The 57,671-nt window shown below is 34.1% G+C and carries 51 protein-coding genes, 1 other RNA gene and 1 pseudogene (2 of these 53 only partly in view); 24 read left to right on the top strand and 29 right to left on the bottom strand.

Going from position 1 to position 57,671, the window contains the following annotated elements; all coding sequences use genetic code 11:
* A protein-coding gene (locus tag EKM05_RS02995) for a DUF1684 domain-containing protein (RefSeq protein ID WP_126553387.1) crosses the window boundary here: on the bottom strand, nucleotides 1–498 show its 5' portion. The gene continues 105 nt to the left of window position 1, outside the view; 498 of the gene's 603 nt are visible here — the first part of the coding sequence; its start codon is at nucleotides 496–498; its stop codon lies off the left edge, out of view.
* 94 nt (nucleotides 499–592) lie between these two features.
* Here EKM05_RS02995 and EKM05_RS03000 point away from each other — a divergent pair, with 94 nt between their 5' ends.
* From EKM05_RS03000 to EKM05_RS03015, 4 genes are all read left to right on the top strand, one after another.
* The gene (locus EKM05_RS03000) at nucleotides 593–1,810 is read left to right on the top strand and encodes an MFS transporter (protein WP_126553389.1); all 1,218 of its coding nucleotides are present in this window, start codon (nucleotides 593–595) and stop codon (nucleotides 1,808–1,810) included.
* 283 nt (nucleotides 1,811–2,093) lie between these two features.
* Nucleotides 2,094–2,462, top strand: coding sequence for a BlaI/MecI/CopY family transcriptional regulator (locus EKM05_RS03005; protein ID WP_126459340.1), 369 nt, complete (start codon nucleotides 2,094–2,096; stop codon nucleotides 2,460–2,462).
* A gap of 23 nt (nucleotides 2,463–2,485) precedes the next feature.
* Entirely contained in the window at nucleotides 2,486–4,303 is a 1,818-nt protein-coding gene (locus tag EKM05_RS03010) for a M56 family metallopeptidase (protein ID WP_126553391.1), read from the top strand.
* Nucleotides 4,304–4,379: 76 nt separating this feature from the next.
* Nucleotides 4,380–4,520, top strand: coding sequence for an SsrA-binding protein (locus tag EKM05_RS03015; RefSeq protein ID WP_091170625.1), 141 nt, complete (start codon nucleotides 4,380–4,382; stop codon nucleotides 4,518–4,520).
* Here the strand turns inward: EKM05_RS03015 and EKM05_RS03020 are convergent.
* A pseudogene (locus EKM05_RS03020) lies at nucleotides 4,517–4,696 on the bottom strand (adenine phosphoribosyltransferase); the annotation flags it as partial. The gene EKM05_RS03015 and the pseudogene EKM05_RS03020 overlap by 4 nt on opposite strands.
* Before the next feature lie 91 nt (nucleotides 4,697–4,787).
* On the bottom strand, nucleotides 4,788–5,783 hold the full coding sequence (locus tag EKM05_RS03025) for a phytanoyl-CoA dioxygenase family protein (protein ID WP_126553393.1): 996 nt from the start codon (nucleotides 5,781–5,783) through the stop codon (nucleotides 4,788–4,790).
* 155 nt (nucleotides 5,784–5,938) lie between these two features.
* Here EKM05_RS03025 and EKM05_RS03030 point away from each other — a divergent pair, with 155 nt between their 5' ends.
* Nucleotides 5,939–6,775, top strand: a complete 837-nt coding sequence (locus EKM05_RS03030) for an AraC family transcriptional regulator (RefSeq protein ID WP_126459331.1) — start codon at nucleotides 5,939–5,941, stop codon at nucleotides 6,773–6,775.
* Nucleotides 6,776–6,819: 44 nt separating this feature from the next.
* On the opposite strand, the gene EKM05_RS03035 is transcribed toward EKM05_RS03030, so the two are convergent.
* The 20 genes from EKM05_RS03035 to EKM05_RS03125 form a co-directional block, all read right to left on the bottom strand.
* Nucleotides 6,820–8,475 (bottom strand): M1 family metallopeptidase, encoded by a 1,656-nt coding sequence (locus tag EKM05_RS03035; protein ID WP_126553395.1) that lies wholly within the window; start codon nucleotides 8,473–8,475, stop codon nucleotides 6,820–6,822.
* Between the two features lie 59 nt (nucleotides 8,476–8,534).
* Complete coding sequence (locus tag EKM05_RS03040) at nucleotides 8,535–9,581, bottom strand: alkaline phosphatase D family protein (protein WP_126553397.1); 1,047 nt, start codon at nucleotides 9,579–9,581, stop codon at nucleotides 8,535–8,537.
* Between the two features lie 146 nt (nucleotides 9,582–9,727).
* Nucleotides 9,728–10,939, bottom strand: coding sequence for an acetyl-CoA carboxylase biotin carboxylase subunit family protein (locus EKM05_RS03045; protein WP_126459322.1), 1,212 nt, complete (start codon nucleotides 10,937–10,939; stop codon nucleotides 9,728–9,730).
* 3 nt (nucleotides 10,940–10,942) lie between these two features.
* The gene (locus EKM05_RS03050; RefSeq protein WP_126553399.1) at nucleotides 10,943–12,376 is read right to left on the bottom strand and encodes a M17 family metallopeptidase; all 1,434 of its coding nucleotides are present in this window, start codon (nucleotides 12,374–12,376) and stop codon (nucleotides 10,943–10,945) included.
* A 95-nt stretch (nucleotides 12,377–12,471) separates the two neighbouring features.
* On the bottom strand, nucleotides 12,472–13,617 hold the full coding sequence (locus tag EKM05_RS03055; protein WP_233590866.1) for an alpha/beta hydrolase: 1,146 nt from the start codon (nucleotides 13,615–13,617) through the stop codon (nucleotides 12,472–12,474).
* 121 nt (nucleotides 13,618–13,738) lie between these two features.
* Nucleotides 13,739–14,344, bottom strand: coding sequence for a bifunctional phosphoribosyl-AMP cyclohydrolase/phosphoribosyl-ATP diphosphatase HisIE (hisIE, locus tag EKM05_RS03060; RefSeq protein WP_126553401.1), 606 nt, complete (start codon nucleotides 14,342–14,344; stop codon nucleotides 13,739–13,741).
* A gap of 83 nt (nucleotides 14,345–14,427) precedes the next feature.
* The gene (gene hisF, locus EKM05_RS03065) at nucleotides 14,428–15,183 is read right to left on the bottom strand and encodes an imidazole glycerol phosphate synthase subunit HisF (RefSeq protein ID WP_126553403.1); all 756 of its coding nucleotides are present in this window, start codon (nucleotides 15,181–15,183) and stop codon (nucleotides 14,428–14,430) included.
* A gap of 98 nt (nucleotides 15,184–15,281) precedes the next feature.
* On the bottom strand, nucleotides 15,282–16,064 hold the full coding sequence (locus EKM05_RS03070) for a HisA/HisF-related TIM barrel protein (RefSeq protein ID WP_126553405.1): 783 nt from the start codon (nucleotides 16,062–16,064) through the stop codon (nucleotides 15,282–15,284).
* 99 nt (nucleotides 16,065–16,163) lie between these two features.
* Nucleotides 16,164–16,751: an imidazole glycerol phosphate synthase subunit HisH gene (gene hisH, locus EKM05_RS03075; protein WP_126459307.1), complete on the bottom strand. Its 588-nt coding sequence runs from the start codon at nucleotides 16,749–16,751 to the stop codon at nucleotides 16,164–16,166.
* 89 nt (nucleotides 16,752–16,840) lie between these two features.
* A complete protein-coding gene (gene hisB, locus EKM05_RS03080) occupies nucleotides 16,841–17,977 on the bottom strand; it encodes a bifunctional histidinol-phosphatase/imidazoleglycerol-phosphate dehydratase HisB (RefSeq protein WP_126553407.1) in 1,137 nt (378 codons plus the stop codon).
* A gap of 30 nt (nucleotides 17,978–18,007) precedes the next feature.
* On the bottom strand, nucleotides 18,008–19,051 hold the full coding sequence (hisC, locus tag EKM05_RS03085; protein WP_126553409.1) for a histidinol-phosphate transaminase: 1,044 nt from the start codon (nucleotides 19,049–19,051) through the stop codon (nucleotides 18,008–18,010).
* A complete protein-coding gene (gene hisD / locus EKM05_RS03090; protein WP_126553411.1) occupies nucleotides 19,041–20,333 on the bottom strand; it encodes a histidinol dehydrogenase in 1,293 nt (430 codons plus the stop codon). Before hisD ends, hisC begins: the two co-directional genes overlap by 11 nt.
* A 73-nt stretch (nucleotides 20,334–20,406) precedes the next feature.
* A complete protein-coding gene (gene hisG, locus EKM05_RS03095; protein ID WP_126553413.1) occupies nucleotides 20,407–21,264 on the bottom strand; it encodes an ATP phosphoribosyltransferase in 858 nt (285 codons plus the stop codon).
* Between the two features lie 278 nt (nucleotides 21,265–21,542).
* Nucleotides 21,543–21,671 (bottom strand): hypothetical protein, encoded by a 129-nt coding sequence (locus tag EKM05_RS14725; RefSeq protein ID WP_255416388.1) that lies wholly within the window; start codon nucleotides 21,669–21,671, stop codon nucleotides 21,543–21,545.
* Between the two features lie 245 nt (nucleotides 21,672–21,916).
* Nucleotides 21,917–23,359, bottom strand: coding sequence for a DUF3570 domain-containing protein (locus EKM05_RS03100; protein WP_126553415.1), 1,443 nt, complete (start codon nucleotides 23,357–23,359; stop codon nucleotides 21,917–21,919).
* A 43-nt stretch (nucleotides 23,360–23,402) separates the two neighbouring features.
* The gene (locus EKM05_RS03105; RefSeq protein ID WP_126451655.1) at nucleotides 23,403–23,615 is read right to left on the bottom strand and encodes a DUF4266 domain-containing protein; all 213 of its coding nucleotides are present in this window, start codon (nucleotides 23,613–23,615) and stop codon (nucleotides 23,403–23,405) included.
* A gap of 15 nt (nucleotides 23,616–23,630) precedes the next feature.
* Nucleotides 23,631–24,614, bottom strand: a complete 984-nt coding sequence (locus EKM05_RS03110; protein ID WP_126459289.1) for an FAD:protein FMN transferase — start codon at nucleotides 24,612–24,614, stop codon at nucleotides 23,631–23,633.
* Nucleotides 24,614–25,048, bottom strand: a complete 435-nt coding sequence (locus tag EKM05_RS03115; RefSeq protein WP_126459286.1) for a thioredoxin family protein — start codon at nucleotides 25,046–25,048, stop codon at nucleotides 24,614–24,616. Before EKM05_RS03115 ends, EKM05_RS03110 begins: the two co-directional genes overlap by 1 nt.
* Nucleotides 25,049–25,298: 250 nt before the next feature.
* Nucleotides 25,299–25,742 carry a ubiquinol-cytochrome c reductase iron-sulfur subunit gene (locus EKM05_RS03120; RefSeq protein WP_126553417.1) on the bottom strand — a complete coding sequence of 148 codons (444 nt, stop codon included), beginning with the start codon at nucleotides 25,740–25,742 and terminating at the stop codon, nucleotides 25,299–25,301.
* A gap of 385 nt (nucleotides 25,743–26,127) precedes the next feature.
* The gene (locus tag EKM05_RS03125) at nucleotides 26,128–26,808 is read right to left on the bottom strand and encodes a GNAT family N-acetyltransferase (RefSeq protein ID WP_126553419.1); all 681 of its coding nucleotides are present in this window, start codon (nucleotides 26,806–26,808) and stop codon (nucleotides 26,128–26,130) included.
* A 498-nt stretch (nucleotides 26,809–27,306) separates the two neighbouring features.
* Between EKM05_RS03125 and EKM05_RS03130 the strand changes: the two genes are divergently transcribed.
* The 12 genes from EKM05_RS03130 (at nucleotide 27,307) to EKM05_RS03185 (ending at nucleotide 41,167) form a co-directional block, all read left to right on the top strand.
* A complete protein-coding gene (locus EKM05_RS03130; RefSeq protein WP_233590867.1) occupies nucleotides 27,307–28,137 on the top strand; it encodes a helix-turn-helix transcriptional regulator in 831 nt (276 codons plus the stop codon).
* Between the two features lie 282 nt (nucleotides 28,138–28,419).
* Complete coding sequence (gene hxlB, locus EKM05_RS03135) at nucleotides 28,420–28,986, top strand: 6-phospho-3-hexuloisomerase (RefSeq protein ID WP_126459272.1); 567 nt, start codon at nucleotides 28,420–28,422, stop codon at nucleotides 28,984–28,986.
* 41 nt (nucleotides 28,987–29,027) lie between these two features.
* A complete protein-coding gene (hxlA, locus tag EKM05_RS03140) occupies nucleotides 29,028–29,669 on the top strand; it encodes a 3-hexulose-6-phosphate synthase (protein ID WP_126451662.1) in 642 nt (213 codons plus the stop codon).
* A gap of 77 nt (nucleotides 29,670–29,746) precedes the next feature.
* Complete coding sequence (gndA, locus tag EKM05_RS03145) at nucleotides 29,747–31,153, top strand: NADP-dependent phosphogluconate dehydrogenase (protein ID WP_126553424.1); 1,407 nt, start codon at nucleotides 29,747–29,749, stop codon at nucleotides 31,151–31,153.
* 17 nt (nucleotides 31,154–31,170) lie between these two features.
* Complete coding sequence (zwf, locus tag EKM05_RS03150) at nucleotides 31,171–32,781, top strand: glucose-6-phosphate dehydrogenase (RefSeq protein WP_126553425.1); 1,611 nt, start codon at nucleotides 31,171–31,173, stop codon at nucleotides 32,779–32,781.
* Nucleotides 32,765–33,484 carry a 6-phosphogluconolactonase gene (gene pgl / locus EKM05_RS03155; RefSeq protein WP_126553426.1) on the top strand — a complete coding sequence of 240 codons (720 nt, stop codon included), beginning with the start codon at nucleotides 32,765–32,767 and terminating at the stop codon, nucleotides 33,482–33,484. The genes zwf and pgl overlap by 17 nt, the downstream gene beginning before the upstream one ends.
* A 1,035-nt stretch (nucleotides 33,485–34,519) precedes the next feature.
* The gene (locus tag EKM05_RS03160) at nucleotides 34,520–35,281 is read left to right on the top strand and encodes a LytTR family DNA-binding domain-containing protein (protein ID WP_126553428.1); all 762 of its coding nucleotides are present in this window, start codon (nucleotides 34,520–34,522) and stop codon (nucleotides 35,279–35,281) included.
* 82 nt (nucleotides 35,282–35,363) lie between these two features.
* Nucleotides 35,364–35,774: a response regulator gene (locus EKM05_RS03165; RefSeq protein ID WP_126459254.1), complete on the top strand. Its 411-nt coding sequence runs from the start codon at nucleotides 35,364–35,366 to the stop codon at nucleotides 35,772–35,774.
* Between the two features lie 481 nt (nucleotides 35,775–36,255).
* Nucleotides 36,256–36,795: a DUF4402 domain-containing protein gene (locus EKM05_RS03170; protein ID WP_126553430.1), complete on the top strand. Its 540-nt coding sequence runs from the start codon at nucleotides 36,256–36,258 to the stop codon at nucleotides 36,793–36,795.
* A 104-nt stretch (nucleotides 36,796–36,899) separates the two neighbouring features.
* Nucleotides 36,900–37,766 (top strand): molecular chaperone, encoded by an 867-nt coding sequence (locus EKM05_RS03175; protein WP_126553432.1) that lies wholly within the window; start codon nucleotides 36,900–36,902, stop codon nucleotides 37,764–37,766.
* A 218-nt stretch (nucleotides 37,767–37,984) separates the two neighbouring features.
* Nucleotides 37,985–38,545 (top strand): hypothetical protein, encoded by a 561-nt coding sequence (locus tag EKM05_RS03180; RefSeq protein ID WP_126459244.1) that lies wholly within the window; start codon nucleotides 37,985–37,987, stop codon nucleotides 38,543–38,545.
* A gap of 120 nt (nucleotides 38,546–38,665) precedes the next feature.
* A complete protein-coding gene (locus EKM05_RS03185; RefSeq protein WP_126553434.1) occupies nucleotides 38,666–41,167 on the top strand; it encodes a hypothetical protein in 2,502 nt (833 codons plus the stop codon).
* Nucleotides 41,168–41,353: 186 nt separating this feature from the next.
* On the opposite strand, the gene EKM05_RS03190 is transcribed toward EKM05_RS03185, so the two are convergent.
* Nucleotides 41,354–42,775, bottom strand: coding sequence for an ATP-dependent RecD-like DNA helicase (locus tag EKM05_RS03190; RefSeq protein ID WP_126553436.1), 1,422 nt, complete (start codon nucleotides 42,773–42,775; stop codon nucleotides 41,354–41,356).
* 167 nt (nucleotides 42,776–42,942) lie between these two features.
* On the opposite strand from EKM05_RS03190, the gene EKM05_RS03195 reads away from it, so the two are divergent.
* Together EKM05_RS03195 and EKM05_RS03200 are read left to right on the top strand one after the other, a co-directional pair.
* A complete protein-coding gene (locus EKM05_RS03195; protein WP_126553438.1) occupies nucleotides 42,943–43,749 on the top strand; it encodes a DUF3822 family protein in 807 nt (268 codons plus the stop codon).
* Nucleotides 43,746–44,339 carry an RsmD family RNA methyltransferase gene (locus EKM05_RS03200; protein WP_126553440.1) on the top strand — a complete coding sequence of 198 codons (594 nt, stop codon included), beginning with the start codon at nucleotides 43,746–43,748 and terminating at the stop codon, nucleotides 44,337–44,339. Before EKM05_RS03195 ends, EKM05_RS03200 begins: the two co-directional genes overlap by 4 nt.
* Before the next feature lie 14 nt (nucleotides 44,340–44,353).
* Here the strand turns inward: EKM05_RS03200 and EKM05_RS03205 are convergent, their stop codons facing one another.
* Together EKM05_RS03205 and rnpB are read right to left on the bottom strand one after the other, a co-directional pair.
* On the bottom strand, nucleotides 44,354–45,271 hold the full coding sequence (locus EKM05_RS03205; protein WP_126553442.1) for a ketopantoate reductase family protein: 918 nt from the start codon (nucleotides 45,269–45,271) through the stop codon (nucleotides 44,354–44,356).
* 124 nt (nucleotides 45,272–45,395) lie between these two features.
* An RNA gene (rnpB, locus tag EKM05_RS03210) (RNase P RNA component class A) lies at nucleotides 45,396–45,727 on the bottom strand.
* A 121-nt stretch (nucleotides 45,728–45,848) separates the two neighbouring features.
* Here rnpB and EKM05_RS03215 point away from each other — a divergent pair.
* The 3 genes from EKM05_RS03215 to EKM05_RS03225 all read left to right on the top strand — a co-directional run bounded on the left by EKM05_RS03215 (nucleotide 45,849) and on the right by EKM05_RS03225 (nucleotide 48,073).
* On the top strand, nucleotides 45,849–46,157 hold the full coding sequence (locus EKM05_RS03215; protein WP_126459229.1) for a hypothetical protein: 309 nt from the start codon (nucleotides 45,849–45,851) through the stop codon (nucleotides 46,155–46,157).
* A 168-nt stretch (nucleotides 46,158–46,325) separates the two neighbouring features.
* A complete protein-coding gene (dnaX, locus tag EKM05_RS03220; RefSeq protein ID WP_126514976.1) occupies nucleotides 46,326–47,411 on the top strand; it encodes a DNA polymerase III subunit gamma/tau in 1,086 nt (361 codons plus the stop codon).
* 287 nt (nucleotides 47,412–47,698) lie between these two features.
* Entirely contained in the window at nucleotides 47,699–48,073 is a 375-nt protein-coding gene (locus EKM05_RS03225) for a DNA polymerase III (protein ID WP_231507343.1), read from the top strand.
* Nucleotides 48,074–48,096: 23 nt separating this feature from the next.
* On the opposite strand, the gene EKM05_RS03230 is transcribed toward EKM05_RS03225, so the two are convergent.
* The 3 genes from EKM05_RS03230 to EKM05_RS03240 all read right to left on the bottom strand — a co-directional run bounded on the left by EKM05_RS03230 (nucleotide 48,097) and on the right by EKM05_RS03240 (nucleotide 51,626).
* A complete protein-coding gene (locus EKM05_RS03230; RefSeq protein ID WP_126553444.1) occupies nucleotides 48,097–48,987 on the bottom strand; it encodes a Ppx/GppA phosphatase family protein in 891 nt (296 codons plus the stop codon).
* 81 nt (nucleotides 48,988–49,068) lie between these two features.
* Nucleotides 49,069–51,144, bottom strand: coding sequence for a polyphosphate kinase 1 (gene ppk1, locus EKM05_RS03235; protein ID WP_126459224.1), 2,076 nt, complete (start codon nucleotides 51,142–51,144; stop codon nucleotides 49,069–49,071).
* On the bottom strand, nucleotides 51,141–51,626 hold the full coding sequence (locus EKM05_RS03240) for a histidine phosphatase family protein (protein ID WP_126459221.1): 486 nt from the start codon (nucleotides 51,624–51,626) through the stop codon (nucleotides 51,141–51,143). Before EKM05_RS03240 ends, ppk1 begins: the two co-directional genes overlap by 4 nt.
* A 727-nt stretch (nucleotides 51,627–52,353) precedes the next feature.
* On the opposite strand from EKM05_RS03240, the gene EKM05_RS03245 reads away from it, so the two are divergent.
* Nucleotides 52,354–52,719 carry a hypothetical protein gene (locus tag EKM05_RS03245; RefSeq protein ID WP_126459218.1) on the top strand — a complete coding sequence of 122 codons (366 nt, stop codon included), beginning with the start codon at nucleotides 52,354–52,356 and terminating at the stop codon, nucleotides 52,717–52,719.
* 95 nt (nucleotides 52,720–52,814) lie between these two features.
* Nucleotides 52,815–57,671: the 5' portion of a gliding motility-associated C-terminal domain-containing protein gene (locus EKM05_RS03250; RefSeq protein ID WP_126553446.1), read on the top strand. The gene runs 2,442 nt beyond the window's last position; the window shows 4,857 of its 7,299 coding nt (coding positions 1–4,857); its start codon is at nucleotides 52,815–52,817; its stop codon lies beyond the right edge, outside the window.

A 57,671-nucleotide genomic window follows, 5' to 3' on the forward strand; every position in this document is an offset into this window, starting at 1 on the left:
GTATGACGTGTTAAAGTCAATCACAATAGCATCTCCTTTTGGGATTTTCAAATCAATGTATTTCCCGCCAATGTAACTTTCGTTTCCTGAAGTCAGATCTGAAAACGGTAAAAATAAATAGTCTTTATATTCCTCTTTTTTTGAGAGCTCCATATTCTTGTACACATTCAGTTTCAAATCCCGACCGTCAATTGTAAAAGAAAGCTCCCCATATTTTACATACAATGGTTTCCTGTCCGTTGACGTTTTCATTTCAAAAGGCTTCTCTTTTTTTGTTCTTACTAACTTAGCGACCACATAAAAAGTTTCGTTTGCAGGATAAAAATCAAGTGTTTTGAATTCCGCTAAATCTTTCGGAGTCAACGGACTTGTCTTTGCATCGGCATATTCTGAATTTAATTCCTTTTGAAATTTGGCTACAGCCGAAACGTCAAATTTATATTGGCCAAAGCCTAAATTCAATTGAATCAAAAGAAATAAAGTAAATAGCGTTCTCATGTTCTTATTTTTATGCAAAAATAGTTTAAAAGTTACTAGGACACAAAGACGCATCGGTACAAAGTTTTCTACCTTTGCAAAATATAACAAATACATGTTTCAAACTGCTTTTCAACGCTACATTAATAATTTCAAAGGCTTTACCAGAGAAATTTGGATTCTAACGCTCGTCACTTTTATAAATCGCGCCGGTACGATGGTTTTGCCTTTTTTATCTAAGTATTTAAAAGAAGATTTGAATTTATCCTACGCACAAGTGGGATGGATTATGGTTGCTTTTGGTTTTGGTTCTATGCTGGGATCTTGGCTTGGTGGCAAATTATCCGATAAAATAGGCTTTTATAAAATCATGGTTTTCAGTTTATTCACCAGCGGAATCCTTTTGTTTTTTGTACAATACATTCGGACCTTCTGGGGATTGTGCATTGGAATGTTTGTCATAATGACCGTTGCTGATATGTTTCGTCCCGCCATGTTTGTCTCCTTGGCGACTTATGCTAAACCTGAAAATCGTACCAGAGCTCTGACTTTAGTTCGGTTAGCGGTAAATTTAGGCTTCACAGCTGGACCCGCTTTAGGTGGTTTAATCATTATGAATTTAGGTTACAGCGGATTATTCTGGGTGGATGGAAGTTCGTGTATTGTATCTATTTTAATTTTCACCCTACTGGTAAAAGAACGCAAAAAACCTATCGATTTAGCCTCCGCCAATATCGAAACTGAGATACCAGCCTCTGTTTTCAAAGACAGAATATTCTGGATCTTCCTTTTTGTTTGTTTCATAACAGCCATGCTTTTCTTTCAACTTTTCACCACTTTACCCTTATATCATAATGAAAAATTTGGATTAACCGAGTTTCAAAGTGGACTTTTATTGTCTTTAAACGGACTGTTAATTTTCTTTCTGGAAATGCCAATTGTAAGTTTCACTCAAAGAAAAGGCATCAGTATACTCAAAATTATTCTTTGGGGCGCACTGCTAATGTCATTGAGTTTTTATGTTTTACTCATCAATATGTGGGCTGGAATACTAATTGTTAGTATTCTTTTTATCACTTTTGGTGAAATGTTCATCTTCCCTTTCTCCAATTCATTTGCGTTGAGCCGGGCTCCAAAAGGGCATGAAGGCCGCTACATGGCTTTGTTTACCATGAGCTTCAGCTTAGCACACATTGCGAGTTCTAAAACTGGACTAGAAATCATAGCCGCTTTTGGCTACCAAGCTAACTGGTTTGTCATGGGAAGTTTAGGTATTTTAGCAGTGGTAGGTTGTATCTGGCTGCAAAAACTCGTTCAAAAAGAACACAATTAATTCCATTATCATTCTTTGGGCGTGACCCTATAAAAAAAAGGGGCTTATCAACAAAATCGTTATTAGCCCCTTTTCTTTATAGCGTCGGGTTATACGCGCTACTTCGGTAGCTAGCTTCTACCCTTCACGCAGTCTCCTTGTGATGATAACATTTTTGATTAAAAGGATAATTAATTTCCAAAAAACTGCAAAAATACGTTAAAACTAAAAAAATAGTTAAAAAACTACATTTATAGTTTGATAACTAAAAAAATAGTTGTAGGTTTGGTTTAAATAAAAAATTATGCAAAAGTTAACCAACAAAGAAGAGGAAATCATGCACATTTTATGGAAGCTCAAAAAAGCATTCGTAAAAGAAGTCCTTGCAGAAATCACAGAAGATCAACCCCATTATAACACACTTTCAACCATTGTGCGCAATCTGGAAGAAAAAGGATTTGTGTCGCACAATGCCTTTGGAAACACACACCAATACTTTCCTATTATAAGTTTAGAAGATTATAGAAAACGATTCATGAATACTGCTATTGATAATTATTTCAACAGCTCATATAAAAATATGGTATCGCATTTTGCCAAAGAAGAGAAAATATCTGCAGCTGAATTACGGGAAATTTTGGCTATGATTGAAAGTCATAAAGAGGAAATATAAACTTTAGAGTAACAATATTAATTATGGAAGTATTTTATATTTATCTCATCAAATCCAGCGGATTAATTGCCTTGTTTTATTTGGCGTATCATTTTATGTTGCGAAAAGAAACCTTTTTCACAAGCAATCGTTGGTTTTTGTTATTGGGATTATTCACTTCCATTCTTTTGCCGTTAGTTGTTTTTACTAAAACAATATGGGTAGAACCTACTCCTATAAATTATGATTGGTCATCATTGCCCATAAGTACAATTATTGATGAAGACCACACGCAAGAATATATTTTTCTGGCATTAGCAGTGCTGTACTGCATTGGCACATTATGCCTTTTCACTAAATTTGGTTTTGAATTTTACAGTTTACAAAAAATAGTAAAAGGAAAAACCATAAAACGTCAAGCGAATTTTAAATTTATAGACTTAAAAGACAACCTCGCTCCTTTCTCTTTTTTTAATACTATCGTTTACAATTCGTCCTTGTACAGCAGCTCTGAACTAGAAAACATTTTAGAACACGAAAAAGTTCATAGCGAGCAAAATCATACTGTTGATGTTTTGATTTCAAGATTGTTTTGTATTGTGTTTTGGTTTAATCCATTCATTTGGTTTTATAAAAAAGCAATTATCCAAAACTTGGAATTCATTGCTGACAGCGAAGCCACGAAAAAAATATCCGACAAAAAAGCGTATCAGTTGACGCTTTTAAAAATTACAACACACGAGAATTGTGTTGCCATTACCAATCATTTTTATCAATCATTAATCAAAAAACGAATCGTTATGTTAAACAAAAATCAATCAAAAAAATCGAATTCTTGGAAGTACGCAGTCGTTATTCCTGCTTTAGTAGCATTTATATTTTTATTTCAAATTGATGTAATTGCTCAGGAGAAAGTAAAAGAAGAAACCGTCAAAGTAGAATCAAAACATCCAGTTACTGCTGCTTTAGAAATCCAGCAAGAAAAAGATAGTATTAAAAAAGCTAAAGTACTTATAGTCAGTAGTTCTAAAAATGACAGTATTGATAAAAATACAGAGATTTTTATCGATGGAAAAAAAGTAAGTAAAGAAGAATTAGATAGAACGAATCCTAATGACATAACTACGATGGATGTTGTTAAGGAGAATAACAAATCTATAATTAGAATTGTAACAAAAGGTAAAACAGCAAAAAGTACAAATATTTTTAATTCTAATACACAAGTAACGGATTTAAGATTAGAAAATGTGAATCCCAATAGTTTAAAAATTCTTCAAAAACCAAAAACCACGTATACGGTTACAAAGATAACGACAGAAAAAAATGGTATTCCTGACGATGCAGAATATTTTATTGACGGAAAAAAAGTAAGCCCACTAGAGGCTGAAAGCATGAATCCAAATTATATTAGCTCAGTAAATATTCAAAAAGATGGTACTTCAGCTAAGAATTCAATCCGTATTATTACTAAAAGTTATTTAGATGGTAAAGAGATGATACCTGAGCCACCAACACCACCTGCTGCACCAACTTTTAAATCTAAAGCTGCAAAAGGCGACCCTGTTAAAAAGGATAATAAAGGTTGGGAGATCAATTTTGGAACATTTGCGCCAGAAGACAATATTAAGAGAATTCAAAATGATAAGAATGTAAACTATAAAGAAGCAGTTATAGTTATTAATGGAAAAATTAGTGATTATCAAGCTTTGGATAAATTAAAGCCAGAGGATATTTTTTCAGTAGGTGCACAAAAACCATCAAATGGACCCGAAAGCACAAAACAGAATGCGTTAAAAAAATATGGAGAAAAAGCATTAAATGGAATTATTGAAATTGAAACAAAAGAATTTCAAAAAAAATAAAATCCTCATAAAAACCCAGAAAGACGATCTAAATTAAGACCGTCTTTTTTTATATCTTTACATTAAACAAAATGATATGTATAAAATCCTAGCCCAAATTAACAAAGTTATTTTACCTAGTTTCACCAAACAGCGATTGGATTTGGCTAAAGCCAAAAAATGGCAAATGGCGATTATTGGTTTTAGATATTACGTAACCACACGTGCGCTGGATTAATACGTAATTGCGGCAAAAATTTCATTTCCTTTGATTTTTACCCTTCCATTCAAGAAAGCTAATTCCATTAGGAAATTGCATTGTACAATTTCTCTATCCAATCTTTTGACCAATTCACAAACTACTTTTGCCGTTCCTTCGGTGGCCAAAACATCATCGTGAATCAGAATTCGGTCTTCTGAAATTGGAAATTATGTCAGCCAATAATAAAATTATTTATAGCAAGAGACTTTTTAAATTACGATAAAAACATAGTCTACTTTATTGTTACCACTTCTCTGCTCCCAATAATTTTTTTCCCAATTCACTAAGCGCTGCCGTTTTATATTTGGTTTGTTCCCATTTACGGGGATCTCCAGGAAAGGCATATCCTTCAGGTGCAATTCTGTCTTTCCAGGAATTCACTCTCCATTGACGTAGTTCTTCATTTTCTTCTTCCGCTGGCATCATAGAAATATATTGTGCCATTCTCACTTTATCTTTTGTAATATTGGGGCGAATGCCATGCGGTTGTGAACTGTTAAAAATCAATAAATCTCCTGCTTCCATTTTTACTTTAACAAATTTGCCTTCAAATTCAGAGGTATCCGGTTGAAATCGATTTCTATCTTCCGGTTGTGTCAGTTTCCAAGTATCATAATTTCGGTATAAATCAGGAATACATTGAAATCCTCCCATATTTTCATCCATTTGGTCTGCCAAAGCGAGAACTCCTTGTACGTTTTGAGGTTTTGTTTCAGGATCATAATCCCAATGTATGAATCCTTTGAAATCAAAATCCGGACGGACTGGTAAATTTAGATTTGCTCGGTCAATGGTTACCCATAATTTTTCCGTTCCCCAAATATCTACAAATGCATCGTATACTTTTTTCATTTGTCGATTATCCCATTGGTATTGATGATTGTACACTTCAACCATACCGCTATTGGTAAGTTCTTTCATTTGCATTTCGGCTCTTGGTGGCGCATACCAAGTTTCTGGGTCATTTTGATTTTTCTCTTCAAATTCCCACAGGAAATCGGCCATTTTTTTAGCGTTTTCTTTCGGAACAGCATTTTTTATTACAATATACCCGTTTTCAATCCAAAACTTCCAATCGGCTTCAGTAAGCAAACGCAGAGGTTTACCATTAGAGCGATCATTTAATTTTGTTGTGCTGGATTTTGCTGTCGATGGATTTCCCGGAATATCTTTGTGGGCATTGTTATGTGCCATTGTGGGAACCATTGTGGGAACCATTGATTGCTTATTCTTTTCCATAGTTATCTATTTCGTGTTATTACTATTCCAAAATTAGAAAAAGTGAACCTTAATTACTTTCACAAAATGTACTGCTATTTGTACAATATTGATTTATTTTAGTAACTTTAGACAAGTATATGTATTATATTGAACAATTATAGCAGTAACGAGGTATGAAAATAGTTTTTGAGGATATAAAAAGATTAGCCGGTAGTTCCTTTAGAATATTGGTCAATCCAAAATTGAATAATTTTTATTATTGGCATTTTCATCCTGAATTTGAATTGACTTTCATTGTAGCACCAAATGGAACACGACGCGTAGGTGACCATATTGGGGATTTTGAAGGAAGTGATTTGGTTTTTATAGGTTCTAATATTCCGCATTTGAATTTTGATTATGGAATTAAAACCGAATATGAAAAAGTAGTTTTACAGATAAAAGAAGATTTTTTCAAAAATGACTTTATCACCACTCCTGAACTAGCTTTCATTAATCAATTATTTGAGAACTCTAAAAAGGTGGTTTGTTTTCATGGAGCTGTAAAAGATGAAATTGGCAAAAGGCTTCAAAAAATTCATCTTTTATCACATTTTGAACAATTTATAGAAGTACTGTCCATATTTCAGATTTTAGCAACAGCAAATGAAAAGACACTATTACACGATAAACCATTTGAGAATCTGTACAATAACAAAGAACAAGTGCGATTAAAAGTAGTATATAAATTTATAGAAGAAAACTACCAAAGGGCTGTTTCTATTGAAGAAATCTCTCGTTTGACTCATTTATCCAAAGCCGCTTTTTGTCGTTATTTTAAAAAAATGACCCGATTGACTTTTACTGAATTTTTAAATCAGTATCGAATAGAACAAGCTAAAATACTTTTAAAAACTGATAAAAATGCAACAGAAACGTGCTTTGAGTGTGGTTTTGAAAGTCTGTCATATTTTAATAGAATTTTCAAAAAAGTAGTGGGTGAAAATCCGATACAGTTTAAGAAAAGATAAAAAAAGGTATGTTTCCTAAATTTCAGAAACATACCTTTTGTAATTTATTCCGTAATATTAAAACTGGCTACATAAAAGTTTTTATCTATTTCCAATTTTGAATTTTCAGTATTTACAGAAACACGTTGCCATTCTGTCTCTGGTTGTAGCAATTCTTCATTGCCATTCAGCGTTACTTTAACAGGCATGTTAAAACCTGACACACAATTTGTCCAGCGATATCCTAATTGATTATCCTTGAAAAAATATTCTACTGTAGGAATTCTGGTATCTCTTAAATACTGATTAAAAAAGGTAGCTAAATCGATTCCAACTTGCTGACTTAAATAATCTTCAATTTGTTTAGTCGATACCGTTTGATGGTAAAAAGTACTGTTCAAACCTCTTAATATTTTTCTCCATTTTTCATCATCATTTACAATTTGGCGTAAAGTATGTAACATATTCCCTCCTTTTGGATACATATCACCAGATCCTTCTTTGTTTACACCGTAGTTTCCTATAATCGACTTATCATTGTTTATTCCCTTTCTGGTCCCTCGGATATATTCAAATCCAGCTTCTTTCCCATAATAATATTCTACAAAAAGGCTTTCAGAATAGTTTGTAAAACTCTCATGAATCCACATATCAGCAATATCTTTGTACGTAATATTATTGGCGAACCATTCATGTCCGGATTCATGGATAATGATAAAATCAAATTTTAATCCCCAACCCGTTCCGCTTAAATCCCTTCCTAAATAACCATTTTGAAATTTATTTCCGTAGGTCACTGAACTTTGATGTTCCATTCCTAAATACGGAGCTTCAACTAACTTGTAACTGTCTTCATAAAAAGGATATGGTCCAAACCAGTGCTCAAAAGCTTTCAACATCTTTGGAACATCCTGAAATTGTTTTTTGGCTTTCGCCAAATTGTCTCTCAAAACATAATAGGTACAGTCTAAATCGCCTTTTTCTCCCTTATATTTTTCTGAAAACGAAACATAATCTCCTATATTTATGTTTACACCATAATTATTGATAGGATTTGAGACATACCAATTATAGGTTATGGTTCCGTCCTTTAATTGCTTAACACTGATCAGACGACCGTTAGATACATTTGTCAAATTTTCAGGAACATTTACACTGATCAGCATATTTTCCACTTCGTCATACATGTGATCTTTGTTTGGCCACCAAACACTCGCACCCAATCCCTGACAAGAAGAAGCAATAAAAGAATTCCCATTAGCATCTTTTTTCCAAGTAATTCCTCCATCCCATGGCGGATTTACAGCAACTTTAGGCTTGCCTCCGTAAAAAACAGTCAACTTTTTTATGGCTCCTTTTGTTTGAGATGCAATCAATTCAATAAAAAATGCATTTCCTTCTCTTCTATATTTTAAAGCTACTCCATCCTGAATGACTTTATAAATTTCCATAGGATTTTGCAAATCAATTTGCATACTATTGTATTCCTGAACAACTTGATATTTTATTGTATTGGAACCTGAAACAGTACTGTCAGCAGGATTTACTTTAATATCAAGATGGTACTGTTTTACATCCCACCACGCTCTTTCTTTGGTTATGCTGCCGCGCAAAGTATCTTGTCTGGTAAATATTTCCTCTTTTTTTTCCAAAAGTCCTTGCGCATTTACACCATTAAAAATAAGGAAAGAGATCAAAATAAGACTGAATTGTTTTTGCATGGTGAATTTACTTTAGACAAAAATAAACTTTAAAACTCTATAATTAAACTTCCTGGAATTTATTTTCCAGGATAGATTTGGACATATTCTTGCAACAGCGTATTTTCTTTTCCACGAATTTCCATGATCACCTTATTGTTTTCAAAATCAAACTTCAGCAACCCAAAATTAATATCTTTGATCACTTCTCCTTTTACATAAGGATTTTCTTCGCCAGAAAAAGAAGCATAGGTATGGGTTAGTCCACTCGAAGTAAAATCGACTAAAGGATACGACAATCCGCGAACTTTTTTGGAAGAAAAAGTAGCAATATGGCGGTCACCAGAAATTATAAAGGTACCTTTTGCTTTCGTTGAAACAATCAATTGCTCTAGTTTTTCAATTTCATGGGGAAAATTTCCCCAAGCTTCAAAACCGTGTTTATTTGATAAAAATTGAATGCTGCTGACAATAACATTAAATTGTGCCTCAGAAGTTTGAAGTTCATTTTCCAACCATTTCCATTGTACATTTCCTAACACCGTTCCTTCACCTGCTGTATTAGGTTGAAAACGTTTTTTTAAATCGGTGGCTTTAGTCAGTGCCGTTCTAAAAAAGCGAGAGTCCAATACAATGACTTTTATTTTATTTTCATTTACCTCAATAGTTTTAGCAGTATAAACTCCGTCTCTTTTTCGCTCAGAAGCGTTCTTTGAAGTGCCTAAAAAATCCAATAATAACTGTTGGCTTTTTCTTTTAAAGGGATATTCTTCCCCAGCGTCATTTGCTCCATAATCGTGATCATCCCAAGTTCCTAAAACTATTTTATCTTTAATAAAAGTTAGATAATCCGCGTCTTGTTTTTGAATTTCATAATTATTTTTAAGAAACTGCATATCTTCTGTATCCGAGTACACATTATCACCTCCCCAAATCCAAACGGAAGGATGATTTTTGTCTATCGCTGGCCAAAGTTTATTTTTAATCTTTTGATTGTCGCAGGAACCAAAAGCAATCGTAAAGTAAGTGTTTTGAGTAGGTTTATTAGTTTCAAGTACCTGTTGTGTATTCTGAATTTTACAACTAATAAGGGCAAAAAAGCTAAAAATAAAAAGTATTTTTTTCATGTGAAGGTATTATAAAATCTATTTAATTTAAAAAAATTTGTTGCTAAGGTATACTAATATGCTCAATTGAACTTTAAGTAAAGTTTAATAAAAAAGCGACTATCCAATTAAAATAGTCGCTTTTTCATTAGATTAAAACACAAAAATTAATGCTGGGTTACTTTGCTTTGTTCTACTACAGCAGTAAAATCATTGGCTAAACGTTTGCCATACTCCTCTAGCAATTCTAAAATTCTTTCTTGATTATCTGATTTGACAATAAGTCCTGCATGATATTCTAAGGGTATTCTAAAGCAAACTTCCGGATCTGAAAACGAAGATAAATTAGGATGCTGGAATTTTGTTAAAGTCAAAACGATTCCGGCATATCCTTTTTTTACTTTTGGTAAACTGTACTTCGTTCCTTTGACCAAAGCGTCTTCAATTGCCGCCCACTCTTTCCATAAATTAATATTCGAAGCTTCAGCAACCATTTCGGCCAAATGCGCTCCTCCTACTCGTGAAGAAGTTTCCAAGAAATAAATCTGTCCATCTTCATTACTTTTGATGAACTCTGTATGAGCGGCTCCATGTTTCAACCCAAAACCTTTCATCACTTGTTCATTTATTTTTTTTATCGCGATATCATCCTCTGATTTGTATTTACTATTTGCCGAACGGAAAACGCCGCCACCTTGAGATATTTCCATTGGTGTAGCTAAATATCTAGAAGTCAAACTGAAGATTACTTTGCTATCCGAAATCAAACTGTCACAATGATACACATCACCAGGTTTGAATTGTTCCAATAGATATTTGAATCTATTATTCCCCATTTCATTAATATGGATCCACAAACGCTCTTTGTCCTCTATTTTTATAATTCCTGTTGCAGAAGCTTCGGAACGTGGTTTCAAAACCCATGGAGCAGGAATAGCATCTGCAAAAGTATTGATGTCATGGTCATTAAACAAAGAACAAAAAGCAGGAATAGAAATTCCACAACTTTTGGCTCTCATTCGCATCGCTAATTTATCTCTAAAATAACGTCCCGTAGTTTGTCCCATCCCATCAATACGGAGGTTTTCCCTTAGATACGTGGCTTTTTCTACATCATAATCGTCTAACGCAACAATGGCATCTACTTTAGTAGTTTTCATAAAATTACCAACACCTAATAACAGATGTTCTAAATTCCAATCGACATCTTGGCCTTTCATATAAAAAATCTCATCAATATGTTGGTGTGGCCATGGCTTGTCTCTGAGTTTTTCGCTTGTCACTAAATAGACTTTGTTGCCTAATTTTTTTAAATTAATTAAAAAATCGGCACCTTTGAAATAATTTGAAATACAAAGAAAGGTTTTAGCGTTTTCCATAGGTTATAAATTTTCTATGAATTTAGTTAATAAATGAACACCATACGCTGTTGCATGCTTACTTTTAGCAAATTCATCCTCACCAAATGCCACTCCAGCTACATCAAGATGCGCCCAAGCGTTGTGTTCTTGGGTGAAATATTCTAAAAATTTGGCGGCACTTATGGCTCCGGCAACTGGTTTTCCGCTATAATTTTTTACATCGGCAATATCACTTTCTATGTCTGATTTATAAACATCCCAAAGCGGTAAAGGCCACAAACGCTCTCCTATTGCATCTCCGTTTTCTTGCAATTTCTTAGCCATTTCTGCATTGTTGGTAAACAAAGCACCACATTCATACCCAAAAGTACCCACGCTGCTTCCAGTAAGTGTGGCGATATCCACAATATATTCCGGTTTGAAATTTTTAATCAAATACGATAATCCATCGGCTAAAATGAGTCTGCCTTCTGCATCAGTATCAATTATTTCTATTGAATGTCCACTGTAACTGTGAATTACATCACTAGGTAAAAAGGACTTGCTGTCAACCGAGTTTTCGGCACAAGGAACAATAGCAGTTACTTTGACTGGCAATTGTAAATCGGCTATAAGTTGCATCGCCCCAAATACTGCCGCACCACCAGCCATATCACACTTCATGTGGACCATTCCTGCCGTTTTTATATTTAATCCACCAGTATCAAAGGTGATTCCTTTCCCCACCAATCCAACATGTTTTAGGTGTTTTACTTCAACAACAGGAGTATACTTCATAATGATAAATTGAGGTTCATTCTCGCTTCCTTTTCCTACGGCTAAAAAAGCGCCAAGACCTGCAATTTTAGAAGCTTCATAACCGAGAACTTCTACGTCAAACCCATATTTCTGCCCAGTCTCTTTAGCCCAATTCGACAAGTATTTTGGATTAATTGTATTCGGAGGCAAATCGACTAAATCATAGGTTGCTAGTTGCGCTTTGGCAATTTTAATTCCTTTTTTGGCTGTAGCCAAATGCTCTTTTTCAGATAATAAACTCAAGCTAAAATCTGGTTCTAAAAAAGGATGTACGCTTTTCTCCGATTTAAAATGACCTAAATCATACGTTCCCAAAAACAATCCTGAAATCATAGCTTCAACCTGATCCTCAATAAATTGTTCGGGTATAACTAAAGCTACACTCAAACTTAAATTTTCTTTTTGTTTCGATGAAATACGGCGAAAAATAGTTTTTAACGATTTATAATCTATCGTTTTTCCCAAGCCAATAAAAACATACGTATTATCATTTTTTTCGGCCAAATAGTGTGTGTCCTTTTTACCAAAAAAAACTTTGGAAGCAATTTCCAATCCATTAAATGTAATGGGAACAATACTTTTTGAATAGGTTTCAAAAACCGGAATTAAAATTGTACCTGAAAAATCATCTGAATTAGTTATTGTACTTGTTCTCATTTATTCTTTTTTTATGGCTGTTGTTATTGGATGAAATTCAACATTAATGTCGTTTTTTTATCTATACTCTGTAATAGACGCGATAAATCGCATCTCTACACTTCTTTTTCATTAAAAAACAACCATTCAATTGCTTTTGGAAACTCGTCACTCCAGTAGGTTTCGCTATGTTTTCCCTGCTTGTTAATACTTAAATTAATATTCGATTTTTCTTTTACAAATTCACTTGAAATCAAACTATCTTTAAAACTTTTGATATGTTCAATCATCGTTATACTTTCATCGCCACCGGCATATAAATAGATTTTTGTATCTGCTGAATTAGCTTTTTCAGTATTGATTTTTAATTCAGGAACGACCCAAAGCGAGGGCGAAAAAATCATTAATTTCCCATACACTTCAGGATTTCTTAATCCACTAAAAATACTAACTAATCCACCCATTGAGCTTCCTCCAATTCCGGTGAATTCCCGTTCTTTTTTGGTTCTAAAATTGCGATCTACGTAGGGTTTTAATGTATCAGTCACAAAGCGAATGTATTTCTTGCCTTGTCCCTTTCCTAGAACAGTTTTCCCTACATTGTATTCTTTGATGCGATCTTCTTCGGCGTGTTCAATAGCAATAATTATAATTTTTCCGATTTTATATTCTGACATAACTGCCAGTTTTTTATCAATTTCCCAATTGCCAAATTCAGCTGATTCATTGAATAAATTTTGAGCATCCTGCAAATACATAACCGGATAACTTTCACTCGATTTGTCATAATCATGGGGTAATAACGCCCATATTTTCCTGGTTTTATTGAGTTGGGGAATTTCAAATTCATCCGAAATCAATTGCACTTGAGGTAAAAAAGATTGTTTAAAAGGCAACCAGTTTTTTCTCCATCTCTCAACGTGTTCTTTTTGAATGCCAGTATGTGCTAATGTAGAGCGATTTTCGGTACGATTCCCATGACTGTTAATCTCAACATCGCTCCAATCTCCTTTCGTAAATTTATACAAAAGCATCTCTGGATAATCAAAATCATGTGGGAATTTGTAATGATACGAACGGTTCCCTATCTTCTCCATCAGAAATTCGTTGTCCTGTGTGCGCCAATTATTAAAATTCCCTGAAATATAAACCGGCCGAGCATCATCTTCATCAGTAGTTAGAATTATGTGTAGTCCAGTATTTAGTATAAAATTGTTTGCATCAGGATTAAAGGTGGTATTGTCTGAATTCATTACTTGCATGTGCTGCTTTAATTTTAAAATAAAAGTAAATATAGTGGATTGCTATTGGAAATAAAAGAAAAAAGAAAACCCAATAGCAAATGAATTTTCTATTGGGTTTTATGTAAAAAAAGTAAGTATGCTAATTTTTCTTCTGACGGCTTTTTAAAACTGTTACCACATCATCTAACTCAAACCCTTTGGCTTGCAATAAGATAAGATAATGAAAAAGTAAATCAGCACTTTCACTCAAAAACAAATCATCATTGTCATCTTTGGCTTCAATAACCACTTCAATCGCTTCCTCACCTACTTTTTGGGCAATTTTGTTCATCCCTAATTTGAATAAAGAAGCAACGTAACTTTTTTCTGAATCTGCATTTTCTCTTCGAAGTTGGATTGTATCTTCTAAATCCGAAATAAAGCCATAATCTGCTTTGTTTTCGTCAGCCCAGCATGTATCTGTACCTTTATGACATGTTGGCCCTTCTGGTTTTACCTGAATCAATAGCGTATCATTATCACAGTCGTTTTTGATGTCGATCAGATTTAGAAAATTGCCACTTTCCTCGCCTTTTGTCCAAAGCCTTTGCTTACTTCGACTGTAAAAGGTTACTTTTTTAGTGTCTATCGTTTTTTGATACGCTTCGGCATTCATATAACCCAACATCAAAACCGTTTTGGTTTCACTGTCTTGAATGATTGCTGGAATTAATCCGTCTGTGTTTTTTGAGAAATCTATGTTCATGTTTTTAATTTAAAGATTGAAAAATTAAAGATTGAAAGATTATCTAATCCGATTTTCTTTTCTCTTTATTCTATTATCTGTTTCTATATCCTAACTTCGATATTATTATTTTTAAGGGCTGTTTTTAATGTTTTGATTTCAATTTCTTTAAAATGAAATACACTTGCGGCCAATGCTGCGTCTGCTTTTCCTCCCAGAAAAGTGTCCACAAAATGCTGTATGTTTCCCGCACCACCAGAAGCAATTATAGGGATATTAACTAATTCCGAAAGTGTTGCCAAAGCTTCGTTTGCAAAACCGTTTTTAGTTCCGTCATTGTCCATTGACGTGAATAAGATTTCACCTGCACCACGTTCTTCCACTTCTTTGGCCCAATCAAACAAATTCAATTCGGTAGGCACTTTTCCTCCTACTAAATGAACAATCCATTGCCCGTCAATTTGTTTGGCATCAATTGCAACCACTACACATTGACTGCCAAATTTTTGTGCCAAATCATTAATCAACTGCGGGTTTTTGACCGCTGAAGAATTAATAGAAACTTTATCCGCCCCGTTTTGCAACAAAATTTCAACATCTTCAACGGAGGAAATTCCACCACCAACAGTAAATGGAATATTAATCGTGGAAGCGACTTTACGAACCAAATCAACTAAGGTTTTTCTTCTTTCTTCCGTGGCAGAAATATCTAGAAAGACCAATTCATCCGCACCTTCATCTGAATATATTTTAGCTAATTCCACTGGATCTCCTGCGTCACGCAAGTCCACAAAATTAATACCTTTTACGGTTCTTCCGTTTTTAATGTCGAGACAGGGAATAATTCTTTTTGTAAGCATTATTGTTTTTATTACACAGAGATTCACGAAGTTTCACTAAGATTCACAAAATTCTTGGTGAATCTTAGTGTCATCTTTGTGTGTCTTTGTGAAACAATCTATTTTATTATATATTTTTCTAATTGTTTCAATGAAATTCGTCCTTCATAAATTGCCTTACCAATTATTGTTCCTTCACAGCCTAATTCGGCTAGTTTTGGTAATTCGTCAAAAGTAGAAATTCCTCCCGAAGCAATTAATTTTATGCCATTGGATTCCGCCAACTTCTCGCCTCTCGACTGCGCTCGAGATGACGCGCTCGAAGTGACAGTGCATTGATTAATAATTTTTTTATATAAATCAAAGGATGGTCCTTCAAGCATACCGTCTTTGGCAATATCGGTACAAATTACATACTGAATTCCCTTATTTTGATACTCTTGTATAAAGGGAATCAATTCTTCATTAGAATCCTCCAGCCAACCAGAGACCGCTACTTTTTCATTGTTGGCATCTGCTCCCAAAATAATTTTATCAGCACCGTATTCTGCAATCCATTTTTCGAATAGTTCTCTATTTTTAACGGCTATACTTCCGCCGGTAATTTGATTGGCACCACTTTCAAAAGCAATTTTCAAATCGGAATCGGATTTTAATCCACCACCAAAATCAATTTTCAATTTGGTTTTAGAAGCTATTTGCTCTAATATTTTATAATTCACAATTTGGCTTGACTTTGCTCCGTCTAAATCAACCAGGTGCAGGTATTCTATACCGTGAGCTTCAAATGATTTGGCCACTTCAAGCGGATTTTCATTGTATATAATTTTAGTATTGTAATCGCCTTTTGACAAGCGAACACATTTTCCATCAATGATGTCTATTGCAGGTATTATTCTCATTTATTTTTAATTTAAAGATTTAAAAATTGAATTATTTAAAGATTGGGAATGTTAATTAAAGAACTATTTGATTCTCTAATTTTTCAATCTTTGAATTTTTCAATCCTTTAATTTTAAGAAATTACCCAAAATTTGTTCTCCAACATCACCACTTTTTTCAGGATGAAATTGAGTTCCATAAAAATTTTCATTTTCCAATGCTGAGGAATATTCTAGCTCGTAATTAGTTGTGGCAATGGTTTCTGTACAAATAGGAGCATAAAAACTATGGACCAAGTACATGTATTCGTTCTCTGCAATTCCTTTGAATAAATCTGATTTCAAGTTGTAAATTTGGTTCCACCCCATTTGTGGTACTTTTACTTTTGGCGTAAACTTAATCACATCAATATCAAAAATTCCCAAACCTTTGGTATTCCCTTCCTCCGATTTGTTGCACATCAGTTGCATTCCCAAACATATTCCCAAAACAGGTTGTTTCAAGGTTGGAATCAAAGTGTCTAAACCACTTTCTAAAAGCATTTTCATTGCGGAACTTGCTTCTCCAACGCCTGGAAAGATCACTTTGTCTGCTACTTTAATTTCTTCTGGATTATTACTCAAAATGGCTTTGAATCCCAATCTTTCGATGGCAAACATAATACTTTGAATATTGCCTGCACCGTAATTTATGATTACTGTTTTCATTTATATTGGTCTTAATGTTGTAAAGTCAAAAGTCATAAAGTCAATGCCGGAGCACTTTAAGACTTTAAGACTTTTGTCTTTCGACTAAATTAAAGCATCCCCTTTGTACTTGGCAAAATCATTTTTTCTGTATCCCGCTTTACGGCTACTTTTATTGCTTTGGCAAAAGCTTTAAAAATGGCTTCAATCTTGTGATGTTCGTTCGTTCCTTCTGCCTTTATATTGATGTTGGCTTTCGCTCCATCGGAGAAAGATTTGAAGAAATGATAAAACATCTCCGTTGGCATTTTTCCGACCATCTCCCGTTTGAATTCGGATTCCCAAACCAGCCAGTTTCTGCCTCCAAAATCAATAGCCACTTGCGCTAAACAGTCGTCCATTGGCAAACAAAAACCGTAACGTTCTATTCCTAATTTATTTCCTAATGCTTTCGCAAAAACTTCTCCAAGTGCAATTGCTGTATCTTCAATTGTGTGGTGTTCGTCTACTTCCAAATCACCTTTTACAAGAATTTCTAGATCCATTTGTCCGTGACGCGCAATTTGGTCGAGCATGTGATCAAAAAAAGCAATTCCAGTTTCAATTTGACTTTTTCCAGTTCCATCAAGGTTTACGTTGATGTAAATATCCGTTTCATTTGTTTTTCTTTTTATTGAAGCGGAGCGTTCTTCTAATTTCAAAAACTCATAAATTACTTTCCAATCGGTAGTTTGCAAAGCAATAACGGAATCTAATTCCTCTCTTTTTGAAGCAATTTCGTCGCCTCCCAATTCTTCATCGGTATTAATAAAAATCGCTTTTGAACCTAAATTTTTGGCTAATTCCACATCTGTTATTCTGTCTCCTATTACGAATGAATTTGCTAAATCATACTCCGGATTATCAATGTATTTTGTCAACAAACCTAATGCAGGTTTGCGCGTTGGAGCATTTTCGTGCGGAAATGTTTTATCAATTAATACCTCTTTGAAAATAACGCCTTCATTTTCAAACGCTTTCATAATTAAATTATGCACGGGCCAAAAGTTAATTTCCGGATGCGAATCCGTACCCAAACCATCTTGATTGGTCACCATTACGAGTTCAAAATCTAGTTCCAAAGCAATTTTCCCAAGGTATTGAAATGCTTTTGGATAGAATTCCAGTTTTTCAAAACTGTCTAATTGATAATCATTTGGTTCCAAAACCATTGTTCCGTCACGATCTATAAAAAGTATTTTTTTCATTAAAAAAAGTTTAAGGTTTAAGGTTTAAAGTTATTTTAATACCTCAATTAATTTCATGTTTTCTTGTGTTGTTCCAACAGTTAAACGCAATGTATTTTCACAAAGTGGTTGGGTGGTTCGGTTCCGAATTACAATTCCTTTTGCAATCAATTGATCGTATCTTTTATTGGCATCATCCACTTTTACCAAAATAAAATTGGCTTCTGTAGGATAAATTTTTTCGACAAAATTAACATCAAGTAACGCTTTAAGTAACTCCTCTCTTTGTGCTATAATAGATTCAATTTCAGATTTTATCTTTTCCGGCTTGTCTAATCGTTCCAAAGCTCTTTTCTGAGTCAGTTCATTCACATTATATGGTGGTTTTATTTTATTCAAAACCGAAATTACTTCCGCAGATGCATAACAAATTCCCAATCTGATTCCTGCCAAACCGTACGCTTTTGATAGTGTTTGAGTAATGACCAAATTTGGATATTCGTCTAATTCATTAATCCAACTTTCTTTTTTTGAAAAGTCAATATACGCTTCATCAATTACTACCAACCCCTTAAAATTTTGAAGAATATACGCCACACTTTCATCCGAAAAAGAATTTCCGGTTGGATTATTTGGTGAACATAAAAAGATGATTTTAGTGGTTGCATCAACAGCTTCCATGATTTTCTCCATTTGCGGCTGAAAATCTTCTGAAAGCAACACTTCTTTGTTCTCTACTGCATTGATATTCGCCAAAACACCATACATTCCGTATGTTGGTGGCAAAGTGATTACGTTATCTGTTTTTGGTTCACAAAAAGCTCTGAATAATAAATCCAACACTTCATCACTTCCGTTACCAAGTAAGATTTGATTTGTTTTGACATTTCTTAGTTTAGCCAAAACCTCTTTTACACTAACTTGTTGTGGATCTGGATACCGATTTACACCATTTTCAAACGGATTTTCATTGGCATCAAGAAAAATCATATCTGCAGTATCAAAACCTTCAAATTCATCACGAGCTGAAGAATACGGTTTCAATTGCTTTACGTTTTCTCTAACCAAATTATTTATATCGAAATTATTTTTCATTTTCAATCGCTTTTAATCGTAATGTAACTGCATTTTTGTGCGCTTGCAATCCCTCCGCTTCTGCCATGATTTCAATAGCTTTCCCGATATTTTGTATGCCTTTTTGGGATATTTTTTGAAAAGTCATTGCTTTAGTAAAACTATCCAGATTTACACCGCTATAATTCTTGGCGTAACCGTTGGTTGGCAAGGTGTGATTCGTTCCTGAAGCATAATCACCGGCACTTTCAGGTGTATAATTTCCTATGAATACAGAACCCGCATTTTGAACGCCATTACTGTAAAAATCATCAAATTCTGAACAAATGATAAAGTGTTCTGGTCCATATTCATTGATTAAATCCAAAGCAATTTTATCATTTTCGACAAAAATTAATTTAGAATTAGCAATCGCTTTTTCAGCAATCGCTTTTCTTGACAACGCTTTTATTTGGATTTGGATTTCAGCCTCAACAGCCTCAATTAACTTTCTGGAAGTAGAAACTAAAATTACCTGACTGTCCGCTCCGTGTTCCGCTTGAGATAATAAATCTGATGCTACAAAAGCTGGAACTGCTGTATCATCAGCCACAATCAATAATTCTGATGGACCGGCCGGCATATCAATTGCTACGCCAAACTGAGTTGCGAGTTGCTTGGCTACCGTTACATATTGATTTCCTGGTCCAAAAATTTTATACACTTTAGGGATCGTTTCCGTACCAAAAGTCATTCCGGCAATTGCTTGAATACCTCCTACTTTTAATATTTTAGTCACACCACATAAATTTGCAGCATACAATATTGCGGGATTTATAGCTCCATTTTTATCGGGAGGGGAACACAAAACAATTTCGTTACAGCCTGCAATTTCTGCAGGAACAGCAAGCATTAAGACTGTGGAAAATAAAGGTGCAGTTCCTCCTGGAATATACAATCCAATTTTTTGAATGGGTCTTTTTTCCTGCCAACAATTTACTCCTTCAATAGTTTCTACAGTTACTCTTTCTGTTTTTTGAGCAGTATGGAATTTTTTAATGTTTGACTTCGCAAGTGAAATTGCTTCTTTTAAGTCGGCAGAAATGGAAGCAATAGCCTCGTCAATTTCTGCTTTAGAAACTGCTAAATTTTCGATAATTGCACCATCAAAAAGCGAAGTGTATTTCGCAACAGCAAGATCACCTTTCTTTTGTACTTCCTTAAAAATTTCTTTTACTGTTGCTTCTATATCATCAACCGTTTTTGTAGGTCTTTCTAAAATGGAAGCCCAGCTTTCGGGTTTTGGATTGAATATTTTATTCATTTTTAATTTTATTCAAAGATTAAATGATTTAAAAATTGAAAGATTTCACTTTTAAATCATATCATTCATAATTCTACAAAACCATTTTCTCAATTGGACAAACTAAAATTCCTTCAGCTCCAGCTTCTTTCAATTGATCAATCACATCCCAGAAAGTGTCTTTGTCGATTACCGAGTGTACGCTGCTCCATCCTTCTTGTGCCAAAGGCAAAACGGTTAAACTTCGTAATACCGGAAGAATTTTTCCAACAGCATCAATTTTGTCATTTGGCACATTCATCAAGATATACTTCGATTTTCTTGCTCTTAAAACAGATTCAATTCTGAATTTTAAAGTGTCTATTATTTTTTGAGATTCAGGACTTACTTTTGGAGAAACAGCCAACACCGCTTCACTTTTAAAAATAACTTCAACCTCTTTTAGATTATTTTTAAATAATGTACTTCCACTGGAAACAATATCCACAATAGCATCAGCTAAACCAATGTTTGGAGCTATTTCAACCGAACCTGAAATCTGGTGAATATCGACATTTACACCTTTAGAACTAAAAAAATCAAGCACTGTTTTAGGGTAAGAAGTGGCAATACGCATACCGTCTAAATCCTGAACGGATTTGTAATCAAATGCTTTTGGTACAGCAACAGATACTTTACATTTTGAAAAACCTAATTTTTGAATTACTTCAATATCTCCGCCTTTTTCAACTAATAAATTATCGCCCACAATAGCAATATCCACAACTCCATCAATCAGATATTGAGGAATATCCGAATTTCTTAAATACAAAACTTCTAAAGGAAAATTGGATGCTTCTGCTTTTAATTGGTCGATTCCGTTATCAATTGAAATGCCTGCATCTTTTAGAATTTGAATGCTGTCTTCGTTTAAACGCCCTGATTTTTGAATTGCAATTTTTAATGTACTCATTTTGTTTTTTGTTTTTTTGTTTAAAATATTTTGATTGAGTACAAATATGGGGTAATAAAAAACCCGTTTGATGTACTCAAACGGGTTTTTAGAATATGATGATTTACACACATACCATTAACACATCGCTTGAGAGCAATAATGAAAATGATGATGATGCAATTGATTTGTAAACATTTTTGTCTGCTTTATTTTAATTCTTTTGCAAATATACGAGTTAAATTCTTTAGAAAGCAATTTTTATTTTAACTTAAATGCTAATTTTTGTTAAATGAATATTATTCTTTTTTTTTATTATATTCTTTTTTCACAGCTGTATTCTCATTCACGGGTGCAGAAACAGCGCTGTCTTCACTAATTTCTGTATGACGAATTTCATCCCCAGAATTTCCTACTTTTATTGACAAAAATTGACACTATCACAAACAAAATATACGCCGTATTTTTTAACGAATCTTTCTTTAAAAACATTCCAGCTATCAAAATTCCAATTCCGAAAAAGGTTCCGATAATTAGAATTTTGTTTTCAACCATTTACAAATGAGTGTAATATGTATTTTGGTCTTGATTCCGTTTTCGGTCTCTGAATAAAAATAGTGCAGTTGAAAAGAATTAATATATGCATCTTTATTATTTTTTGTAAATTTAGGGTTTATTGCATTACAAATTTGAAAGCAATGGTAGCAATATTAGCCGTCAAATTATCACTTCGTTTGTAATGATTGAATCTAAAATCAATATTTTTTAAGCCAAATTTCCAAATTTTCCCTGCAGAAAAAATATCTGTATAATTAACGCCAAAACCGTATTGATTGGCATCAAATGTCGCTAAATCAGCATCTGAAGTATAAAATTTTTCTGTTGACAAATGCGTTTCATAAGGCGCATAATATTTAGAAGCCGCTTGTGTATAATAGCGGTACATGGGAAAAACAGTAAACTTATCGGACAATTTCACAGGAAGTTCAATACTGGCGGTATGCGATTGTAAATCCCAATTATCTGAATAAAAACGATAATAAGTTCGTAATATAAATCGGTCATTGATGTAATAATTCAAACGCGCTCCAACGGGAAGTTTAAACCGTGAATCCGGTAATCTTTCGATATTATCTGCTAATTTGTAAACTCCGGTGTTGCTTGGACTTTCGTAATTGCTTATGTATTGCGCTTGTCCAATGTGAAAATTGGCTTTGTCTGCAAAATAAATTCGGTGGTAAGGAGAAGACAATAATCCTTGTTGTTGCAATACATCAAAGAAAACGGAAACTTGTAATTTCTTAGTCAAAACCTGAGAAAACCCTACAGAAGCTGAAAATGAATTTCTGTTAACAGTAGTAACCTGTTTAAATGCAGACGGAAGGTAATCTGTTGAGGATACACCGTTCTGATCCAAAACTGATACACCAAAAAAATAGCCTTGATTTAAAAAATTTGAACCATACAATGAATATTCGTGCAGCTCCGTTGGATATATAGGTCTCCATTGATCTATATATGCATTTACTTTCAAACTCAATTCTGTGTTTTTTTCATTAAAAAGACCAGTGATTCCGCCACCAAAACCAACTGAAGTGTAATCATATTCATTTGAAAAAGAAACATCTGTATTCCAAATAAAATTCCTGGAATCGCTACTATGACTGTAATTAGCAACAACGGATACTAACTCATCACTTCTTGAAGCACCAGATGAAGCTTGCCAAGGCGTTCCACTGGGTCCCGTAGCCGCCGCTTTACTGCCTGCTGTTGGATCATTAGCGCCTCTGCTGCCAGAAGCACCCGTAGAATTAAATGGATTTATATTACTGGACGAAGCTGATGAATAGGCTGATATTCCTAAATCAATAGTCAAGACATCATCCTCATTCAACGGCATTGCCACCACAATATTAGAAGCGACATCTGTAAGTTTCTCTGAACCAATACCCCCAGAAACAGCTGATCTTGATCCATCTTGCTCGTAATAACTCGCTAGAAAGTCCACTTCTGTACTTTCTAACACTCTTTTTTTAAAAACGGGTTCTTTACTATTTTCTTGAGAAAAAGCAGTTACAGTGATTAAGATAAAAAGAGATAAAATTTTTATTTTCATTTTCTAATGGATTGGAATTTACAATCTGAATTGATGCTTTAAATTAATTGCAACCACAGCCGCCACCTGATTTTCCACCATTGGCTCCGCCAGCAGCTTCACGATATACTTGAAAAGACGTTTCATACCGTTCCGCTGTTCGGGCAGAAAGCTTCATGTCAGGATCAGTTATTTTCTCTTTTTCGTATTCTTTTATGGAACTGCACGATTGCAAAATCAAAAGTGTAAAAAATACAAAGGCTATTTTATGTTTCATGAGTGCATTTTGTTATTAATTATATTTTTTGATATCAATTCCATTTGAAGAGTGAATTTTTCCTTTATCGTCAACAATAATACATTCAATCCCTTTAATTTGATTTACTAAATCCAAGCCTACTTCTACTCCAAGTACAAAAATTCCTGTGGCCAACGCATCAGCGATTTCAGTCTGCTTGGAAAAAACAGAGACACTGACCACACCATTTGCCGGATACCCCGTTCTGGGATCAATAATATGCGAATAACGAATACCGTTAAAAATCACATATTTTTCATAACTGCCGGAAGTTTCCACCGCACTGTCTTCTATCGGGAACGTGGCAAAAATTTTATTCTTGTTCAAAGGGTTTACTATTCCTACAGTCCAAGGTTTTCCGTCCGGTTGTTTCCCCCAGGCATTAATATCTCCCGAGACGTTTATAATTCCGGAAAGACAGCCTTTAGAAAACAATAAATCTTTTACTTTATCAGCAATATAGCCTTGTCCAATGCCGCCCAAACCTAATTTCATTCCTTCTGATTTTAGAAAAATAGTCTGTTCTTTCTGGTTTAGAATAATATTTTTATACCCAATTTTCGCGACTGATTTTTTTATGGCTTCATCGGTTGGCATTACTTTCATGGAACCATCAAATTTCCATATTTTGTCCATGGAAGCATACGAAATATCAAAAGCACCATTGGTAATTTGGGAGATTTTAATGGCTCTTTCGACCAATTCAAAAACTTCAGCATCCACTTTTACTGGCTGTATTCCTGCATTGCGATTGATTTCGGAGATTTGCGTTGTTGGAATCCAATCGGAGATTAAATACTCAATTCGTTTTACTTCGGCTACAGCCAAATCAATATATTCGTTGGCCTTTATAGTATCACTTGCAACAGCGGTAACCTCAAAAGGACTCCCTAACATAAACAACTTTCTCTTATGCGTAATTTGCGAAGTTGCTAATGCCGTTGTGAATATAAAACTGAGTACGAGTATTTTTTTCATTATTTCTCAAAGGAATGAATGATTTGAATGTATTCTTGCGGAGTCACATTTTTGTAACCAGTAATTCCTAATACGGTCCCTGTTTTATCCAGTAACAGCACTAAAGGGAAATTTCCAGATTTGTTGTACTGCTCAGCTAATTTTTTATTGCTAGCTGTTAAATTAGCAGCCAGTAAATTTGCTTTTTTCTTAGGAAAATCAGCTTTGTATATGACCCATTTTTGCTCTGCCTCATTTTTAAAATCTTCTGACTTCCAGATTGTATTTTCTAGTTTAATACAAGGCGCACACCAATCAGATCCTGAAAACACAAGAAGGATATTTTTGTTTTCTTTGATTGCTTTTATTTTTGCATCATTAAAATCAGATTCCCAATTTTGAGAATAACCAAATGTTCCTAAGAAAAGAAACAAAATCAGCGTGTATTTTTTCATTTTAGGGTTGTTTTTATTTCTATAAAAGTATTTGTTTTCCCTAAACAACAATTTAGCAGAGAACAAAATTAAGACAGAATTAATTTAACAATAAGAGACTTAAGTAATAACCATGGTATAATGTCGTATTTTAAAATCAGGATAAAATCATGTAAAAATCTGATTTAAAGCTGTTTTACTTAAAGTTAATTCTTTTGACTTTACGACTTTTAAACTTTCGACTTACTTATAGCTCTTTGTTTTAATTTTATTACACAAAAACAGTCAGTGCTGTTCCTGCTAATGAAGTCTTGTACTCTTTTAAATTAGACACTGCAGGCCCAATTGTAACTACTCCCTTACTGGTAAATTGAGAATTATGTCTTGGACAAACAAATTTGTTACCTGCTTCATCATAATTAACAATAACTCCCTCATGAGGGCATGCAGCAGAGACTGCTAGAAAATCACCTGCGTTGGTTCTAGCGATAATTATTCCTTGGGTTACTAAAAAACCTCCGTTTTTAGCTAAAGTCCCCATGCTTACATCAACTGTGAAATTTGAACTTGCTGGAGGTGTCGTGTTGGTGGTACCTGATGGACCTGAATTTGTATCATCGGAGCTACAGCTCACGGCCATACCAGCAATACAAGCAGGTAGTAAAACTGTTGCTGCTCCAAATCCTACTCTGGAAAAAAATTCTTTTCTAGTCATAATTATTGATATTAGTTTCTAATAATAATAGTTACGTAAAAAACTCAAGTTTAGTTTTTTATTGAAAAATATTGTTTTAAGTACTTAGTTTTTAGTCCTTTTTTAATAAACTACCTCGAAGCAAAGTCCCAGAGGTAATAACTAAATAACTGCCACAGATTCCCAGATTAATTCGTTATGTAATTTTAAAAATCTTTTTAATCCTTACAATCTGTGGCAAAAACTCTTTTTAATAATTGCGACAATATATCTTTCTTGCTACTTATAATCATTTAAAAAAAACTCTTTTATGATGATTTTTTTTTAAGTTATTGTTGCCCAGATTTTGAGTTGGACTCAGCTAGTGCATTTTCAGGATTTACAAAATTGTTCTCAATCCACAAGTTTACCTAGTAATATACCAAAAACTAATTTTTTGCCTGATTGTAAAACCCAGTTTTTGATAGAGTGTTATGGCTGTGCTATTGTCTTCAATTACATGTAAATAAGGTATTTTATTTTGGTTAAAAATTTCATTTACTGTATGGGCAACTAATTGTTTGGCGTATCCTTTTCCGGTATGATTGGGATGTGTTACTACTGCGCTGACTTCGATAAAATCATTCATTTGCATGCGCTCACCACTCACGGCAACAAGTTTATTGTTTTTGAAAATACCATAATAATTGCCTAATAAAGCGGTTTTCTTTTTAAAATACCCTGGCTGCACCAAATTTACCAACGCATATAAAGCATCAATATGTTCGTCAGTCAGTTGTATGATTCGATCATTAATTAGAATGTCGATTGGATTGTAAACAATCATTTGAAGGCAAACCAATTCTTTATTAATCGTCAATAGATTTGAAAATTCTGGTTTTTCTCCAACAATAAAGAATTTATCAACCATTGCAGCGTATTTATCGATAGACTTAGCAATAGCATCGCCTTTTTCAAAACCACCAAACGGGCAATAATCCGGCGGATAGAATTTTATATTGCCAAAATTCATAGCAAAATTTTGATGCGTTTCTAATAACGAAAACCAAACTGGATTATCTAATTTTTTATCGTTTTGTGTTTTCATAATAATTTAGTTTTTGAAAGTTGATCATCAATTTTACGTACTTTTTCATCCGTTAAAATTAACGGTATTTATGTTTCACTCTTTTTGCGGGTAATGTTAGTTCCTTCAATATAAAAATTAAAATTCATTATTAGTGCTCTAAGAACAGTACTGAATCTAGTTTTGAGCCTAATTTCAAGCTGAATCAATATCTTAAGATAAGAAAAGAGTATATTTGTCCTTGATCTTTAATGTTTAAAATTACTGACACTACCTTTTATAATTAAAATCCCTTGATTATTAAGCTATTATTGAAAAGCTACTAATAAAAATTGTATTAAAGAAGTGTTTTAAATTTAATAAATTAGGTTTACAAGCATCATTTAAAATGACTCTATAATAAACTTGATGCATTAAAGTCGTTTATTAGAGCGCACTCAGCACTTATATAAAAAATATCCTATGTACTTAGAGAGGTTTGAGATTAAAAAAAACATTCAAAAAACGGATGATAAAAATTTGTCCTTCCGGGTTTTTGACCTTGGGACAGCAAGTGCTGAACATTATTTGAAACCACATAAAAAAGATCATTTTTGTATCATACTTGTGGAATCAGGAAGTATTAAAGTACATATCGAAGACAAAATTCATTTATTAAATTCAGGAAAAATTTCTATTCTGTTTCCGGATCAAATCCACTTTTTGTCAAATTTGTCAACTGATTTATCTGGCAAAATTATATTATTTGAAGAAGTATTGTTCTGTTCAGATATATTGAAAAATGAGCTCAGTGCCTATAATGTAAACTTATCGGCCCACCTTAATTGTACCGCACTTTCTAGCCTAGAATTTGAACAAGTCCTACCTATTATAAAGAACATACAGGATATTTATAATGCCCCTAGCCTAGTTAAAAAAGAGCAGGCCCGTTTTTATATCAAAATCTTCCTTTTGGGACTCATTGAATCAATCCATGGCCAACATCCTGTTTTACATCAGGACACTCAAGGTCCTGACCAGAATACCTATATAGCCTTTAAAAAACTTTTGAACCATCAATATAAAATTGAGCGCACTGTACAATACTATGCCTTAAAACTGGCTATTAGCACTAAAAAGTTAAATGCACTAAATAAAAAATATTCTGGCGAAACCGCAATAAATGCAATCCACAACCGGATCCTTACCGAAATTAAAAGACAATTACTGTTTACTGATCGCTCTCACAAAGAAATCGCATTTGACCTTGGGTTTAGCTCTCCATCAGCTCTTAATAAATTTGTAAGAGCTAAGCTAAAGGAAACGCCAACGGACCTTCAGAATGGCCTGGCGCAAATTTATACCGCATAGTCTTGTATATATAACATCCCTCCTTTCCTTCTGATCTATCTTTGCATCAGTAATTAATACTATTCAAAATAGAGATTAATTACTGTTGCAAAAAATCGATTACAGCTTTATTATTCCATTTAATTCTGAATAGAAAAAATTAAAATTATAAAGGCATCCTGTAATTTCAATCACGCAATACCTCACACACTCGAAAAAAAATCGATCAAAATTACCCAATTTCATTGGTGTACTAATTTGAATGATAGTAGGAGCGTATCGCTTATTTAAAAATAAAACAAAATGAATAGTAACACTTTGACAAACAAAAATCTGCATGTTATTTTGGAGGAAAACCTAAAATTAGCAAATGAGATTAATCCTCAAGAGATAAAGGTTTTGGTTAACGAAATTAAAGTAGCCAAACGAATTTTTGTAATGGCAGCAGGGAGAAGCGGACTTGCATTAAAAATGGCAGCCATGAGATTTATGCATTTAGGCTATACGGTATTCATAGTAGGAGAAACGAATACACCCGCCATTCTTGAAGGTGATTTGTTACTGCTAGCATCAGGATCTGGCACTACTTCTTCAGTACTCTCATCAGCGGTGAAAGCGAAGGCTCAAAAAGCAACAGTTATTGCGCTGACTGCCGATGCAGAAAGTAAATTAGCAGAAGTGGCAGACCATATCATATTCATAAAAGCGGCAACAAAAACTGACTTTGGGGCTTCGGTCTCCGAGCAGTATGCAGGCAGCCTTTTTGAACAGTTTATATTATTTATCCTGGAGAGCGTTTTTATGTCGCTTTGGCAAGAATCAAAGTTGACCAAAGAAGACCTATGGCCCAAACACGCCAACCTGGAATAACGATTTTTTTAATATTATTAATTTTTTTAAACATTTTAGACATGACAAAATTACAAGTCGCAATTGATTTACTTACTACAGAAGCAGCATTAGAACTAGCACACAAAGTAGCACCTTACGTAGATATTATAGAATTAGGTACTCCGCTTATTAAATCGGAAGGACTTAGTGTGGTAACAGCAATGAAAACTGCTTTCCCTGACAAATTAATTTTTGCAGACATGAAAATTGCAGATACCGGTTTTCTAGAAGCTGAGATTGCATTTAAAGCTGGAGCAGATCTAGTAACCGTTATGGGTGCTGTAGATGATGCAACTGTAAAAGGCGCGGTAGAAGCTGCAGCAAAATATGGTAAAAAAGTAGTAGTTGATACTATTGGAGTTAAAGATAGAGTACAAAGAGCAAAAGAAGTAACTGCTTTTGGAGTTGCGTTTGTTGAACTACACGCTGGTCTTGACGAACAAACATTAGCAGGATATTCTGTACAAACACTTATCAGTGAAGGTAGACTAGCAAAAGTTCCATTCTCTGTAGCAGGTGGTGTAAACATTGATACAATAAAAGATGTTGTAGCTGCTGGTGCAGATGTAGCTGTTGCTGGTGGTGCCATTTATGGTGCTGAAGATCCAGCTGCTGCTGCAAAAGCATTAAAAGAAGCTATAAATAGTGTTACTGTAGCCTAATAATTGACTAATTTTGGCTGGACTTTATAAATAAAGTCCAGCCTTTTTTTTTCTAATAATAAATTTACATACTAATTATGAATACATTCGATTTTGGCATAGTGGGCCTAGGAGTAATGGGTCGTAATCTACTTTTAAATATGGCCGACCAAGGTCATGCTGTAGCAGGCTTAGATTTAGATGCGGATAAAGTTTCTTCACTTTCAAAAGAAGCGAATTCCCAACACCGAATCAAAGCCACAACAGCCGTCGAAGATTTTGTTGCACTTATCAGACAGCCAAGGGCTATCATGATATTAGTACCAGCAGGAAAACCTGTTGATGCTGTCATTCAAAACCTACTGCCCCACCTAGATAAAGGAGATATTCTTATCGACGGCGGAAATACATATTTTACTGATACTGACCGTAGATATACAGAATTATCGGCCAAGGGAATCCACTTCTTTGGAATGGGAATCTCAGGAGGCGAAAAAGGAGCCCGTTTTGGCCCTAGCCTTATGCCTGGGGGTAATAAAGAAGCCTATGAAAGGCTACGTCCTATTTTTGAATCCATTGCTGCTAAAGTAAATGGAGAACCTTGCGTAGAATACTTAGGCAACGGATCTGCAGGAAACTACGTGAAAATGGCGCATAACGGAATTGAATATGGGATTATGCAGCTTATTTCAGAGGCATACGATCTTATGAAACGCGGATACGAACTAGACGACACTACAATTCAAAAAGTATTTGAAGACTGGAATAACACCGAACTCGAATCCTACCTGATTGAAATAACAGGACACATCCTGAAGAAAAAAGATACCGACGGCCAGATATTAATAAATCTAATCTCCGACTGGGCAAAATCCAAAGGAACAGGAAAATGGACTTCTCAAAATGCCATGGACTTAGAAGTTCCCCTTTCAACCGTAGATGCTGCCGTTGCAATGAGGGAAATGTCTAAAAATAAACCGGAAAGAATTGAGGCTTCCTCAAAATTAATTTGGAATGCAGAACAAACCAATACTGACTTGCCTGCAGCCATAGAAACACTTAAAGGGGCTTTATATTTTTCCATATTAATTACTTATGCCCAAGGATTAGCCTTGCTAACAAAAGCTTCAAAAGAATATAATTACGAATTGAACTTGGAGACAATCGCTAAAATTTGGCGTGGTGGATGTATTATTCGTTCGGTAGTATTGGAAGATTTCCGAAAGGCTTACGCCAAAAATAGTGAACTGAAAAACATACTGCTCGATGATAGCATAGCAAAGACCTTAAATGAGAATCAATCCAGCATAAGGAATACCGTTCAATTTGCCGTTCAAAAAGGGATACCTATTGCCGGTCTAATGAACTCCTTAGCGTATTTTGATGCTTATCGATCAGAAAACCTTCCTACTAATCTGATACAGGCATTACGCGACTACTTCGGGGCTCATACTTATGAGCGTACTGATACTAACGGTATATTTCACACCGAGTGGAATGACTAAATTTTAAATGGAACATAATGGATAATCTCAATACTATAAACCCAACCATCATTCTTGTTTTTGGAGCTACCGGTGACTTAGCTAAAAGAAAGCTTTTCCCCGCTTTTTATAATCTTTATCTTGATGGTCGTATGCCGGAAAAGTTTGAGATCATTGCCTTAGGAAGGGCCGAAAACAGTGATGCGCATTACCGAAACCATGTCAGTGAAAACCTAAATGAGTTTTCGAGAAATAAAATAGCCTCCGAAAAAGAGTTCGAACAATTTGCTTCTCATATTTCTTATTTGCAAAATGATATCGACAAAGAAGAATCATACGTGTTGATGAAACAAAAGTTGGACGCCATAGATGCGTCTTTTGGGGTACGTGCCAACCGACTTTTTTACCTCTCAATAGCACCTTCTTTCATTGAAACCATATCTAATAATATTAAGAAATTAGATCTTGCCGCGAATCCGGAACAGGATCGTATTATTATTGAAAAACCGTTTGGTTATGATAAAAGTTCTGCCGAGCTCTTAAATAAGCTATTAGCAAAAACCTTTGAAGAGGAACAAATCTACCGCATAGACCACTATTTAGGCAAGGAAACTGTACAGAACATCCTAGCTTTCCGCTTTGGAAATTCAATGTTTGAGCCGCTCTGGAACCGTAACTTTATTGATTCGGTACAGATTACGGTTGCCGAAGAAGTGGGTGTTGAAGAGCGTGGTGGTTTTTACGAAGGTGCCGGAGCATTAAGGGATATGATACAAAATCACCTAATGCAAATTCTAACGATGGTAGCCATGGAAGCCCCCACTTCCTTACAAGCTGATGAGGTCAGAAACCGTAAAGCTGACGTTTTAAAAGCAATACGCCGTATAACTCCTGATGAAGTAGAACACTACACAGTGAGAGGCCAGTACGAAAAAGCTTCGATAAAAGGAAAACCGATAGCTGGATACCTGCAAGAAAAAGGGGTGAAGGATAATTCCATCACAGAAACATTTGTAGCCATGAAATTTTATTTGGATAACTGGCGTTGGCAAGGTGTTCCTTTTTACGTTCGAACAGGTAAAAGAATGAAGGAAAAACAATCCTCTATCGTTATACAATTCAAACCGGTACCCCATTCTACTTTTTCTTTTGGAAAAGAAGGAATGATGCCAAACCGATTAATCATAAACATTCAGCCCGCAATGGATATTAGGCTGCAGTTTATGACTAAAAAACAAGGCTTGTCTCTTTCGTTAAAACCAGCTGAAATGGTTTTTGACTATTTTTCATGCTCTACCCAAGCAACTGAAGCCTATGAAACCCTTTTATTAGATGCTTTACAGGGAGACCCAACTTTATTCATGCGCTCCGATCAGGTCGAAGAAGCCTGGGATGTGGTAACATCCATTCAGGATGCTTGGGAAAACGATAAATTTTCAAGTCTACACAAATACGAAGCTGGAAGCTGGGGTCCTGAAGCGGCAAATGAATTACTTGCTCGTCAGGGGCATTCTTGGGCATCAAATACACTAGATGCCGAAGAAGAAAAGCTACGAAAGAAAGCAGAGAAAGCGGACAAGGCAGAAAAAGATAAGAAAGCAGTACAAACAAAACAAGTAGAAGTAGCAGCTGATGGTAAGAATTTTTAATACTAAGGAAGACATAACAAGCCAGGCTGCCAATATATTTGTAGCTGCTGCAGAAAAAGCAATACAGAAACGCGGTCGCTTTGTCGTAGCGCTTACCGGCGGTTCCTCACCTGTAGCTATCTATGCCCTTTTGGCAACAGCTTCCTACAAGACAAAAATAGATTGGGAAAAGATTTTTATTTTTTGGGGTGACGAACGCTGGGTACCGCTTGATGATGTACTTAGCAATGCAAAAATGGCTAACGATACGCTACTAAGTCTTGTAAATATACCAAAAAACAATATATTTTCAATGTATAGAGAAGGTGTTACTCCTGAGGATTACGCGTTGGAATATGAAAAATCTATTAAAAATATAACAGGCGAGGACGGACAATTTGACCTTATTTTATTAGGAATGGGCGATGATGGCCATACTGCTTCTCTTTTTCCAGGGCAAGCCGTATTGCAAGAACAGGATAAGTGGGTAGCAGCTTATTATCTTGAGTCTCAAACTATGTTTCGAATAACTCTAACTGCACCTCTTATTAATAGAGCGAAACAGATTGTAGTAGTGACTTTTGGAGAAAATAAAGCCTATGCCTTAAACGAAGTTTTATATGGAGCGTATAATCCCGAAAAATATCCTATGCAATTAATTAAACCATCGGATGGCGAATTATTGTTCTTGACCGATAAAGCTGCTACAAGTAAGAAAAAATAATTTAGTGCTAAATTACATTGCATTATTAAGTTAGCGGTCTTGTTTAATTATCTTTAGCTTACCACAATGCAAAAATATTTTTTAATTTTATGACTATCCGTTACTAATACCATTGCGTTTTATTTTGTCATTTCGACGGAGGAGAAATCATATCAGTTGCTCTCGTTATGTGATTTCTCCCTTTGGTCAAATGACAAAAGAGCTAAGTTTCATTTGTAAAATGTAGTTTGGTACAAGTAACGGACAACCATATTTAATTTTATGTCTTTCTGTAATTACTCCTATTAAAAGAAAACTGGCACGGATTCCCGGGTTATACATAGATTTTTTAAAATGAAAAAGCGTAAAATATGTTAGTGAAAAAGATACTTTAGGTGTCAGATAAACATATATATTTTTAAAATATGTTTATCGGCTTATTCATCATTATATTTTTAGTTTTGAACCAAACAAAACACTTCAATAAAAAGCCAAATTCAAAATCCATTTTTCATTCAAATTGTTTATTTTTTGAGAAGGATGGTGTAGCGCTCTTACACGGTTAGATAAAATAAAATAATCTCAGATCATAACTAACTTACTCTACTGTTAGGACTCAAAGGAAAATATATACTTTAAAATTTTTTTTTATCAGAAATAAACACTAACTTTCTTAAAATCAATAAAATATATAATTCTAAAATTACCATTAAAAGTATCAAAAGACTACTATTTGATTGTAAATTCTCAATCCTTTTACAATAAAAAATAGGAAATTCCATTGTGTTAATGGAAACACCAAATTAAATTAACTAAAAGATACCCTTTTTAGCAAAAACACACTGTTTAACAACACTTAATACAGGAAACGTAACGATTATTACTTTTATTTTTATTTAAAGAACTGCTGAGTACTATTGCCATTTATTGTTTTATTTTAGATACACAAAAATATTATTTTATTTTTTTTATAACATTCTAAAAATGAATACTATAGATTAATATCTAATGGTATTCATCGGTTTTAAAGATCAATTACCCCTTAAGTCCACACCTATGATACCTATTAATGCCGTAATTATTACGAAAGAAAAAGACACTTTACAAATTATTAAAAAATTTGAAAAAGAAAACTTTATAATTCTTAAAATAGTAAACGAAACGAGCTCTATAATTGAAGGAATCAATAGTATACAATTACAAAAACCAGATCTCGTATTTTTAGATATTTCCTTTACAGATGATACTTTTTTTGATATGCTCAATGAATTAGAACAGAGTATTCCTAAACTGGTATTCATTTCTGCCGATAAACAAAATGCTGTAATCGCATTTAAACAAAATGCGATTGATTTTATTTTAAAACCTGTCGATTTTAATTCTCTTCTTTTAGCTGTATACAAAGCTATTAAAAGAATTAAAATGGAGCGATCCTATCAAAATCAGGTAATCAAGGCACTTGAGCTATTAAACTCATTAAATCAGCCAAACGACTATGTTGCGGTTTCCTCCTTGGATAAAATTGAACTCATTCCTATGTCGGAAATAATTTACTGTAAGGCCGAAGGAAGGTGCACTACTTTTTTTCTACAAAATGGTAAAAAAATCGTATCGAGTAAAAATTTAGGAGAATACAGTACAATTCTCGATCCCAACTATTTTTTTAGAATTCATCACTCGTATATTATTAATCTGCGTCACATAGTAAAAATTTCTAAAAAAGAGGGGTATTTCTGCGAATTTCCTAATGGTGTACTTTTGGCTGTTGCCAAAAGACGACAAGATGATTTTAATAAATTTATTAAACTTAAAGAATAACAATTACACAAAATGATAGGAGTTCTTTTTCGTTGTAAACTAATAAATATTTCCTGTATGACTGCACTTAAATACTAAAACCATGAAAACCGAGTTGAAAGCAAAATTCGAAAAAGTGCTATTAATTGATGATAATCCAATTGAACGCTACATTAATTCTAGAATAATTCTCCATAATAATTTTGGAAAAAAGGTTGTCGAGTTTTCACTTGCAAGGGAAGCACTGATATATTTAGAAGAAAATCAAGAAAGACATGGTCAGCTGCCTGAGATAATTTTTATAGATTTATATATGCCCCATTTTTCGGGTTTTGAATTTCTGGAAGCTTATGATAAATTTCCGCTTACTTTAAAAAATAAGGTTAAAGTATTTATTGTTTCAAACACGATTGATAATCATGATATTATTCGTGTTTGCAGGGACCCAAATGTAGTTTCCTTTCAGCAAAAACCTATTACACAAGAATTTCTGGATCGAATTATACTCAAATGATGCTAATTTTGAAACGTTTAAAAATAACTTATTTTAAACCGCAAAGACACTCTTTTTTAATTTTCGAAACTAGTTCCATTCGTTTATAAATTATCTTTTTAAACCTTTTAAGAAAATACAATAAATGAACGCATAACTGTAGCAATAATACATTTTTATAAGAACTTTAATTATTAAAAATTCAAGTCCTTTTAGTTAATTTTAACTTTTTAATGTTTTTTTAAAGCCTTTAAAAAGCATGAATACAATAAAAACCAAGATTTTATTAAATTTTTATCAAATAATTCTTACTTCGGTTCCTTTTCACTTATGACTTAGTAGCCATCATTTATTACTTCTCGTTTTACATATATTAACGGACTAAATACATTTGCTCCGGAATTGGCACTTTTGCTAATACAAAACAAATTATTTAAACTGATTAAGGACCAGGGCAAAACCTGCACTTGCTCCTTAATTTTAACCCCAAATTATTTTTACAATGAAAAAAATTACATCACTTTTATCTATTATGGCTTTGACTGCTGTGTTTAGTACAAGTGCTTTGGCACAAAATGCACCATCTTCAGTAAATTCAACTGGTACCACTACAACTATTGTAGCTCCAATTCAAATTACTACTTCGACCGCATTAAATTTTGGTTCCTTTGCAACTTTATCTACTGAAGGGGGTACACTTGTTATGACTCCTGCAGCTGTTAGATCATCTACTGGAGGAGTTAAATTGACTTCTGCTACTGGATCTCCTGCTGCTGCTGCATTTGCAGTATCAGGTGAAGGAGCTTATGCTTATACAATTACATTGCCTACTAGTGCTCTTGAACTTACAACTGCAGCTACAGGTACAGGATTAAAAACTATGTCAGTTGCTTCTTTTGTAAGTTCAATTGGAACTTCCGGAACTTTAACTGCTGGATCACAAGCCTTTACTGTTGGAGCTACGTTAACCGTTGGACTTGCACAAGTGGTCGGTACCTATGTAAATTCGGGTGGTTTTGCTGTTACGGTAAATTACAACTAAATTGAATAAAAAGGGTGCTTAGAAATAAACACCCTTTTTAATTAAATTTTAAGGAGCTTAATTCATTAAATAGAAAAACAAAATACCACAAAATTAAAACCCTCATGACTAAAAAAAGTATTCTTATTCTGGTTCTTTTTTTAAATTTTTCATTTCCTTTACTGGCCCAAGGAGATTTAATGGTATTCCCAAAACGCATTGTCTTTGACGGAATTCAAAGCCGGGTACAAAATGTTAATTTATCCAATACCGGGAAAGATACTACAACCTACAGATTATCCTACAGTCAGATTAAAATGGATGAAGATGGTAAATTCAATACGATAGAAGAACCAGAAGAAAATCAAAATTTTGCCTCACCTTATCTCCGTTATTATCCCAGAACTATCACTCTGGCACCTAATGAATCGCAAACCGTAAAAATCCAACTCATCAAAACCAGCGAATTAAAAGAAGGCGAATACCGCTCTCATCTGTATTTTCGAGGTGTTCCTAAAACGAAACTTTTAGAAAACGAAACCACCGCAACAGATACGATCAAGCCAAAAAGTATAGACATTCAATTAACACCTGTTTATGGGATTTTAATCGCCAATATTATTACGATAGGACAAGCAACTACCGCGGTGACCTTATCTAATTTGGCATTGCTGCCATCACAGGATTTGTACTTGGATATTCACCGCACAGGCAATCAATCTGCTTATGGGGAACTGAATGTCAATTATATTTATCCTGAGGGAATTAGTACTAATGTGGGACTAATAAAAGGCTTTGCAGTATATGCTCCTGGAAATTTGCGCAAAACCAAAATTAAACTCAATACTATTCCAGGTATTGATTACAGCAAGGGAAAATTACAGGTGATCTATTCTACCCCAAATCAAGAAACTACTTATGCTGAAGCCTTCCTTAATTTGTCAGACAACGAAGAATATTCACTTGAAACGGAAATTAATAGTAATAAATAAGAATCATCTGTTTGTTAATTTTGTTTGTTTTTTGAAAAACATTACGATAAAAAATACCATACCAAAACATCAAAATATTTTCAGATAAATTACGCCGTGAAAGACATCGTTTTTTTCTAAAACAAAGCATGATAATGAGATAAGTGCAATCGCAAAAGAATTATATTACAGATAAACCTTTTGATTTATATATTATTTAATAGAACAGAAAATTAATAATGCCAAAAATTCTTATAACAAGTATCGTTCTAATTATATTCATATTAGACTTAAAAGTACCTCTAGGAGTAGCAATAGCTGTTTTGTATATAATTCCTTTAGTTATTTCATATACTTTAGACAAAGATAAAATAATAAGGCTTGCCATAATATGCACTATTTTAACACTTATTGATACCATTGATTACTACCATATCGAAATGTATTATAGTGTTTTTACTAACAAATTCTTATCCATTCTTTCTATCTGGATATCGTGCTTTATTATTCTACGATACAAAGAAATCTTGTTACAAAAAGATACAGAAAAACAGAAATACCTAAAATCCATTACTGAAATGCTTTTTCAAGTTTCCCATCAAGTTCGAAGTCCTATTTCTAGAATGCAAGGTTTGACAAATCATATTGATTCTAAAGCTATATCAAAAGAAGAGTTAGAAAGTTTAAGTATCTATTTAAAAGATTCTGTTACTGAACTTGACATCTTCACAAGAACTTTGACAGCTAGTTTAGAAAAAATCCGAATTCAAAACACTACTGATCAAACAAATTCTAATTAATATTCATAGACGCAACTCAGGCAGTTCTCTAAAAAAATAATTCCCTTTAGCAAAAGTACTTGCTACTCTTCGTTCTTTATGACTAAATTGTACAACATCATATCTCTATTCCTTTTCTCCATGATAGCCTTTTCTGCTACTGCACAAGAGGAAGATTGCGATGAAGTTTTAGTGCTGCTTCAGGTAAAATACATTGGTGCCACCGAAATTTCCTCGGTAATATGCGGATCTAAAGTCTATCTTTCGGTATCCGAAGTTTTGGATTATATTAAAATACGAAATATACCCAATTCTAATTTTACTACTATTGAAGGTTTTTTTATTAATCAAAATAACACCTTCAAAATTGACCAAAACACCAACACCATTAGCTACAAAGAGGAAGTTTACACCCTGAAACCAAGCGATTTTATTCGTACCAAAACAAATTTATTTTTAAACGCTTCTTATTTCAATCAAATATTTGGGCTCGAAAATAATTTTAGCTTTAGGAGTTTATCCGTTGAAATGGTCTCAAAACTCGAACTTCCCGCCATTAGAGAAGCCCGATTGCTAGAAATGCGCGATAACATCAACAAAATGAAAATGGAATTTAAAGCGGACACAACTATCGTACGTGACAAACCACTACTTCATTTTGGAACAGCTAATTGGGCTGTTAATACCATACAACAATCTGAAGGAAGTCATTCAGAACGATTACTCCTCAATTTAGGCGGCATTGTAGCTGGAGGTGAATTGACCACTTTGCTAAATTACACCAGCAACCAACCCATAGTGGCCAAAAACCAGTTTTATCGATGGCGCTATGTGAACAATGAAAACAAATATATTAAGCAGTTCACTTTAGGAAAAATTTCAGCTCCTTCCAAAGCGACAATTTTGTTTCCCATTATCGGAGCTCAGATCACGAATGCCTCTACCCAAATCCGAAAATCTTTTGGCACGTATATCTTGAGCGATCATACCCAGGCCAATTGGACGGTGGAACTCTACATCAACAATGTATTAATTGATTATCTTCAGGCAGATGCCAACGGTTTCTTTTCGTTCAACGTTCCTTTAATGTACGGTCGTACCGAAGTTACACTCCGATATTATGGACCTTGGGGCGAAGAGCAGTTATTTAGCAATCAATTTGTAGTTCCTGCTCTTTTCCTTCCAAAAAAGGAGGTAGAATACACGATCAGTTCCGGGATTATTGAGGATAGCAAAGGCAGTATTTTTACCAGTGCAAAAGTAAATTATGGACTTTCTAATCACGTCACTTTGGGAGGTGGAATAGAATATATTTCCTCTTTAGAATCGAATAAAAGTATTCCGTTTTTGAATTCATCCTTTCGACTCTCGTCTCAATTATTTCTTACGGCAAGCTATTATTCAAAAGTGCTGTATGATCTCAATTTGAATTATACGACACCCAAAAACCTTCGTTTTGACTTTGATTATAGCAAATACGATAAGAACCAACAAGCCGTTCGATTCAATTATTCCGAAATGCGGAAAGCAAGTATTTCCATGCCACATCGCAGTTCTTTTTTTTCGGGAACTTCCCGATTTACCATTCAAGAAAACCTATTTAGTACCACTAAATTTACCACTTCTGAATTTTTACTCTCGGGAAATTCATTTGGATTTAATTTTAATTTTACCACCAATGCCTTTTTTACCAAAAACCAAAAACCATCGGTATACAGCAATATTTCTACCTCATTCCAACTTCCTAAAAGATTTGTCCTTGTTCCCCAATTGCGCTATGGATATGATGCCAATGCCATGACGACATTGCAAACACAATTGAGAAAGCCAATTTTTAAAAAAGGCTATATTCAAGCCTCTTTAGATTATAATTTTAAGAATCAAAACAGTAGTTTTCAAATTAGTTTTACACATAGTTTCGATCATATCAATACTGGATTTTCAAGTGTTTTTTATAAAAATAGTGCTTCTTTTTCACAATCTGCCAGCGGAAGCTTAATCTTCGAACCCCAAGCTAATTTTGTGCGTTTTAATAACCAAATAAGTGTGGGCAGAGCGAGTGTAAAATTTGTTCCGTTTTTAGATATCAATGGAAATGGAAAAAAAGAGGCCAAAGAACCTCTGGTAAAAGGAGTCCAGATCATAGTAATGGGCGGTGACCGTCAGCTCGTTAATCCCGATGGAACCACCATAATAACCGGATTAGAACCCTATATTAATAATTATGTGGAACTTAATACCGCCAAAGTTAATTCTATTGCTTGGCGCATAAATAACAAAACTTTAAATTGTATACTAAATCCCAATCAATTAAAAATAATTGAAATTCCGGTTGTGGTTGTGGGAGAAGTTTCCGGAATGGTGTATCGAAAAGAAAATGAGCAACTTCTGGGAACTGGAGGCTTAAAAGTCGCTATCTATGATTTACACGATACATTAATCGCCAGTATTCTTTCGGAACCCGATGGTTATTTTAGTTATTTGGGTTTAAAATCGGGACAATATGTTGCGAAAATGGATTCACTTCAATTGGAAAATTTACAGATGAAGGCAAGTCCCTCCTACCAGAATTTTGAAATCGATAATGGTATCGATGGTGCTTTTGTAGATACTTTGGAATTTGTACTCGAAAAAACAAAATAAGTAGATCTACATAATCTTTACCGGCGTCATACGAGAAGAATCCCCAATAACTTGTATTCAAAAAAGAGCCTGAAATTTTAAGCAAGTCGTTTAGTGTGTTCATAGCTATTTTTTTTACCGCAAATCCGCAAATTATATATTAAAAATTAAATAGAAAAATTTGCGAATTTGCGGTTATTTTTAAAATTATTCCACAAAATTCTCATCTTTAAATCCGATCAAATATAATTTGTTTTTGGCTCGGGTCATTGCGGTATACAACCACCGAATATAATCTCTATTGATGCCGTCCGGCAAATACGGTTGTTCTATAAAAACCGTATTCCATTGCCCGCCTTGTGATTTATGACAGGTTATGGCATACGAGAATTTTACTTGTAAGCCGTTGAAATATTCGTTGGCTTTTACTTTTTGGAACTGATTGAATTTTGTTTGACCTTCGTAATCTTTCAGCACTTCCTGATACAATCGGTTGGACTCTTCATAGGTTAATGATGGCGATTCGCTTTTTATGGTATCTAATAACAATACTGTTTCAAACGGGATCTGATTGGGATAATCAATCATTCTGATTTTTACTTTGGCAAACTTAAAACCATACAATTCTTTGATATTGAAAATTTCCAAGACTTCGATAATATCACCATTAGCAATAAAACCCGCTTCATCAGAATCTTTTAACCAGAAATAATTATTTTTCACCACCATCAGAAAATCACCTGTAGAAAGTTCGCTTTCTTTATCGAGGATTTTGGTTCGGATTTGTTCATTATATTGATTCGCTCTTTTATTGGAACGAACAATAAAAGCAGTATCTTCAATGCTATAATTACTGTAGGCAGAATTGATGGCGTCCTGAATATCATAGCCATCAGTTAGGCGCACAATATCTTTGAATTTTTTGACATCAAATTTGAATTCAGTTATAAAAGAATCCTTCAATAGTTCTCGAAGTTCCGTGGCATTGTGCAAAATTCCCGAATTTTCTTCCTGACGCATCACTTCGTCCAACTCAATATATTCGACTTCTTTATTGTAGTTAATACTTAATGTTTGAATGTCTAATGCGGGACTGATATCTAAATTTACCGGCGGCAATTGAGCCGAATCTCCCAGTAAAATCATTTTGCAATTCGTGCCTGAATACACATAGGAAATCAAATCATCCAGTAGAGAACCATTTTCATAAAGCTTAGAATCGGAATTGGTGTCCGAAATCATCGAAGCTTCATCAACAATAAAAATCGTGTTGGTGTGTTTGTTTTGTTGCAAAGTAAATGAGACGCCACCTCCGGAAGATTTCTTAGGAAAATAGATTTTTTTATGAATTGTAAAAGCCGGTTTATCGGAATAATTAGCAATCACTTTTGCCGCACGCCCTGTTGGTGCTAATAAAACATACTTTTTATTGATTTCTACTAAACTATTTACAATCGTAGCTATTACGGTAGTTTTTCCGGTTCCCGCATATCCTTTTAAAACAAAAATGGTATCGTTATGCGTGTCCGTTAAAAAAATAGCTATTTTTTGAAAAAAAATATCCTGTTTGTGTGTAGGTTGAAAAGGAAATTTTTTTTGTAAAAGACTATAAAAAGAGGAGGAATTCATTTGGTATAATTTACATGCAAGGTAGAGAATGTTTTTTCAATTTCAATGTCAATAGCAATTTCAATTTTCAATTATTACTATTGATTTTGGCCATTGACATTGCAATTGATATTGTTATTGATTTTAAAATTTGTAAGTTTGCGTTGTTTAGAAAAAGCAATCTTATTATGAACATAGTCGAAAAAAATTATAAAAAACTTTCCATTCAAGTTTCATTGAAGGGACTTTCTTTTTGTACATTTGATATGCTGAACAACACTGTTATTTCATTCAATGAGATACATTTTGATCCATTTGACACCACTACCAAAATTGAAGATTTGTTTGCCAATGCCTTTCAGAATTATCCAGAATTAAAGGATACCTATGACGCCGTTCTGGTGATCCACAACAACAATCTTTCTACGTTTGTACCTACAGCACTTTTTGACGAAAACTTTCTAGGAAGTTACTTACAATACAATACAAAGGTTTTTGAAACTGATTTTTTTGCGTTTGATGAAATACCAAATAATCAAATGAATGCCGTCTATATTCCGTACGTGAATATCAATAATTTTTTTATTGATCAGTTTGGCTCTTTTGATTATAAACACGCCAATAGTATTTTAGTTTCGAAACTTTTGGTTGCCTCCAAAAACATTGACCAAAAAAAGATGTTTATTCATTTCAATTCAGGTCATTTTGAAATCATTGTGGTTCAAAACCAAAAATTATTGCTTTTCAATTCTTTTGAATACAGCACACCTGAAGATTTTATGTATTACATCTTATTTACAGCCGAACAATTGAATTTAAATCCAGAGAACTTTCATCTGGAAATGATAGGGAAAATTGAAACCGAGAGTGCTTTTTTCAAAATAGCTTACCAATACATTCGCAATGTTTCCCTAATTGATGTGGAAGATTTGCGATGGAACAATTATTTTTCTGAGGCCGAAAACAGAAATCATTTTATACTTTTCAACTCATGAGAATCATTTCAGGAAAATACAAAGGAAGACGCATTTTTCCGCCAAAAGGACTCCCAGTACGTCCCACTACCGATATGTCTAAAGAAGCATTATTCAATGTTTTGAACAACCATTTCAGTTTTGAAGGACTAAAAATATTAGATTTATTCTCCGGAACCGGGAATATCAGTTTCGAGTTTGCCTCTCGTGGCAGCACCCCAATTACCTCTGTCGATGCGGATTTTGGTTGTGTAAAATTCATCAAACAAGTGGCAACCGAATATGATTTTAATATAGCTGCTACAAAAAGTGATGTTTTTACCTATTTAGAACGGTGTAAAACTTCGTACGATATCATTTTTGCAGATCCACCTTATGCATTAGACCAGAATACTTTTGAAAAAATTGTTTCATTGATTTTTGAAAAAGAACTGCTCAATGAAGAGGGAATGATGGTAATTGAACATTCTAAATATACCAAACTGGATCACATGATTCACTTTTCATTTAAAAAAAGTTATGGTGGTTCCATTTTTAGTTTCTTCGAAATTGGCTCTGGCGAGGAAGATTCTGAAAATGAATCAGACCAAATCGATAGTGACGAAGAATAATTCCGGAAACAATTTTAAGACAATTGCTCCAATATTTGCTTATATATTGGAGTATCAACCCCGAATTTCAAACCTTCATTAACTACATATTCTGTCAAGGAACCCACTTCCGTTTTATTCCCTGCTAATAGATCTCTATGCATGGATGATGTATTGTCTTGTGGGGACTTCTCTAATTTAGCAATAGTTTGAGTAACAATGTCAATTGGCATCGCTAACCCTTTTGCTAAAGCAACAGCAGAAATCTCGTTTAATAATGAGCTATAAACTGCCTTATTTTCAGGATTATTTAAAATTCCTCCAATGTTTTGGTTCAAACATGAAGTTGCTGAAGCCAGAGCTGAAATAAAAATAAACTTTTCCCAAATCGTTTCTTCTATATTTTCAACAAGATAACTTTCGATATTTGCTTTTTCGAAGATAGATTGTAATTCTATTAACTTAGAAACCGGAGCATTTTTTGAACCAAAGAATAATTTTTCATAAGCACCAATTTTTTTGATCGCACCGGGAGCAACAATCATCGAAACAATATACACACAACCCTGTAATACATTATTTTCAGGAAATAGTATTTGTATGCGTGCCGTGGCATCAACGCCATTATATAAAGGAAGAATTATCGTATCTGGAGTGATACAGTTTTTTATAGATTCAAAACTTTTTTCGATATCATAGGTTTTAGTGGCGCAAATAAGGTAATCCAGCTCCCCAATTTCTTCTGGATCGTTAGAAACTAAACTAGGAAAAACAATGGTTTCACTCTCCTCTAAAATAATTTTCAAACCTTTTTGGGCTATTGCTTTTTGGGTTTCGCCACGAGCAATAAAGACAATTTCGATTGCATCCGACTCAGAATAAGCTTTGGCTAATAATCCTCCGAAATAACCGCCTACTCCACCTAATCCTAAAATTCCAATTCGTGTTATCATAAGCACTATTTAAAAAAGTAAACCATTAAGGAATTTAGAAAATTAAGCCGTGGAACTTAATGAAACTAATATCTTAATGGTTTCCTTTTAGATTTTACAATCCTAAATTTTATTAAATCTTTAAAAAAAATGCAGACCTATAAGCCGGATTCTGTCTCCGAATCCCGATAGCTATCGGGTCGGAGCCTTATCATTTATCTAGATCCCGCATTACTGCGGGACTCAAGCTATCTACCCTTCAACAACGGACGAGAAGCCCTTAAATGCTGATATACTTGATATTTCACCGCATAGAGTTTACCTGGTTTCACTACAGCATTACCTGTACATACTTTCTGTTGCACTTGTCCTAATCCAATTACTTGAACCGACGGGTGTTACCCGCTATGCTTCCCTTTGGTGTCCGGACTTTCCTCTCTTTTGATTGCTCAAAACAGCGATAAGGCGGTCTGCGGTGCAAAATTACAATATTTTTTCATGTATCGTCATTTTAGATTATTTACTTTAACATCCTTTTCGCAATGACTTAATAATAAATTAGTTACCTTTATAAATAATAATAAATCTTTCATTAATCATGAAACCAATGTACCATTATACCACCGTAATAGAAGCCTTAGAAGATCTAAAAGAAAAAGGTTTTACCTATGATTTTAATATTCATCAAGATGATATTAAATCTAATCCACATAAATTTGAAGTAAATCACGTCTACCGCTACGAAGGGGATACTGATCCTGACGAAGAATCAGTAGTATATGGAATCAGCTCTGATTCTGGTAAAAAAGGGGTTTTTGTAGCTGGTTTTTCGGCAAATTCAAATAATGACGCCGCAGTTGTTTTAGAAAAATTATGCATCGAAACCGGTGGACAATCCAAACTTTAGGTAACACATAATACCGTTAAAAAAAAACACTTAAAAATCTGATTTTCTCTTCTATCTGGGCTAGAGAATTTGGGAAATAAAAACCATTTGAAAAATTATAAAATCTTTCAATACTTAAATTTTTCCATCTTTAAATTAAAACCTATATTTGCTTTCGAATAAAATTCTATGGAACAATTTGTAGTATCGGCCCGTAAATATCGTCCTCAAACATTTAAAGATGTTGTAGGACAAAAAGCCATTACCAATACTTTATTGAATGCCATAGAAAGCAATCACTTGGCTTCTGCCCTATTATTCACAGGGCCTCGCGGCGTTGGCAAAACGACATGCGCGCGTATTTTGGCTCGAAAAATAAATCAGCCCGGATACGATGATCCAAATGAAGATTTCGCTTTTAATGTTTTTGAATTGGATGCCGCATCAAACAACTCTGTTGATGACATCAGGAATTTGATTGACCAAGTTCGGATCCCGCCACAAACGGGACAATACAAAGTGTATATTATTGATGAGGTTCACATGTTGTCTTCCGCAGCTTTTAATGCTTTCTTGAAAACATTGGAAGAACCGCCAAAACACGCCATCTTTATTTTGGCAACGACCGAAAAACATAAAATTATTCCAACGATACTTTCTCGTTGTCAGATATTTGATTTCAAAAGAATTACCGTAAAGGATGCCAAAGAACATCTTGCTGAAGTGGCTGCCAGTCAAGGCGTAAATTTTGAAGATGACGCTTTGCATATCATTGCTCAAAAAGCTGATGGTGCCATGCGAGATGCGTTGTCTATTTTTGACCGAGTAGTTTCTTTTTGTGGAAAAGAGTTGACACGTCAGGCCGTTACGGAAAACTTGAATGTGTTGGATTACGAAACCTATATTAATGTAACAGATTTGATTTTGGAAAACAAAATTCCGGAATTATTAATCGCTTTCAACGAAATTCTTGCCAAAGGATTTGATGCACACCATTTTGTATCCGGATTAGCCTCTCATTTTAGAGATTTACTGGTTTCTAAAACACCTGCAACTTTATCTTTATTAGAAGTTGGAGAACAAGCACAACAAATGTATGGCGTGCAAGCGCAAAATTGCAGTCAAGATTTTCTCTTGAAAGGAATCGAAATAGCAAATGATTGTGATTTAAAGTACAAACTGAGTCAAAATCAACGACTTCTTGTTGAGCTTTGCCTTATGCAACTGGCCTCTATCACTTTTGATGGAGAAAAAAAAAAGTTGACCAATTTATAATTCCACCTACTTATTACAGGAAGAATGATTACGCTATAGTAGAAATTCAAAAAAACAATGGCAATGTCAAAAATCAAGTTCCAGTTTCCAAATCCGAAACTGTTTCCCAGAACTCAGCCGAAGAGTTTAAACCTGAAGTTGTTCAACCTGAAACCCAAAGCCCAAAACCCATAACCCATAACCCATCAGGAAACGAGCCTAAGATTTCAGCTTTTTCGTTATCCAGTATTCGGGCAAAAAAAGCTTTAGAAGAAAGCAATAAAGGAATAATAAAAGAAGTTCTTAATTTGCCTACAGAAACTTTTAGCGAGACTGAAATGTTGCTGTATTGGAATAAATATGCACAACGCTTAGGAGAGAAAGGGTTTCGAATTATGGAATCACTCCTGCTCATTAATGATCCGGTATTAAGTGGGACTGCCATCACAATTGAGTTGCCCAATGAAGGATCAAAACTTGATTTTGAAAAAGAATTAAATGGGCTTTTGGGATATTTAAAAGGGCATTTACACAATCACGACATTACAATTGAAGTGATTGTAAATGAAAGTATTCAAAGCAGAAAAAATTTTAATGACCAAGACCGTTACAACAGACTTCATGAAATAAATCCAAATATTGATCTGTTACGAACAACATTTGGATTAGATTTAGATGCATAATACACATAATTTAGATTGGAAACTTAAATTTTATTGTAGTACATGGCTTTTACAATACCATCTGAAAGTCCAATTTTAGGAACATAAATATTTCTGGCACCACTCCATTTCATAGCATTCAGATAGATTCTGGTTGCAGGAATAATTACATCGGCACGATCCGGATTTAATCCCAGCTCAGATATTCTTTGCTCGTAACTAAGGGAATTCAGGAAAGCGTATTGTGAATTCATATAAATATACGACAAGGGCTTTTCTTGTATTTTTCCGGACATTTTAAAAAGCTTATTAATATTTCCGCCAGAACCTATTAAGGTAACTTCATCGTATTCCTGCGTATTTGTTTTAATCCATTTTTCTATTTCATCCCAGACTACATCGCAAACCATGTCATTTAATAAACGTACGGTTCCGGCTTTGAAGGATCTTGAATTTTTCATTTTTCCATTCGAAAACAATGTAAACTCCGTACTTCCGCCACCAACATCTACAAAAAGATAGGTTTGATCCGTCTTTAATAAATGATGTAAATCAGTAGAAGCAATTATGGCTGCTTCTTTTTTACCATCAATAATTTCAATTTTTATATCGGCTTTTTTCTTTATTATTGCCACAACTTCTTTACCGTTATAGGCTTCGCGCATGGCTGAAGTAGCAAAAGCCTTATAGGATTCTACTTTGTGAACTTTCATCAAAAGATTAAAAGCTTTCATGGCATCACACATTCTTTCAATATTTTCTTCTGAAATTTCACCAACGGTAAAAGCATCTTGCCCAAGACGAATAGGAACACGAACCAAGGAACTTTTGTTAAACTGTGGCTCTTTGCCTTCTTGTTCTACTATATTTGTAATTAGCAAGCGCATGGCATTAGATCCAATATCGATTGCTGCATATTTTTTTATTTTAATCATTTTGCTTGGATTCGTTATTCCTTATAAAAAATCATTATTCAATTTAATGTATCAAACAAATGATTACCGGGATGATACTACTTACTTTTTGGATGCTAGTTCTAACTTATTTTGGTAATATTTATAGGTCTCTAGTTGTGCCCTAAAAACAGGATTATGATTTCGTCCTCTGTATTTATTATCTAATTTATAGGAATGAAAACGAGCTTTTACGTTGCCTTTCCATCCGATATCAAAATTATCGATTAATTCATTTTTTATTTCCTGATCATAAATAGGACAGGTTACTTCGACACGGTCATCTAAGTTTCTAGTCATGAAATCTGCGGATGAAATATAAACTTCGGTTTGTCCGGCATTTCCAAAAATATAAACTCTGGAATGTTCTAAATAATTATCCACAATGCTTATGGCCTCTATGTTATTGCTCATTCCAGCAATACCGGGTATTAAGGAACAAATTCCTCTCACTTCAAGTTGAATTTTCACTCCTGCCCTGCTGGCTTCATATAACTTATCTATCATTGCAAAATCAGACAAACTATTCATTTTTAGTTTCATATGTGTTTTCCTTCCGGCTAATGCATGTGTAATTTCACGGTCTATTAATTTTACAAATCGAGTTCTTGTATAGTGAGGCGAAACAATCAGATGTTTGTAACGATTCACCCTGTAGTTAATGTCAAAAAACTCAAAGATCTTCATGATATCTTTCAAAATTTGTTGGTGACTCGTAAAAAGAGTCACATCAGTATAGACTTTGGCGGTAGATTCGTTGAAATTTCCTGTTGAAATAAAACCATATCGTTTTATCTTATCATTTTCATTTCTTTCGATGACACATATTTTACTGTGGACTTTTAGCCCTTTTATTCCAAAAATAAGTTCAATACCTTCTAATTGCATTTGTTCAGCATAGGAAATATTTGAAGCTTCATCGAAACGAGCTTGTAATTCGATTTGAACCGTTACTTTTTTTCCATTTTTAGCAGCATTAATCAAAGAGCTAATAATTTGAGAATTTTTAGCTAAACGATACAATGTGATTTTAATGGAAGTCACTTTTGGGTCTAATGCTGCTTCACGCAAAAATCGTGTGAGATAGGAGAAAGACTGATAAGGAGCATTTAATAAATAATCTCTTTGGCTAATTTTTTCTAAGATACTTCCTTCGAGACTTAGCCCAGGAATGGGTAAAGGATCATTCGTTTTGTACAATAAATCAAATCGCCCAAGATTAGGAAAATTCATATAATCCCTTCTGTTATGATATCTCCCTCCTGGAATAATACTATCTGTTGATTCAATTTTCATTTCATCAAGAAAAAACTGTAAGGTATCTTTTTCAATCAATTGGTCGTAAATAAAGCGAACTGGTTCTCCAATTCTTCGGTCTTTTACACTCAAGGATATCTTTTCGATCATGCTTTTACTTAAGTCACTATCGATATCCAATTGCGCATCTCTGGTAATTTTGATCATGTGTGCCGAAACACTTTTATAATCAAAAATATTAAAGATGCTGCTTAAATTATGTCTAATCACGTCATCAATAAGAATTACATATTGTTTTTCATTATCAGAGGGCAAAACCACAAAACGGTTAATTGTTTTAGGAATTTCGATAACGGCATAGCGAATCTCTGAGGTGTGATTCATTACCAACTTCACTGCCAGGTATCCGGATGTATCTTTTAGCAATGGAAATTCTGCTAAATCATTTAATATAATAGTGACTAATTCAGGACTTAATTTTTGGATAAAAAAGTCCTTCAAAAAAATTTCTTGTTGTGTGGAGATATCATTTTCCGTAATGATAAATATATTTTTTTTCTCGAGTTCCGATTCAATTACACTCAAAATTCGCAAACTTTCGGATTGCTGCTGGATAACAATTTCAGTGATATCTTTGACTAATTGTTGTGCTGAAATACCCCCAAGATATTTTTCTCCGGTTATCCCTGTTAAACTTAATCGTCTGATGGCGGCAAAACGAACTCTAAAAAACTCATCTAAATTATTGGAAAAAATACCTAAAAACCGCAATCTGTCTAGTAACGGAACTGAATTATCTCCAGCTTCCTGAAGCACTCTGGCATTGAATGCCAACCAACTTTTTTCTCTATCAATATATTTATGTGCTACTACTTTATTCATCTTAAATCTTTGGGGAATATAATTTTTTTTATTTTACCTTTTTTTATTTTTTTCCAATTTTCAGTATCAAATTCTAAGGATACAAATCCGGTTGTAGGAATGTTTTCAACGAAAACATCCCCAAATTTATTCACGAAATTTGTAACTGCCCCGTTATGTCCAAAAAGAATAATATTTTCAAAACTGTTACTGCAGGATTTAATAGCTTTCTCAAGCTTTTTTTCATCAAAGGTATAAAGGTCGTCTTTGTAAATGATACAGTCAATAGGATATGCTAAATTTTGAGCAAAAATTAACGCAGTGTCTGTTGCTCTTTTGGCTGTACTCGTCCAGATTAGATATGTTTTGGGTATAAAATGACTAATATCCGAAGAAACAAGATGCGCATCTTGTATGCCTCTCTTTGTTAAAGCACGATCCTTATCGTGTAACGATACCTCCCAACTTGATTTTGCATGACGTACTATAATTAAATTTTTCATAATGTAAAATAATTTTGGGGTCTCTAAACATAAGAAATTAAATAATCAGATACAATTTACAAAAACTAAGTTTATTATTTATTTTTTTTTATTAAAAACTATGTTATTAGTATCAAAAAGAATCATTACAAGGTGCTTTTTAGTTGGTGAAAATGTTTTTAGTAAACAGTCTAAAAAATAAGTCACCTTAAATCAGTCTATTAGTAAATAGATGGTTAAATTATAAACAAAAATTACAAAACCTCTTTTTATGGCAAATAATTATATCCCTATATTATAAAAAATTAACTTTCTTTTCCGTTTTTTATCTTTTTTTTTTAAAATTTTACCTTTCATCGACTTTTTAAGTAGTTTATAGAAAAAAGAAACAAACCTGCTGTATTACCTATAATTTAGCTCTTTTAAACATTGCCCTGTTTAAAAAAACCTGAATATAATCACTCATACCTACATGAAAAAAAATACTTTACCCCAAAAAATATCTTCTCAGATTTATCAAATTTTTTTGAAAAGTCCTTCACTCTAAATATATCATTCATCTTCATTAATGAATAGTCAGACTGACTTTGTAAATACTATTCAGTGTATTAACAGAACAAAGGACTAGAAAAATTTCATTTAAATACAATACAAATAATTGCCAGCAAAACATCATTCAAAAACAGAATGTATGTTATTTAAAAGTTCTGAAGGATAAAACAAAAATTAGGAATTTAAAAAACAAAAAATGAAAATAATTTTACTTTATACAATTACTATCGTGTTCATTTCATCAAATTTAAGCTCGAACAAATGTTCAGATTGGATTTCTTTTGGTCAAAGCAAAACGGAATCCTTACTATTTCTTAGAACTTGTGAAAATGAAAATGGCGATTCTGGATATTTTGAAATTAAGAATGAAAATGAAAAAGATGTAAAACTTACTTATGTCATTACTTTCAAAAATGGGGATCTTTTTACGGCTAACATTATGATACCTCTAGATGACAAAACAGCACAAATAGTTTGTTGGAATTGTTTAGAGTCTAAAGATAGTGGAATTGCTTCCTGGAAATTTGAAAACATTGTTTTTGAAGACCAAGCCGGCTACTAATATCATTTTGTTTTTCAACATTATTATGCTTTAAGACTTGAATTTGATTTTTAAAATTCAAAATAATACTCCTCAATTAATTAAAATTTGATTGTATGAAAACTAAAATTACTCTTTTTTTATTGGCTTTCTTTATGTCTGAAAGTCCTATACATTCTCAAACTAATCCCAACAAAACATTCGATGCAGGCTCTTATATTATTGATATGGGGCAAAACACTACAGTTGCCAAAGGTTTAAAGCCTTATGGCTTAGTTTACACTTTGATTCGCGATAAAAATGTACCAGTATACTGGTCAATAAACTCCTCAAAAGTTAAAGATGGTGCTGATTTTTCAATTGGATCTAAAGCCTATAAAGGGGGAACTTTTATAATTGCTGCTGAGGATGCCGCTATTTTAGGAACCCTTATTGCCACTTGGAGATCAAATGGGGTTGTTATTGATGGCCCGATTGCAGCACCCTTCACTGCACCCATATTTAATAAACTTACCAGCTGGCCAAGGGCACTACTAGATACCGAAAATGGTAGCCTAATAACTCCATATTATCTTAATGCCGGAATTCCATCAAGTTCTTATGTAACACAAAGTAACCCAACTCAACTTACAAATTGTGGTGATATTTACGTACTGCCACATGCTGATCCACAGAATTGGTCTTCGGCGTATGTTATCGCACTAAGAAATTATATGCATAATGGCGGCTATCTTTGGGTAGGCTGTCATGCAGTAAGCGCATTAGACATAGTGAGTGCGGGGAATACAACTCCATTTAATTTTCTTACGGAAAAAGGTCTAGAGCCATGGGGAAATCACAATAAGCCAATCGTTGTTGGAACTTATAATCCATCCGCTAATGCTGATCCGGTGATGCAGTTTATTGGGAAAATGGATGCTTCACTACAAAATGGATCAGAACGAATCTATCTTCCAAAAGCAGAATCTTTATGGAGAAGTACTACTAAAGTAGCCATTTATCAAAACAATTATACGGACTCTGGTAGAAATTACACTTTCCCTGAAAATCCGGCTGCTCTTCTAGCTTATGGACCAACTTATGGTGATGCTACCAAGGGTATGGTAATGTATCAAGCGGCTCATGAATATAACAGTGGAACTACTGAATCTATGATTGCGGCTCAAAGATCATTTTTTAACTTTGTACTATTGGCTGGAATTAAACAACAAATTAATGTAAACCTTAACAGCTCTTTTCCAACTGCATTAACTCCTAGTCAAACGTATCCATTAATAGCAACTGTGACTGGAAATAAGGGGGCGGTTACCTATGAATGGTCCGCTATTGGTGGTGGGACTTTTTCAAGCACTTCAACAAACCCAACAACCTACATCGCTCCTTCTGTAATTGGGAACGTAGCACTCCAACTAAAAGTTACAGATGCCTGTGGCAGATCTAATTTTGTTTCCGCTTTTATGAATGGTGGTTCAATAGTAAGTTGTGCAGCAGAAGCTATTCTACCTTCAACTCCTACTTTTAAAAACAATTGCGGTAATGATATCATATTTACAGGTCTAACTATTAAAGAGCCTAATTCATCTTCAATTTGTAATACTACAAAAACTTACACGTGGTCTTATGTAGATTATACAACATGTAATCCAAGTGAAACTCCATATACCCGCAACTGGTCTTATACATATACAATAAAAGATTTAGTAGCCCCAATAATAAGTGCTGCCGGTCAAAATATTACAATTAATTCTCCGACAACACCTGTTTTTAGTCCGCCAACTGCAACTGATACTTGTGGAATAACCACAGTTAATATACTTTCTACCACTCAAACACCTGGCAGTCGACCTGGATTATACAGTACAACCAGAACTTGGGATGCATCCGACAACTGTGGGAATCGCAGTGATTCAGTAAGCCAGACTATAACAACAAATATTGTCTCAGCTCAATGTAATTCAGATACTCCACTTCCTTTTATTGATAGCACTTACGGTAACCTATTAGCAACAGCAAGTATCAACGGTGTGTGTGTGCTTTGTGCGGTTCCTAATGCTTCTAGGTTAATAGATACAGACTTGAATAATTTTGCAACTGCATTTGTAACTATTGGTGCAGCAGGTTCAGCAAATTATAGAGTGACAGACACAGATACGGATTATTCTGCTGGTACTTATGTAGGGTACAGGATTGATACTGGTAATTTATTGAACTTAAATTTACTGGGCTCAATTACAATTAGAACATATCTGAACGGTACATTAAAAGAAACAGCTTCGGGTTCTTCTCTTTTGGGTGTAGGATTACTTAACAGTTCAGGAAATAATTATGTAGTAGGTTTTAATACAACTCAAGATTTTGATGCGATTGAAATTTCTGTAGAAGGTTTGGCTAGTTTGTTAAATACTATTGATGTTTATTACCCGGTAATCCAAAACTATTGTACAGGTCCGGCTTTAAGTTGTAATACCGCATCGGCAATGAATCTTCCAGCTTATCCAGTAAGTTTAGAACCGTCACATACTGGCATTTCAGGCATAAGTTTAGGTACTATTTACGATGCTTCGAATGTCATTAGCGCTAATACAAATGATTATGCTACAATAACTTTAACAGCTGGTGTCGCTGCTTCGGGAAGTATTGCTGTAAAAGATCAACTAACGGATTATCCCGCGGGTACTTATGCTGGCTTTGAAATAGAAAACTCTAATTTACTGAATGTTTCAGCCTTAGGGAATATTTCAATAATTACATACCTTAATGGAGTTCAGCAAGAATCTTTTTTGGGTAATAATTTGGTAGTCAAAGGCTCTTTATTAAACAATCCTGGTCGGTATAAAGTGGGTTTTGTTTCAACAAAATCATTTGATGAAGTTCAGCTTTCCATTAACCAGACATTGTCTCTGAATTTAGGTTCAATAAGAGTTTATAGTGCTGTTTTTGAAAATTTCTGTACTGGGCCTGATTTGGTTTGTAATACACAAACAGCGATGTTAGCTCCTACTTATCCAGTTTATATTAATGGTATAAATACAGGTATTGATGGTTTAGTTTGTGCACTTTGTTCAATAAACAATGCAGACAATTTGATAGATCAGAATACTTCAAATTTTGCTCAAATAAATTTAACGATAAGTGTTGGAAACAGCGGTAGTATTTCTGTAAAAGATCCTGTAAAAGATTATCCTATAGGTTCTTTTGTAGGTTTTACAATAGAGAATCCTTCATTGTTGAATGTAAATGCACTCGACGCAGTCACTATAAGAACGTATCTTAATGGAGTTCTTCAGGAAACTAAAGTTGGAAATGCTGCTTTAGTTACGGTAGGAACCAATCTTTTGGTGGGAAGTAGTTTACAGACAATTGGTTTTGTTACAACTAAATCTTTTGATGAAGCTCGTATTACTATTACTAATACAGCAACAGTGAGTCTGGGAGTTGTGAATGTTTACAGTGCTATTTTCCAAAAATTGTGTCCGGTAATCTTAGAATGCAATAAAACATACGCATTGACTAATCCAATTTTTCCTGTAATCATTGATAGTGGAAAAACCGGTGTTGATGGATTGGCTTGTGTGGCCTGCGCAGTTAACAATACAAATAATGTATTAACAGCAAACACTACTGATTTTGCTTCGGTTTTAGTTACCGCAGGAGTAATTGCTCCAGCTTCTATAGCTGTTTTAGATCAGTTGTCTACTTATCCTGCGGGTAGTTATGCAGGATTTACAATAAAAGATTTGAATAGTTTGATCCAGTTAGATTTGTTCAATTCGTTAACTATTTCTACTTATTTAGACGGTGTATTTAAAGAGTCTAAAAGTGCATCACTATTGTTAAATCTATCTTTGACGATACCTCCGTATGACTCTGGTCCTGGAATCTATAATGTGGGTTTTCAGAGTACTCAATCTTTTGACGAAATCAGAATTAGTGTAGGGTCACTTGCGAGTGTAATAAATGATATTAATGTATACGGAGCATTTATCAACACAGCAAGTACTAGTGGCGGAACTTTGCAATGCGCTGCTATTGTCGCTAATGATGATGCTGGAACGTCTGTAAATGGTGCCAACGGAGGAACAGCTTTCTCCAATGTTTTAATAAATGATACCTTAAATGGAGTCGCTGTTTTGGCTTCGCAAGTTGTCTTGACTACGGTTTCATCTTCGAATGCTGGAATAACGCTTTCTGGTACTGATGTGATTGTGGCTCCGGGTACGCCTGCGGGAAGTTACACTTTGGTATACCAAATCTGTGAAATTATAAATCCAAACAATTGTGATACTGCCACCGTTAGCGTTACCGTTACTGCGCCTGCTATTGTCGCTAATGATGATGCAGGAACTGCTGTAAATGGTACCAACGGTGGAACAGCTTTCTCCAATGTTTTAATAAATGATACCTTAAATGGAGTCGCTGTTTTGGCTTCGCAAGTTGTCTTAACAACCGTTTCGGCTTCGAATGCTGGAATAACGCTTTCTGGTACTAATGTGATTGTGGCTCCAGGTACACCTGCGGGAAGTTACACTTTGGTATACCAAATCTGTGAAATTATAAATCCAAACAATTGTGATACTGCCACCGTTAGCGTTACCGTTACTGCGCCTGCTATTGTCGCTAATGATGATGCAGGAACTGCTGTAAATGGTACCAACGGTGGAACAGCTTTCTCCAATGTTTTAATAAATGATACCTTAAATGGAGTCGCTGTTTTGGCTTCGCAAGTAGTCTTAACAACTGTTTCGGCTTCGAATGCTGGAATAACGCTTTCTGGTACTAATGTGATTGTGGTTCCGGGTACACCTGCGGGAAGTTACACTTTGGTATACCAAATCTGTGAAATTATAAATCCAAACAATTGTGATACTGCCACCGTTAGCGTTACCGTTACTGCGCCTGCTATTGTCGCTAATGATGATGCTGGAACGCCTGTAAATGGAGCCAACGGAGGAACAGCTTTCTCCAATGTTTTA

This window comes from Flavobacterium sp. GSP27 (assembly GCF_003970395.1).
Taxonomy (GTDB): domain Bacteria; phylum Bacteroidota; class Bacteroidia; order Flavobacteriales; family Flavobacteriaceae; genus Flavobacterium.

Excerpts from the sequence above, each read along its gene's own strand:
- EKM05_RS03010 (WP_126553391.1), top strand. The coding sequence starts at position 2,486 with ATGGAAGTATTTTATATTTATCTCATCAAATCCAGCGGATTAATTGCC.
- hisB (WP_126553407.1), bottom strand. The coding sequence starts at position 17,977 with ATGAAAAAAATACTTTTTATAGATCGTGACGGAACAATGGTTTTGGAA.
- EKM05_RS03160 (WP_126553428.1), top strand. The coding sequence starts at position 34,520 with ATGATACCTATTAATGCCGTAATTATTACGAAAGAAAAAGACACTTTA.
- EKM05_RS03035 (WP_126553395.1), bottom strand. The coding sequence starts at position 8,475 with ATGCAAAAACAATTCAGTCTTATTTTGATCTCTTTCCTTATTTTTAAT.
- EKM05_RS03175 (WP_126553432.1), top strand. The coding sequence starts at position 36,900 with ATGACTAAAAAAAGTATTCTTATTCTGGTTCTTTTTTTAAATTTTTCA.
- EKM05_RS03005 (WP_126459340.1), top strand. The coding sequence starts at position 2,094 with ATGCAAAAGTTAACCAACAAAGAAGAGGAAATCATGCACATTTTATGG.
- EKM05_RS03200 (WP_126553440.1), top strand. The coding sequence starts at position 43,746 with ATGAGAATCATTTCAGGAAAATACAAAGGAAGACGCATTTTTCCGCCA.
- gndA (WP_126553424.1), top strand. The coding sequence starts at position 29,747 with ATGAATACATTCGATTTTGGCATAGTGGGCCTAGGAGTAATGGGTCGT.
- EKM05_RS03050 (WP_126553399.1), bottom strand. The coding sequence starts at position 12,376 with ATGAGAACAAGTACAATAACTAATTCAGATGATTTTTCAGGTACAATT.
- EKM05_RS03195 (WP_126553438.1), top strand. The coding sequence starts at position 42,943 with ATGAACATAGTCGAAAAAAATTATAAAAAACTTTCCATTCAAGTTTCA.
- EKM05_RS03045 (WP_126459322.1), bottom strand. The coding sequence starts at position 10,939 with ATGGAAAACGCTAAAACCTTTCTTTGTATTTCAAATTATTTCAAAGGT.
- hxlA (WP_126451662.1), top strand. The coding sequence starts at position 29,028 with ATGACAAAATTACAAGTCGCAATTGATTTACTTACTACAGAAGCAGCA.
- EKM05_RS03120 (WP_126553417.1), bottom strand. The coding sequence starts at position 25,742 with ATGACTAGAAAAGAATTTTTTTCCAGAGTAGGATTTGGAGCAGCAACA.
- EKM05_RS03000 (WP_126553389.1), top strand. The coding sequence starts at position 593 with ATGTTTCAAACTGCTTTTCAACGCTACATTAATAATTTCAAAGGCTTT.
- EKM05_RS03240 (WP_126459221.1), bottom strand. The coding sequence starts at position 51,626 with ATGAAAAATTTAATTATAGTACGTCATGCAAAATCAAGTTGGGAGGTA.
- EKM05_RS03230 (WP_126553444.1), bottom strand. The coding sequence starts at position 48,987 with ATGATTAAAATAAAAAAATATGCAGCAATCGATATTGGATCTAATGCC.
- EKM05_RS03040 (WP_126553397.1), bottom strand. The coding sequence starts at position 9,581 with ATGAAAAAAATACTTTTTATTTTTAGCTTTTTTGCCCTTATTAGTTGT.
- zwf (WP_126553425.1), top strand. The coding sequence starts at position 31,171 with ATGGATAATCTCAATACTATAAACCCAACCATCATTCTTGTTTTTGGA.
- hisF (WP_126553403.1), bottom strand. The coding sequence starts at position 15,183 with ATGCTTACAAAAAGAATTATTCCCTGTCTCGACATTAAAAACGGAAGA.
- hisD (WP_126553411.1), bottom strand. The coding sequence starts at position 20,333 with ATGAATAAAATATTCAATCCAAAACCCGAAAGCTGGGCTTCCATTTTA.
- EKM05_RS03030 (WP_126459331.1), top strand. The coding sequence starts at position 5,939 with ATGAAAATAGTTTTTGAGGATATAAAAAGATTAGCCGGTAGTTCCTTT.
- hisH (WP_126459307.1), bottom strand. The coding sequence starts at position 16,751 with ATGAAAACAGTAATCATAAATTACGGTGCAGGCAATATTCAAAGTATT.
- hisG (WP_126553413.1), bottom strand. The coding sequence starts at position 21,264 with ATGAGTACATTAAAAATTGCAATTCAAAAATCAGGGCGTTTAAACGAA.
- EKM05_RS03245 (WP_126459218.1), top strand. The coding sequence starts at position 52,354 with ATGAAAATAATTTTACTTTATACAATTACTATCGTGTTCATTTCATCA.
- EKM05_RS03105 (WP_126451655.1), bottom strand. The coding sequence starts at position 23,615 with ATGAAACATAAAATAGCCTTTGTATTTTTTACACTTTTGATTTTGCAA.
- ppk1 (WP_126459224.1), bottom strand. The coding sequence starts at position 51,144 with ATGAATAAAGTAGTAGCACATAAATATATTGATAGAGAAAAAAGTTGG.
- EKM05_RS03180 (WP_126459244.1), top strand. The coding sequence starts at position 37,985 with ATGCCAAAAATTCTTATAACAAGTATCGTTCTAATTATATTCATATTA.
- EKM05_RS03205 (WP_126553442.1), bottom strand. The coding sequence starts at position 45,271 with ATGATAACACGAATTGGAATTTTAGGATTAGGTGGAGTAGGCGGTTAT.
- EKM05_RS03190 (WP_126553436.1), bottom strand. The coding sequence starts at position 42,775 with ATGAATTCCTCCTCTTTTTATAGTCTTTTACAAAAAAAATTTCCTTTT.
- EKM05_RS03170 (WP_126553430.1), top strand. The coding sequence starts at position 36,256 with ATGAAAAAAATTACATCACTTTTATCTATTATGGCTTTGACTGCTGTG.
- EKM05_RS03100 (WP_126553415.1), bottom strand. The coding sequence starts at position 23,359 with ATGAAAATAAAAATTTTATCTCTTTTTATCTTAATCACTGTAACTGCT.
- hisC (WP_126553409.1), bottom strand. The coding sequence starts at position 19,051 with ATGAAAAATAATTTCGATATAAATAATTTGGTTAGAGAAAACGTAAAG.
- EKM05_RS03115 (WP_126459286.1), bottom strand. The coding sequence starts at position 25,048 with ATGAAAAAATACACGCTGATTTTGTTTCTTTTCTTAGGAACATTTGGT.
- EKM05_RS03070 (WP_126553405.1), bottom strand. The coding sequence starts at position 16,064 with ATGAGAATAATACCTGCAATAGACATCATTGATGGAAAATGTGTTCGC.
- hisIE (WP_126553401.1), bottom strand. The coding sequence starts at position 14,344 with ATGAACATAGATTTCTCAAAAAACACAGACGGATTAATTCCAGCAATC.
- pgl (WP_126553426.1), top strand. The coding sequence starts at position 32,765 with ATGGTAAGAATTTTTAATACTAAGGAAGACATAACAAGCCAGGCTGCC.
- hxlB (WP_126459272.1), top strand. The coding sequence starts at position 28,420 with ATGAATAGTAACACTTTGACAAACAAAAATCTGCATGTTATTTTGGAG.
- EKM05_RS03110 (WP_126459289.1), bottom strand. The coding sequence starts at position 24,614 with ATGAAAAAAATACTCGTACTCAGTTTTATATTCACAACGGCATTAGCA.
- EKM05_RS03055 (WP_233590866.1), bottom strand. The coding sequence starts at position 13,617 with ATGCAAGTAATGAATTCAGACAATACCACCTTTAATCCTGATGCAAAC.
- EKM05_RS03015 (WP_091170625.1), top strand. The coding sequence starts at position 4,380 with ATGTATAAAATCCTAGCCCAAATTAACAAAGTTATTTTACCTAGTTTC.
- EKM05_RS03215 (WP_126459229.1), top strand. The coding sequence starts at position 45,849 with ATGAAACCAATGTACCATTATACCACCGTAATAGAAGCCTTAGAAGAT.
- EKM05_RS03185 (WP_126553434.1), top strand. The coding sequence starts at position 38,666 with ATGATAGCCTTTTCTGCTACTGCACAAGAGGAAGATTGCGATGAAGTT.
- EKM05_RS03125 (WP_126553419.1), bottom strand. The coding sequence starts at position 26,808 with ATGAAAACACAAAACGATAAAAAATTAGATAATCCAGTTTGGTTTTCG.
- dnaX (WP_126514976.1), top strand. The coding sequence starts at position 46,326 with ATGGAACAATTTGTAGTATCGGCCCGTAAATATCGTCCTCAAACATTT.
- EKM05_RS03165 (WP_126459254.1), top strand. The coding sequence starts at position 35,364 with ATGAAAACCGAGTTGAAAGCAAAATTCGAAAAAGTGCTATTAATTGAT.
- EKM05_RS03025 (WP_126553393.1), bottom strand. The coding sequence starts at position 5,783 with ATGGAAAAGAATAAGCAATCAATGGTTCCCACAATGGTTCCCACAATG.